The sequence below is a fragment of the Enterococcus sp. DIV0236 genome, assembly GCF_050558525.1.
In the GTDB taxonomy this organism is placed as follows: Bacteria; Bacillota; Bacilli; order Lactobacillales; family Enterococcaceae; genus Enterococcus; species Enterococcus faecalis.
Genome location: NZ_CP187891.1, coordinates 57,672 through 115,342 on the forward strand (window position 1 = coordinate 57,672; position 57,671 = coordinate 115,342).

46 protein-coding genes (1 of these 46 only partly in view) are annotated in these 57,671 nt (G+C 38.4%); 36 read left to right on the forward strand and 10 right to left on the reverse strand.

From position 1 onward, the window contains the following. Window positions 1-21 precede the first annotated feature (21 nt). From purR to IGK27_RS00270, 4 genes are all read left to right on the forward strand, one after another. A complete protein-coding gene (purR, locus tag IGK27_RS00255) occupies window positions 22-843 on the forward strand; it encodes a pur operon repressor (protein WP_002381336.1) in 822 nt (273 codons plus the stop codon). Window positions 844-1,044: 201 nt separating this feature from the next. Then, window positions 1,045-2,430, forward strand: coding sequence for a bifunctional UDP-N-acetylglucosamine diphosphorylase/glucosamine-1-phosphate N-acetyltransferase GlmU (gene glmU / locus IGK27_RS00260; protein WP_025189794.1), 1,386 nt, complete (start codon window positions 1,045-1,047; stop codon window positions 2,428-2,430). 440 nt (window positions 2,431-2,870) lie between these two features. Continuing rightward, on the forward strand, window positions 2,871-6,911 hold the full coding sequence (locus tag IGK27_RS00265; RefSeq protein WP_142667979.1) for a 5'-nucleotidase C-terminal domain-containing protein: 4,041 nt from the start codon (window positions 2,871-2,873) through the stop codon (window positions 6,909-6,911). Window positions 6,912-7,046: 135 nt separating this feature from the next. Then, window positions 7,047-8,726 (forward strand): peptide ABC transporter substrate-binding protein, encoded by a 1,680-nt coding sequence (locus tag IGK27_RS00270; RefSeq protein ID WP_010830575.1) that lies wholly within the window; start codon window positions 7,047-7,049, stop codon window positions 8,724-8,726. Window positions 8,727-8,772: 46 nt separating this feature from the next. Here the strand turns inward: IGK27_RS00270 and IGK27_RS00275 are convergent, their stop codons facing one another. Both IGK27_RS00275 and IGK27_RS00280 read right to left on the reverse strand, forming a co-directional pair. Then, a complete protein-coding gene (locus tag IGK27_RS00275) occupies window positions 8,773-8,997 on the reverse strand; it encodes a DUF896 domain-containing protein (protein ID WP_002356070.1) in 225 nt (74 codons plus the stop codon). 14 nt (window positions 8,998-9,011) lie between these two features. Continuing rightward, on the reverse strand, window positions 9,012-9,998 hold the full coding sequence (locus tag IGK27_RS00280) for an LLM class flavin-dependent oxidoreductase (protein WP_010820585.1): 987 nt from the start codon (window positions 9,996-9,998) through the stop codon (window positions 9,012-9,014). A gap of 218 nt (window positions 9,999-10,216) precedes the next feature. On the opposite strand from IGK27_RS00280, the gene ruvA reads away from it, so the two are divergent. The 5 genes from ruvA (at window position 10,217) to IGK27_RS00305 (ending at window position 16,679) form a co-directional block, all read left to right on the forward strand. Beyond that, on the forward strand, window positions 10,217-10,831 hold the full coding sequence (ruvA, locus tag IGK27_RS00285; RefSeq protein WP_002359241.1) for a Holliday junction branch migration protein RuvA: 615 nt from the start codon (window positions 10,217-10,219) through the stop codon (window positions 10,829-10,831). Window positions 10,832-10,843: 12 nt separating this feature from the next. Beyond that, complete coding sequence (ruvB, locus tag IGK27_RS00290; protein ID WP_002381340.1) at window positions 10,844-11,860, forward strand: Holliday junction branch migration DNA helicase RuvB; 1,017 nt, start codon at window positions 10,844-10,846, stop codon at window positions 11,858-11,860. Window positions 11,861-12,001: 141 nt separating this feature from the next. After that, a complete protein-coding gene (locus IGK27_RS00295) occupies window positions 12,002-12,700 on the forward strand; it encodes an N-acetylmannosamine-6-phosphate 2-epimerase (RefSeq protein ID WP_002370615.1) in 699 nt (232 codons plus the stop codon). 178 nt (window positions 12,701-12,878) lie between these two features. Next, window positions 12,879-15,218, forward strand: coding sequence for an alpha-glucosidase (gene ygjK / locus IGK27_RS00300; RefSeq protein WP_010830576.1), 2,340 nt, complete (start codon window positions 12,879-12,881; stop codon window positions 15,216-15,218). A 543-nt stretch (window positions 15,219-15,761) separates the two neighbouring features. Next, a complete protein-coding gene (locus tag IGK27_RS00305; protein ID WP_010830577.1) occupies window positions 15,762-16,679 on the forward strand; it encodes a helix-turn-helix domain-containing protein in 918 nt (305 codons plus the stop codon). A gap of 41 nt (window positions 16,680-16,720) precedes the next feature. On the opposite strand, the gene IGK27_RS00310 is transcribed toward IGK27_RS00305, so the two are convergent. After that, window positions 16,721-17,374: a Crp/Fnr family transcriptional regulator gene (locus IGK27_RS00310; RefSeq protein ID WP_002356081.1), complete on the reverse strand. Its 654-nt coding sequence runs from the start codon at window positions 17,372-17,374 to the stop codon at window positions 16,721-16,723. Between the two features lie 273 nt (window positions 17,375-17,647). Between IGK27_RS00310 and IGK27_RS00315 the strand changes: the two genes are divergently transcribed. From IGK27_RS00315 to IGK27_RS00350, 8 genes are all read left to right on the forward strand, one after another. Then, on the forward strand, window positions 17,648-18,541 hold the full coding sequence (locus tag IGK27_RS00315; RefSeq protein ID WP_010830578.1) for an SDR family oxidoreductase: 894 nt from the start codon (window positions 17,648-17,650) through the stop codon (window positions 18,539-18,541). Window positions 18,542-18,553: 12 nt separating this feature from the next. Continuing rightward, window positions 18,554-19,126, forward strand: a complete 573-nt coding sequence (gene amaP / locus IGK27_RS00320; RefSeq protein WP_002381343.1) for an alkaline shock response membrane anchor protein AmaP — start codon at window positions 18,554-18,556, stop codon at window positions 19,124-19,126. A 12-nt stretch (window positions 19,127-19,138) separates the two neighbouring features. Continuing rightward, window positions 19,139-19,330, forward strand: coding sequence for a DUF2273 domain-containing protein (locus tag IGK27_RS00325; protein ID WP_002356087.1), 192 nt, complete (start codon window positions 19,139-19,141; stop codon window positions 19,328-19,330). Between the two features lie 12 nt (window positions 19,331-19,342). Then, window positions 19,343-19,855, forward strand: a complete 513-nt coding sequence (locus IGK27_RS00330) for an Asp23/Gls24 family envelope stress response protein (protein WP_002383483.1) — start codon at window positions 19,343-19,345, stop codon at window positions 19,853-19,855. A 58-nt stretch (window positions 19,856-19,913) separates the two neighbouring features. Next, entirely contained in the window at window positions 19,914-20,474 is a 561-nt protein-coding gene (locus tag IGK27_RS00335; protein WP_002356090.1) for an Asp23/Gls24 family envelope stress response protein, read from the forward strand. Between the two features lie 23 nt (window positions 20,475-20,497). Continuing rightward, window positions 20,498-20,740, forward strand: coding sequence for a GlsB/YeaQ/YmgE family stress response membrane protein (locus IGK27_RS00340; RefSeq protein ID WP_002356092.1), 243 nt, complete (start codon window positions 20,498-20,500; stop codon window positions 20,738-20,740). A 366-nt stretch (window positions 20,741-21,106) separates the two neighbouring features. Beyond that, a complete protein-coding gene (locus IGK27_RS00345; RefSeq protein ID WP_002356101.1) occupies window positions 21,107-22,342 on the forward strand; it encodes an MFS transporter in 1,236 nt (411 codons plus the stop codon). 20 nt (window positions 22,343-22,362) lie between these two features. After that, on the forward strand, window positions 22,363-22,542 hold the full coding sequence (locus IGK27_RS00350) for a hypothetical protein (RefSeq protein WP_002381345.1): 180 nt from the start codon (window positions 22,363-22,365) through the stop codon (window positions 22,540-22,542). Between the two features lie 155 nt (window positions 22,543-22,697). Here the strand turns inward: IGK27_RS00350 and IGK27_RS00355 are convergent, their stop codons facing one another. After that, complete coding sequence (locus tag IGK27_RS00355) at window positions 22,698-24,182, reverse strand: helix-turn-helix domain-containing protein (protein WP_010830579.1); 1,485 nt, start codon at window positions 24,180-24,182, stop codon at window positions 22,698-22,700. Then, the gene (locus IGK27_RS00360; RefSeq protein ID WP_002381348.1) at window positions 24,176-25,663 is read right to left on the reverse strand and encodes a helix-turn-helix domain-containing protein; all 1,488 of its coding nucleotides are present in this window, start codon (window positions 25,661-25,663) and stop codon (window positions 24,176-24,178) included. The genes IGK27_RS00355 and IGK27_RS00360 overlap by 7 nt, the downstream gene beginning before the upstream one ends. Window positions 25,664-26,373: 710 nt before the next feature. On the opposite strand from IGK27_RS00360, the gene fss1 reads away from it, so the two are divergent. From fss1 to IGK27_RS00395, 7 genes are all read left to right on the forward strand, one after another. Next, window positions 26,374-32,472 carry a fibrinogen-binding MSCRAMM adhesin Fss1 gene (gene fss1 / locus IGK27_RS00365; protein WP_430596424.1) on the forward strand — a complete coding sequence of 2,033 codons (6,099 nt, stop codon included), beginning with the start codon at window positions 26,374-26,376 and terminating at the stop codon, window positions 32,470-32,472. A 418-nt stretch (window positions 32,473-32,890) separates the two neighbouring features. Next, window positions 32,891-33,805 (forward strand): diacylglycerol/lipid kinase family protein, encoded by a 915-nt coding sequence (locus IGK27_RS00370; RefSeq protein WP_002403939.1) that lies wholly within the window; start codon window positions 32,891-32,893, stop codon window positions 33,803-33,805. Window positions 33,806-33,886: 81 nt separating this feature from the next. Next, window positions 33,887-35,392 (forward strand): helix-turn-helix domain-containing protein, encoded by a 1,506-nt coding sequence (locus IGK27_RS00375; protein ID WP_010830582.1) that lies wholly within the window; start codon window positions 33,887-33,889, stop codon window positions 35,390-35,392. Between the two features lie 344 nt (window positions 35,393-35,736). Continuing rightward, complete coding sequence (locus tag IGK27_RS00380; RefSeq protein ID WP_002356115.1) at window positions 35,737-35,976, forward strand: hypothetical protein; 240 nt, start codon at window positions 35,737-35,739, stop codon at window positions 35,974-35,976. Continuing rightward, entirely contained in the window at window positions 35,973-39,149 is a 3,177-nt protein-coding gene (locus IGK27_RS00385) for a glycosyl hydrolase family 28-related protein (RefSeq protein WP_174120599.1), read from the forward strand. Before IGK27_RS00380 ends, IGK27_RS00385 begins: the two co-directional genes overlap by 4 nt. A 176-nt stretch (window positions 39,150-39,325) precedes the next feature. Next, entirely contained in the window at window positions 39,326-40,087 is a 762-nt protein-coding gene (locus IGK27_RS00390) for a formate/nitrite transporter family protein (protein ID WP_002389593.1), read from the forward strand. Window positions 40,088-40,242: 155 nt separating this feature from the next. Next, window positions 40,243-41,028 carry a hypothetical protein gene (locus tag IGK27_RS00395; RefSeq protein WP_002378699.1) on the forward strand — a complete coding sequence of 262 codons (786 nt, stop codon included), beginning with the start codon at window positions 40,243-40,245 and terminating at the stop codon, window positions 41,026-41,028. 58 nt (window positions 41,029-41,086) lie between these two features. Here the strand turns inward: IGK27_RS00395 and IGK27_RS00400 are convergent, their stop codons facing one another. Beyond that, window positions 41,087-41,707 (reverse strand): helix-turn-helix transcriptional regulator, encoded by a 621-nt coding sequence (locus IGK27_RS00400; protein ID WP_002383467.1) that lies wholly within the window; start codon window positions 41,705-41,707, stop codon window positions 41,087-41,089. Window positions 41,708-42,023: 316 nt separating this feature from the next. Here IGK27_RS00400 and IGK27_RS00405 point away from each other — a divergent pair, with 316 nt between their 5' ends. Genes IGK27_RS00405 through serS form a run of 4 tightly spaced genes read left to right on the forward strand, consistent with a single transcriptional unit; the run spans window position 42,024 to window position 46,018 of the window. Beyond that, window positions 42,024-43,130, forward strand: coding sequence for a PTS sugar transporter subunit IIC (locus IGK27_RS00405; protein WP_002383466.1), 1,107 nt, complete (start codon window positions 42,024-42,026; stop codon window positions 43,128-43,130). Further along, on the forward strand, window positions 43,117-43,812 hold the full coding sequence (gene sdaAB, locus IGK27_RS00410; protein WP_002387470.1) for an L-serine ammonia-lyase, iron-sulfur-dependent subunit beta: 696 nt from the start codon (window positions 43,117-43,119) through the stop codon (window positions 43,810-43,812). The genes IGK27_RS00405 and sdaAB overlap by 14 nt, the downstream gene beginning before the upstream one ends. 14 nt (window positions 43,813-43,826) lie before the next feature. Next, entirely contained in the window at window positions 43,827-44,720 is an 894-nt protein-coding gene (gene sdaAA, locus IGK27_RS00415; RefSeq protein ID WP_002356122.1) for an L-serine ammonia-lyase, iron-sulfur-dependent, subunit alpha, read from the forward strand. Between the two features lie 26 nt (window positions 44,721-44,746). Beyond that, window positions 44,747-46,018 carry a serine--tRNA ligase gene (gene serS / locus IGK27_RS00420; protein ID WP_002356123.1) on the forward strand — a complete coding sequence of 424 codons (1,272 nt, stop codon included), beginning with the start codon at window positions 44,747-44,749 and terminating at the stop codon, window positions 46,016-46,018. Between the two features lie 15 nt (window positions 46,019-46,033). Here the strand turns inward: serS and IGK27_RS00425 are convergent, their stop codons facing one another. Next, window positions 46,034-47,005: an alpha/beta hydrolase gene (locus tag IGK27_RS00425; protein WP_002390352.1), complete on the reverse strand. Its 972-nt coding sequence runs from the start codon at window positions 47,003-47,005 to the stop codon at window positions 46,034-46,036. Window positions 47,006-47,135: 130 nt separating this feature from the next. Next, the gene (locus IGK27_RS00430) at window positions 47,136-47,615 is read right to left on the reverse strand and encodes an arginine repressor (protein ID WP_002356125.1); all 480 of its coding nucleotides are present in this window, start codon (window positions 47,613-47,615) and stop codon (window positions 47,136-47,138) included. A 218-nt stretch (window positions 47,616-47,833) separates the two neighbouring features. Between IGK27_RS00430 and IGK27_RS00435 the strand changes: the two genes are divergently transcribed. From IGK27_RS00435 to IGK27_RS00460, 6 genes are all read left to right on the forward strand, one after another. Continuing rightward, the gene (locus IGK27_RS00435) at window positions 47,834-48,346 is read left to right on the forward strand and encodes an arginine repressor (protein ID WP_002387472.1); all 513 of its coding nucleotides are present in this window, start codon (window positions 47,834-47,836) and stop codon (window positions 48,344-48,346) included. Window positions 48,347-48,642: 296 nt separating this feature from the next. Beyond that, complete coding sequence (arcA, locus tag IGK27_RS00440) at window positions 48,643-49,869, forward strand: arginine deiminase (protein WP_002356129.1); 1,227 nt, start codon at window positions 48,643-48,645, stop codon at window positions 49,867-49,869. Window positions 49,870-49,895: 26 nt separating this feature from the next. Further along, window positions 49,896-50,918 carry an ornithine carbamoyltransferase gene (argF, locus tag IGK27_RS00445; protein ID WP_161299076.1) on the forward strand — a complete coding sequence of 341 codons (1,023 nt, stop codon included), beginning with the start codon at window positions 49,896-49,898 and terminating at the stop codon, window positions 50,916-50,918. 105 nt (window positions 50,919-51,023) lie between these two features. Next, window positions 51,024-51,956 carry a carbamate kinase gene (arcC, locus tag IGK27_RS00450; RefSeq protein ID WP_002389539.1) on the forward strand — a complete coding sequence of 311 codons (933 nt, stop codon included), beginning with the start codon at window positions 51,024-51,026 and terminating at the stop codon, window positions 51,954-51,956. 24 nt (window positions 51,957-51,980) lie between these two features. Continuing rightward, entirely contained in the window at window positions 51,981-52,673 is a 693-nt protein-coding gene (locus IGK27_RS00455) for a Crp/Fnr family transcriptional regulator (RefSeq protein ID WP_002356133.1), read from the forward strand. Window positions 52,674-52,720: 47 nt separating this feature from the next. Next, complete coding sequence (locus tag IGK27_RS00460; RefSeq protein WP_002356134.1) at window positions 52,721-54,172, forward strand: YfcC family protein; 1,452 nt, start codon at window positions 52,721-52,723, stop codon at window positions 54,170-54,172. Window positions 54,173-54,262: 90 nt separating this feature from the next. On the opposite strand, the gene IGK27_RS00465 is transcribed toward IGK27_RS00460, so the two are convergent. Together IGK27_RS00465 and IGK27_RS00470 are read right to left on the reverse strand one after the other, a co-directional pair. Then, complete coding sequence (locus IGK27_RS00465) at window positions 54,263-54,943, reverse strand: type 1 glutamine amidotransferase domain-containing protein (RefSeq protein WP_002396727.1); 681 nt, start codon at window positions 54,941-54,943, stop codon at window positions 54,263-54,265. Continuing rightward, window positions 54,940-55,275: an ArsR/SmtB family transcription factor gene (locus IGK27_RS00470; protein WP_002359261.1), complete on the reverse strand. Its 336-nt coding sequence runs from the start codon at window positions 55,273-55,275 to the stop codon at window positions 54,940-54,942. Before IGK27_RS00470 ends, IGK27_RS00465 begins: the two co-directional genes overlap by 4 nt. A gap of 179 nt (window positions 55,276-55,454) precedes the next feature. On the opposite strand from IGK27_RS00470, the gene IGK27_RS00475 reads away from it, so the two are divergent. After that, complete coding sequence (locus tag IGK27_RS00475) at window positions 55,455-56,471, forward strand: NADP-dependent oxidoreductase (protein ID WP_002389536.1); 1,017 nt, start codon at window positions 55,455-55,457, stop codon at window positions 56,469-56,471. A 209-nt stretch (window positions 56,472-56,680) separates the two neighbouring features. Further along, window positions 56,681-57,671, forward strand: partial view of an EndoS/ChiA family endoglycosidase gene (locus IGK27_RS00480; protein ID WP_010710971.1) — the beginning only. 1,517 nt of this gene lie beyond the right edge of the window; the window shows 991 of its 2,508 coding nt (coding positions 1-991); the start codon lies at window positions 56,681-56,683; its stop codon lies beyond the right edge, outside the window.

Genomic DNA, 57,671 nt, shown 5'->3' on the forward strand with positions numbered 1-57,671 from the left:
GAATGAAAAGGAGTGACGAATTTGAAAATTCGGAGAAGTGAACGATTAATCGATATGACCCAATATCTTTTAGATCATCCCCATACATTGGTTTCTTTGACATATTTTGCTGACCGATACCAATCTGCCAAGTCTTCCATTAGTGAAGATTTAGCAATTGTTAAAAAAACATTTAAAGAACGTGGAACAGGTATTTTAGAAACGATTCCAGGCGCTGCAGGCGGTGTCCGCTTTATCCCTGAAATTCCTTATGAGGAAGCGGAGCAGTTGATTATGGATTTATGTGATCGTTTGTCAGAACAAGATCGCTTATTACCTGGGGGCTATGTTTATCTTTCAGATTTACTTGGGGAACCGAATTTATTAAGACAAGTGGGCCGGATTATTGCTTCTAAATATTTAGGCAAACAAATTGATGCGGTAATGACCGTTGCGACTAAAGGAGTGCCAATTGCGCAAGCTGTGTCTTATTACTTAAATGTTCCGTTTGTGATTGTTCGTCGCGATTCTAAGATTACTGAAGGTTCAACGGTGAGCGTGAACTATGTATCAGGGTCTTCAGAACGTATCGAAAAAATGGAACTTTCAAAACGCAGTTTAAAACGCGGATCAAAAGTTTTAGTCGTGGATGACTTCATGAAAGGCGGCGGCACCGTCAATGGTATGAAGAGTATGATTGAAGAATTTGAAGCAGAACTTGTGGGCATTACCGTTTTTGCTGAGTCAAAATTCAATGGCCGTCGTGCAATCGATGACTATACTTCGCTATTGTACGTGGAAGATGTGGATACACAAACAAAAACGATTAGCGTAGTCCCAGGAAACTATTTCACAGAGAAATAATTTGAAAAAGAACCTGAAAGTGGTCCATTCCATTTTCAGGTTCTTTTTTTCTGTTTTATTCCTTTAAAAAAAGATGAGAAAATAAATTGGTCTACCTTTTAAATGCCTTATTTTGTTGAAAAAGACAAAAGAGTAAGATAAACTAGAAAAGGTATAATGAGGACGATTTAGAAGAAAATCAAACAATTTAGTTAATTTGAGGTGGCAAACGTGGAAAATAGATACGCAATTATTTTAGCAGCTGGTAAAGGAACACGCATGAAATCTAAACTTTATAAAGTATTGCATCCAGTTGCTGGTAAACCAATGGTCGAACATATTTTAGATCAAGTAGAACAAACAGAACCAACAGAAATCGTGACAATCGTTGGACATGGGGCGGAAATGATTAAAAGCCATTTAGGCGAACGTAGTCAATATGCCTTACAAGCTGAACAATTGGGAACTGGGCATGCAGTCATGCAAGCACAAGAGTTATTAGGTGGTAAACAAGGAACAACATTAGTTATTACAGGGGATACGCCGTTATTAACTGCGGAAACCTTGAAAAATTTATTCGATTACCATCAAGGTAAGAATGCAAGTGCGACTATTTTAACAGCGCATGCAGAAGACCCAACAGGCTATGGTCGAATTATTCGTGATCATGTGGGCATTGTTGAACGAATCGTGGAACAAAAAGATGCCAGTGAAGAAGAAGCACGTGTTCAAGAAATTAATACAGGAACCTTCTGTTTTGATAATGAATCATTGTTTGAAGCGTTAGCGAAAACAGATACAAACAATACACAAGGGGAATACTATTTAACAGATATCATTGAAATTTTGAAAAAAGAAGGCAAAGCTGTCGCTGCTTACCAAATGGCAGACTTTGACGAAGCAATGGGTGTAAATGATCGTGTTGCTTTATCCACTGCTAATAAAATTATGCATCGTCGTTTAAATGAAATGCATATGCGAAATGGTGTTACATTTATTGATCCAGACACAACGTATATTGATGAAGGCGTGGTAATTGGTTCAGACACAGTCATTGAAGCGGGAGTCACTATCAAAGGAAAAACAGTGATTGGCGAAGATTGCTTGATTGGCGCACATTCAGAAATCGTTGATAGTCATATCGGCAATCAAGTGGTTGTTAAACAGTCTGTGATTGAAGAAAGTGTGGTTCGCGAGGGGGCCGATGTGGGTCCGTATGCACATTTACGTCCTAAAGCAGATGTGGGGGCAAACGTACACATTGGTAACTTCGTGGAAGTAAAAAATGCAACAATCGATGAAGGAACAAAAGTGGGCCATTTAACATACGTTGGTGATGCAACATTAGGCAAAGATATTAATGTCGGTTGCGGCGTTGTTTTTGTTAATTATGATGGCAAAAATAAACACCAAACAATCGTGGGTGATCACGCGTTTATTGGCTCTGCAACGAACATTGTTGCACCAGTCACGATTGGTGATCATGCGGTGACTGCTGCTGGTTCAACCATCACAGAAGATGTCCCTTCAGAAGATTTGGCGATTGCCCGGGCACGTCAAGTGAATAAAGAAGGCTATGCTAAAAAGTTACCTTATATGAAGGATTAAACTCAAATAAAAAAGAACGCTCTTTTGCTTAAGCAAAAGAGCGTTCTTTTTCCTCCTTAAAGACTAGACCAATTGCTGCTAGTATTTGTTTAGAGACGTCCAAGGACTAGACCAATGCTGTTTATTCGGTATTTTTAGTTATTTTTTTCAAAAAAATAGTTTTTGTTCCGCTTTTCCAATATAAAAAGACTTTCTTTTTTATAAAGTTCGTGTTTTAGTCAAAATTACTATTTTTTTCACAAACAAATCCGCTATATTGTCCAAAAATAAAAACAATTTACAGGAAAAACATCTTATTTTAACGGAATTTACTGTTTTTTATTTAACGGATATATTATGATAGGAAAAGAAGAGCAGCGTGATGGGGGAAGGCTCTTTTTGTTGTTTGTTACTTTGACAATTGTTTGTTGCAAATGGGTTGAAACACAAGGAGGAAATTTGTGAAAAAGTTGAGCTTTAAAAAAGTGAAGTGGGGCATGCATTTTTTAATGGCTGTTGCGTTGATAGCGCCAAGCGTTACTAGTACGGCATATGCAGTAGAAACAACGAGTCAACAAAGTTCAGAAGCAGTAACAAGTACCACCGATTCAAGTAGAAAACAAGAACCAATCATCACACAGGAAACAACAGACATCAAGCAAGAAGCACCAAATCAGGCTACGAGTGACAGTGTCAAGCAGTCACAAGAAACCACAGCACCAACAGAGACGACGAATTTAGAAACGTCAACCGCTGAAAAAGAAGAAACGAGCACGCCGCAAAAAATAACAATTTTAGGTACGTCAGATGTTCATGGTCAATTATGGAATTGGTCTTATGAAGATGATAAAGAACTACCAGTTGGTTTGTCCCAAGTAAGTACAGTCGTCAACCAAGTCCGGGCACAAAACCCAGCAGGCACCGTTTTAATTGATAATGGCGACAATATTCAAGGCACTATTTTAACAGATGACTTGTATAATAAAGCGCCTTTAGTGAATGAAAAGACCCATCCAATGATTACCGCCATGAATGTGATGAAGTATGATGCAATGGTTTTGGGAAATCATGAGTTTAATTTTGGTTTACCGTTAATCCAAAAAATTCAAAAAGAAGCCACTTTTCCAATCTTGTCTGCGAATACCTACAATAAGGATGGTAGTCGTTTTGTTGAAGGGACTACCACGAAGGAACTTGATCTTAATCAAGATGGGCAGCCAGATTTAAAAGTTGGGATTATCGGCTTAACAATCCCGCACATTCCTTTGTGGGATGGCCCTCGTGTTACTTCGCTTAATTTTTTACCTTTGAAAGAAGAAGCAGAAAAAGCAGTTACTGAGTTGAAAACTAACGATCAGGCTGACATTATTGTTGCTTCGATTCATGCGGGACAACAAAATAGTGATCCGGCTGCCAGTGCCGACCAAGTAATTGAAAATGTCGCGGGGATTGATGCGTATATTCTAGGTCATGACCACCTTTCTTTTACCAAGCAAGGAGCAGCGCCGAATGGAAAAACTGTACCGGTAGGGGGACCGAAAGATACGGGGACAGAAGTTGTTAAGATTGATCTTTCAGTTGCTAAAAATGCCGATAAGTGGGAAGTGCAAGAAGGTACAGCAACGATTGTACCAACAACGAATGTTCCAGCAGATGAAGCAGTTAAGGCAGCGACAAAAGAATACCATGAAAAAACGCGAGCGTTTATTCAGGAGGAGATCGGCACAGCAACAGCTGATTTTTTACCAAAACAAGAAATTAAAGGAATTCCCGAAGCACAATTACAACCAACAGCGATGATTTCTTTAATTAATAACGTTCAAAAAGAAGTAACAGGCGCACAATTAAGTGCGGCAGCGCTGTTTAAATACGACAGTAAATTAGCTGCGGGGAAGATTTCCTATGCTACGATTTTTGATATCTACAAATACCCAAATACCTTAGTGAGTGTTCCCATTAACGGTGAAAACTTACTGAAGTATTTAGAAAAACAAGGGGCGTACTATAACCAAACGCAGCCAGATGATTTGACCGTTAGTTTTAATCCAAACATTCGTGTATATAACTATGACATGATTTCTGGAGTGGACTACAAGATTGACATTTCAAAACCAGTGGGTGAACGAATTGTAGATGCGAAAATTGACGGCCAACCGCTGGATCCTGCCAAAGAATATACGATTGCTATGAATAATTATCGTTACGGCGGTTTAGCTAGCCAAGGGATTCAAGTAGGAGAACCTATTAAAAATTCTGATCCAGAAACCTTACGAGGAATGATTGTTGATTATATTAAGAAAAAAGGAACGCTTGATCCAGAACAAGAAATCGAACGAAATTGGTCAATTATTGGGACAAATTTTGATGAAAAATGGCGTGCCAAAGCAATCGAATTAGTGAATGACGGCACTCTTCAAATTCCGACTTCTCCTGATGGACGTACACCAAACGCCGCCGCTATTACGAAACAAGATGTCCGTAATGCGGGTTTTGATTTAGATAATGCATATACCATTATGCACACAAATGACGTTCATGGACGATTAGAAGCAGGGAAAGGCGAATTGGGTATGGCGCGTCTAAAAACCTTTAAAGACCAAGAAAACCCAACCTTGATGGTGGATGCAGGGGATGTTTTCCAAGGATTACCAATCTCCAATTTCTCCAAAGGCGCGGATATGGCCAAAGCAATGAATGAAGTTGGTTATGATGCCATGGCGGTGGGAAATCACGAGTTTGATTTTGGTTTAGAGATTGCACTAGGTTATAAAGACCAACTGAATTTTCCGATTTTATCTAGTAATACGTATTACAAAGATGGCAGTGGACGGGTTTTTGATCCGTATACAATCGTAGAAAAAGCCGGGAAAAAGTTTGCCATTGTAGGTGTGACGACCCCAGAAACAGCAACGAAAACACACCCGAAAAACGTGGAGAAGGTGACATTTAAAGACCCGATTCCAGAAGTAGAAGCAGTGATTAATGAAATTAAAGAGAAGTACGCGGATATTCAAGCTTTCGTAGTTACTGGGCATTTAGGCGTAGATGAAACGACGCCGCATATCTGGCGTGGTGATACGCTAGCAGAAACCCTTAGTCAAACATATCCTGAGTTAGATATTAATGTGATTGATGGACATTCGCATACAGCCGTCGAAAGCGGCAAACGTTATGGCAAAGTGATCTATGCTCAAACAGGTAATTATTTAAATAATGTTGGGATCGTCACAGCACCAGAGAGTGAACCAACTAAGAAAACAGCAAAATTGATTTCAGCAGCAGAGTTGTTAGAATTGCCAGAAAACCCGGCAGTTAAAGCCATCGTTGATGAAGCACGTACGAATTTTAACGCTGAAAATGAAAAAGTAATTGTCGATTATATTCCATTCACATTGGATGGACAACGAGAAAATGTGCGCACACGAGAGACCAACTTAGGGAATTTGATTGGTGATGCGATTATGTCATATGGGCAAGACGCGTTTAGTCAACCTGCTGATTTTGCAGTAACCAATGGTGGCGGCATTCGCGCTGATATTAAACAAGGGCCAATTAAAGTTGGGGATGTCATTGCTGTGTTACCTTTTGGCAATAGCATTGCGCAAATTCAAGTAACCGGCGCTCAAGTTAAAGAAATGTTTGAAATGTCTGTTCGTTCGATTCCACAAAAAGATGAGAATGGCACAATTTTACTAGATGATGCTGGCCAACCAAAACTTGGCGCAAATGGTGGTTTCCTACATGTTTCAAGCTCCATTCGTATCCACTATGATTCCACAAAACCAGGTACTCGCTTGGCTAGTGACGAAGGCAATGAAACAGGACAAACGATTGTCGGTAGTCGCGTATTAGGAATAGAAATTAAAAATCGGCAAACACAAAAGTTTGAACCATTGGATGAGAAGAAACAATACCGGATGGCTACCAATGATTTCTTAGCTGCTGGTGGTGATGGTTACGATATGCTAGGTGGTGAACGAGAAGAAGGGATTTCACTAGATTCTGTCTTAATTGAATACTTGAAAAGTGCAACCAGCTTGCGGTTGTATCGTGCAGCAACGACGATTGATTTAGCACAATATAAAGAACCATTCCCAGGCGAACGAATTGTTTCTATTTCGGAAGAAGCTTACAAAGAGTTAATCGGTGGAGGAGAGACGCCAAAACCAGATCCAAAACCAGATCCAAAACCAGATCCAAAACCAGATCCAAAACCAGATCCAAAACCAGATCCAGACCCGAAACCAGACCCGAAACCAGACCCAACATCAGATCCAAAATCAGACCCGAAACCAACACCAGAAACACCAGTAGCAACCAATAAACAAAACCAAGCGGGAGCAAGACAGAGCAATCCATCCGTAACAGAGAAGAAAAAGTATGGCGGCTTTTTACCTAAAACGGGTACAGAAACAGAAACGCTTGCATTATATGGTTTACTGTTCGTTGGACTTTCTTCTTCTGGCTGGTATATTTATAAACGACGTAACAAAGCTAGTTAGTCATTTTTTAAGAACCGTCCTTCGGGATTGGTTCTTTTTTTATTTTAATGCTTGCCATTTGTTTTTAATTTTAGTATTATAAGAATATTCTAAAAATTAAAAAATGAAGAGTTTTTTCTGTGAAGGGAGAAAGGCATGAAAAGTAAACGTATAAAAGGACTTATCGGGTTAAGTTTAACAACGCTATTAGTTTTAGCTGCTTGTGGTGGTGATGGGGGAGCTGGCGCCGAAAAAGCAAAAGGCGGATCAGAGAAAACTGCCGCTAAACAAGAATTTAAAGTAGTAGTTCAACAAGAAATGCCTTCTGCAGATTTATCTTTAGGAACAGATACAATTAGTTTTACGGCACTGAATAATGCGTATGAAGGAATTTATCGTTTAGATGATAAAAGCAAGCCGCAACCAGCAGGGGCTAAAGAAAAAGTGCAAGTCAGTGATGATGGTCTGACGTACACAGTGAAACTAAGAGAAGAAGCAAAATGGTCCAATGGTGATCCTGTCACAGCTGCCGATTATGTTTTTAGTTGGCAACGTACAGCAGATCCTCAGACTGGCGCTGAGTATGCTTATTTTCTAGAAATGATTGAAAACGGTGCAGACATTGTAGCTGGTAAGAAACCAGTCTCTGAATTAGGCATTAAAGCAAACGGAGATTACGAGCTAGAAATTAAACTGGCAAAACCAACACCATATTTTGATTATTTACTGGCCTTTCCACTATTTTTCCCGCAACATCAAGCAACCGTAGAGAAATATGGCAAAGATTACGCTGCTTCCAGTGAAAAAGCAGTCTATAATGGTCCGTTTGTCTTAGCTAACTTTGAAGGGGCTGGCTCAGATACCAATTGGACTTTGGAAAAAAATGAAAACTATTGGGATAAAGACAATGTCAAATTAGATAAAATCAATTTTGATGTTGTCAAGGAGGCGCCAACCGCCTTGAACTTATTCCAAGATGGCCAGGCAGACGATGTTATTTTAAGCGGCGAATTGGCCCAGCAAATGGCGAAGGATCCAGAATTGGTTATCGAAAAAGAAGCACGAACCAGCTATTTGGAATTTAATCAGCGAGATAAAAATTCACCGTATAATAATGTGAATTTACGCAAAGCAATTTCAGCAGCGATTGATCGCAACGCATTAGTAGATAAAATTTTAGGCGACGGCTCAGTAGTCGCTACCGGCTTAATTCCAGAAGGGATGTCGTATTCGCCGACAGATGACACAGATTTTGCTGATGAAAATAAAAAAATTGTTGAATATAGCCCAGAAAAAGCAAAAGAATATTGGGCAAAAGCGAAGAAAGAATTGGGCATAACAACACTCAAAATGGATATTGTTGCCGATGATGTCGATTCTACGAAAAAGTTAGCGGAATATATTCAAGGTACGTTAAAGGATACTTTAGAGGGCATTGATGTAACAGTGAGCCCAGTGCCGTTTTCAGTTCGAATTGATCGAGGTAGTCGCGGCGATTTTGAGACAATCTTAGGTGGTTGGGCTGCGGATTACGCAGATCCAAGTAGTTTCTTAGACCTTTTTGTTACTGGTAATAACTATAATCGCGGGCGTTTTTCAAGTAAAGCCTACGATGAGTTGATCGAGGCTTCAGCTACAAGAGATGCTTCAGATCCTGAAAAACGTTGGGAAGACATGGTTAAGGCTGAGAAGTTATTGATTGGTGAAGAGACCGCTTTAGCACCACTTTATCAAAAGGCGACTGCCCATCTACGCAGTAAAGAAGTGAAAGGCGTCGTTGCCCATGGTGCTGGCGCACAATATGATTATAAGTGGACATATATAACAGAAGAGTAGTTAAAAAGAGACACAGAATAGTCAAATCGACTGTTCTGTGTCTCTTTTAATCAAAATATTTCTGCTGTTCTTCTTTTAATTTTTCTGGGGTCACATCTTCACCAGTAGGATCATAAATAGTGACGCCCATTAATGTTTTATTGAATTGTTCACGAATGGTCCGCAAATATTCTTGTCGCAAATCGACACGAAGAGCTTGTTCTTCAGATGTTAAGCCTTGTTCACGCTCTTTTTGTGCAAGCGTATTAATTCTTTTTAAAACCTCTAACATTTCTCATTTCCTTTCTATAATAATTCTTTTGCTAGGCGTTCAAATGATTGAAAGCGCGTTTGTTTGTCATAACCTGGGGTGATTAGCATTGCTTCTGTCAACCCTAGTTCTTCTTGTTGGTGGAAAAACTCCGCAACTTCTTGGCTACTGCCAATGACAAAGCGTTGTTTATTTTGTTCTAAAACCAGTTTGTCCATTTCACTGTAAGGGAAAGCTAGGGCTTCTTCTGACGATAAAAATTTATTTGGAAGCCCATGTTCGGTGGCAAAGATATAATGCTCGAAACTAGCCGCATGGTATTCTGCTTCTTCTTTCGTGTCGGCGGCAAAAGTGAAATACGCAGCGCTCACTTGCGGCTCTTGTTGTTCAGTTACTGGTCGGAAATGCTTGTAATATGCTGACAATACTTCTTTGGGCAAATGTCCATGAATAAACTGCGCAAAGGAAAAATTAATGCCATATTCACCAGCTGAACGTGCGCTTTCTTTGCTAGCACCTAGTAACCAGGGTTGTGGTAATAGAACTTCCCGCGGAACAGCTGAAATTTTAGAATATAAATGATCTTCAGGAAATTCCTCTCTTAAAAAGAGTAAAATTTCAGGTAATTTATCAAATTGGTCTAGCTGTGGTGGCTGACCATTATTTAACGCTAACGTAGTCAAAGGGCTGCCGCCAGGCGAGCGGCCCATGCCTAAATCGATTCGATCAGGATATAAAGCTGCTAATGTTTTAAACGTTTCTGCGACTTTAAATGGCGCATAATGCATGGTCATGATGCCACCCGCGCCAACACGAATTTTTTCGGTGGCACTAGCAATATGTGCAACTAAAATTTCTGGCGTTGCACTGGCAAAGGCGTCTGAACCGTGATGTTCGGCATACCAAATTCTTGTGTAACCAAGTTTTTCCGCTAATTGAGCGAGCTCTTTGGCTTCTTGTAATGTGTCGCTTGCTGATTGATTTTTAGGAACCGTTAATTGATCTAAGATACTTAATTTCATGTATGTAGTCTCCTTTTTGGTTATTTTTTTGAAGCTACCGCTATTATTACGCAAGCATGTCAAAAAAAACAGTACGCACTTTTTAATTCCCTAGTGAGCGAAAAGTAACAAATAGATGTAGCCAAGGTCGATGATAAAAAATTCTCCGCTATGGCTTTTTGATGCTTTGTGTTAAAATGGAACATATGTACGCAATCAGCAATTGGAAAGGTGACAACATGTACGAATATATTATTGGAAAAGTAACGTTTGTTAGCCCATACTATATTGTCGTTGAAACAAATGGCATTGGCTATCAGATTTCAGTCGATAACCCGTATCGCTATTCAGGAAAAATGGATACGGACATTAAACTATATCTTCACCAAGTCGTGCGGGAAGATGCACAACTTTTATTTGGTTTTGGCAGTTTAGAAGAAAAACAATTGTTCTTAAAATTAATCAGTGTCTCTGGAATTGGCCCTAAAAGTGGTTTAGCTATCATGGCTTCTGTGGCTGATCATGGTGGTTTAATCAATGCAATTGAAGGGGAAGATGTTACATATTTAACGAAGTTCCCAGGTGTTGGCAAGAAAACAGCCCAACAAATGATTTTAGATTTAAAAGGAAAACTAGGCGAATTAGAGTCTTCCGAAGCAGCGGTGGCTGCCATGACCGCAACCGAAGCGGTGACAACAAGCAATCAAGCATTGGCAGAAGCGTTAGAAGCATTAAGTGCCCTAGGCTACAGTGACCGAGAGATTAAGCGTATCACTAAGCAATTGGAAGCGTTAGGTGAGACAACGACAGATGTTTATTTGAGCAATGCGTTAAAATTCATGATGAAACGCTAAGGAGGAATAACGATGACAGAAGAAGAACGGTTGCTTTCAGCTGCAAGTCAAGAAGCAGAAGCTTCAATTGAAAAATCGTTACGTCCACAATTTTTAGCACAATATATTGGTCAAGACAAAGTAAAACAAGAACTAACGATTTATATTGAAGCGGCGAAAAATCGGAATGAAGCGTTGGATCATACCCTTCTTTATGGTCCGCCAGGTTTAGGGAAAACGACAATGGCGATGGTCATCGCCAATGAAATGAATGTGAACATTCGTACCACAAGTGGACCAGCCATCGAACGGGCGGGAGATTTAGTCGCTATTTTGAACGAATTAGAGCCTGGTGATGTGTTATTTATCGATGAAATTCATCGTTTGCCGCGAGTTGTGGAAGAAATGCTGTATTCCGCAATGGAAGATTTTTACATTGATATCATGGTCGGTCAAGGAACCACGGCACATCCCGTTCATTTTCCATTACCGCCTTTTACTTTAGTGGGCGCTACCACACGGGCAGGGATGCTTTCAGCGCCATTACGAGATCGTTTTGGGATTATTTCTCACATGGAGTATTATCAAGAGCAGGATTTAAAAGAAATCGTTCTTCGTTCCGCGGATATTTTTCAAACGGAGATTTTTGAGGAAGGTGCCTTTGAAATTGCGCGCCGCTCAAGAGGAACCCCCCGAATTGCTAACCGTTTGTTAAAACGTGTCCGTGATTTTGCCCAAGTCCAATCAGATGGCAAAATCGACCGAGCGATTGCAGACAAAGCGTTAACCTTACTGCAAGTGGACCATCAAGGCTTGGATTATGTCGATCAAAAATTGTTGAAAACAATGATTGATTTATACGGTGGCGGTCCGGTTGGTTTAAGTACCTTGTCTGTAAACATCGGTGAAGAAACCGAAACGGTGGAAGATATGTATGAACCCTATCTTATTCAAAAAGGTTTCATTAAACGAACACCGCGAGGACGAATTGCAACGCCATTTGCGTATGCACATTTTGGGTATGATTATTTAGAGGGTCGTAAAAATTAAAAATAAGTCAAAAGAAAGCAAGCCTTAACCGCTTGCTTTCTTTTGTTTCACGTGAAACGTTTGTTCTTATTTAGAAGAGTGGCATATTTCAGCTGTTGTAGTTATACTGTGTTTGTAATCGCTTTTAAATTGGAGGGATCAATGTTGAATAAAGAAATCAAAGGGGCATTAATTGTTTCTTGCCAAGCGTTGGCAGACGAACCGTTGCATAGTTCTTTTATCATGTCCAAGATGGCTTTGGCCGCTAAACAAGGAGGGGCTAAAGGTATTCGAGCAAATTCTGTGGTAGACATTCGAGCAATCCGGAAAGAGGTTGATTTACCAATCATTGGGATTATTAAACGAGATTATCCTGATGCAGAAGTATATATTACTGCAACTATGCGTGAGGTAGATGAATTAATGGCTGTTCAGCCAGAAATTATCGCTCTCGATGCAACCCATTCGAAACGACCAAATGGCGAAACGTTAGCCACATTTTTCAAAAGAATAAAAGAAAAGTATCCTAACCAAGAATGGATGGCGGATTGTTCCACACTGGAAGAGATGATTGAAGCGGCGGAGTTAGGTTTTGATTATATTGGCACAACGTTAGTCGGCTATACGCCGCAAAGTGAAAATCAGCGGATTGAACAAAATGATTTTGAACTGTTAAGAGAAGCAAAGAAGCATTTTACTACACCAATCATTGCAGAAGGAATGATTGATACGCCAGCAAAAGTCCAACGTGTCCTGGAGCTAGGTGCTTATAGCGTGGTGGTGGGATCTGTTATTACACGACCGCAAAAAATTACTGAAAAATTTGTGGAAGCTACGAAAATAAAACAGAATCAAGCATAAACTAAATACACTATCGATACACTCGTTATTTTTTGATCAATACACTTCGATACGGTCGCTTTTTTTCTAGAGAAAGTTGAATCTTTCAATAATAAAAAGGGATACACTCCGTTTGGCATAGTCCTTGCTGATAATAAATCAGTGTATAAAGCGCTATCATTTTTATAGGAGGGGTTTTATGAAGGGTTTATCAAAAAAGAAACGGGTGTCTACTTGGTTAGCGTTAGGAATCACCGTAGTCAGCTGTTTTGCGTTAAGCGGGGAAGTGCAAGCAAGTGTTGAAAGAACAAAAGTTGATGAATTTGCAAATGTTTTAGATGTGAGTGCATCACCAACCGAACGGACGAATGGCGTATACGATACCAATTATTTTAATAATTTTTCTGATTTAGGTGCATGGCATGGCTACTATTTACCTGAAAAAAGCAATAAAGAGCTACTGGGTGGTTTTGCGGGGCCATTGATTATTGCGGAAGAATATCCAGTAAACTTGGCGGCAAGTTTAAACAAATTAACGGTCAAAAATAAAAAAACGGGAGAAACCTATGATTTAAGCCAAAGCAACCGCATGGACCTGTCTTATTATCCTGGGCGCCTAGAGCAAACCTATGAATTAGACGATCTAATGATTCATTTAGCTTTAATTTTTGTCAGCAATCGAACGGCGCTTATCCAAACGACACTTGAAAACACTGGTGAAGAGCCCTTGTCACTTGAAGCAAGCTGGACAGGTGCGGTCTTTGACAAAATTCAAGAGGGAACGGAAACCTTAGATATTGGCACTCGTTTAACTGCTAAAGACAATGACATTCAAGTGAATTTTGGTGAAGTCAGAGAAACGTGGAATTATTTTGCTACGAAAGACACAAAATATACGATTCATCATGCGGATAAAGTTTCAACAAAAATTGATAATCGGAATTATACAGCAACCGCTGAACCAATTGAATTGAAGCCTAAACAAACGTACAACACCTATACGACAGAAAGCTATACTTTTACAAAAGAAGAAGAGGCAAAGGAACAACAACAAGCACCCGAATACACCAAAAATGCGGCGCGCTATTTCAAAGAGAACAAGCAAAGATGGCAAGGATATCTAGATAAAACGTTTGATCAAAAGAAAACAGCAGAATTTCCTGAATATCAAAATGCGCTAGTCAAATCGATTGAAACGATTAATACCAATTGGCGAAGTGCGGCAGGTGCCTTTAAGCATGACGGGATTGTTCCGTCCATGTCTTATAAATGGTTTATTGGTATGTGGGCTTGGGATTCGTGGAAAGCGGATGTAGCAACGGCTGATTTTAATCCCGAGTTAGCTAAAAATAATATGCGGGCCTTGTTTGATTATCAAATTCAAAAAGATGATACCGTACGTCCACAAGATGCAGGAGCGATCATTGATGCTGTCTTTTACAATCAAGACAGTGCGCGTGGTGGTGAAGGTGGCAACTGGAATGAACGAAATTCTAAACCACCATTGGCTGCATGGGCAGTTTGGCATATTTATCAAGAAACAAAAGATAAGGAATTTTTAAAAGAAATGTATCCCAAACTTGTGGCTTATCATAATTGGTGGTATACCAACAGAGACCACAATAAAAATGGGATAGCAGAATATGGAAGCATGGTCAGTGATGCTCACTGGCAAAAAGACGACAAGGATCAAATCATTAAAGATAAAAATGGCCAACCTAAAGTGGACGATGATGCTGTTATTGAAGCAGCCGCATGGGAAAGTGGCATGGATAACGCTACACGGTTTGACAAAGAAGGTGTGGGCAAAGGCGACGTTGGAGTTAAAGTTTTTGAAAACAAAAATAAAGGAAAAGTAGTGGGGTATTCGATTAATCAAGAATCAGTGGATTTGAATGCGTATCTCTACGCTGAAAAGGGCTATTTAGCTTCGATAGCAGAAGAACTAGGCAAAAAAGAGGACTATAAGAACTATCAAAAAGAAGCGAAGAAACTAAAAAAATATATTCAAGAAAATATGTTTGATGAAAAAACGGGCTTCTTCTATGACTTACAAATAAATGAAGACGGCTCGAAAACAAAATTGTTAGTCAATCGTGGCAAAGGAACAGAAGGCTGGTTGCCGCTTTGGGCAAAAGTAGCGACCAAAGAACAGGCGGCGGCAGTTAAGAAAAACATGATGAATCAAGAAATGTTTAATACCTTTATGCCATTCCCAACGGCATCCAAAGACAATGAAAAATTTGCTGCAACGAAATATTGGCGGGGACCAGTTTGGCTTGATCAAGCCTTGTTTGGTGTAGAAGCTCTTCAAAACTATGACTATACAAAAGAAGCGAAAGAAATGACACAAAAACTCTTCTTACATGCCGAAGGATTGATGGGAGAAGGACCTATTCATGAAAATTATGATCCACTGACAGGGAAGGGCCTAAGTACGAAAAACTTTAGTTGGTCAGCGGCAGCGTACTATTTACTGTATAAAAATACCTTATTAAGTAATAACCCCACAACGCAAACCGCTTTTGAGATAAAATAGAAAAACAGCTCTTGAGAAAATATCTCTCAAGAGCTGTTTTTTTCTTCACTTGCTACAATCTATTTCCCTCTGATTTAATTAAATGTAATTTATTTGTTTAAATAAATATATTTCAAATAATTAAATAAAATATCTAAAAATAAACTGTATGTACTTTTATTAAAAATGTTATTTAATAAAAATGAAATAGATATTAAATGGAATTGATTGTACAATGGTTAATGAAGAGTGGGTTTAACGGAACCGAGTAATAAGAAATAAACTAATATTGAAACCAAACATTGCGACACCTCCTACTCTAAGTTATATTGAATTTCATTATAAGACAGATATCTTAGTTTCTTCAAGAACGAATTAGAAAAGTTTTTTTAAATTTGTTGACGCCTAACAATTATAACGCGCAAAAAAATAATTTAAACAAATATATTATTTGATTGTTTGGTAATATTAAAGTTTTTAAAAATAATTTTTTATAAAATGTTATATTTTAGTTAATAAAAAAATAATACTTAATATTAACTTATTAATAGAAAGGAGCATATTATGGATGTGTTAGAGGCATTAAAGTATTTTAGAAAAAAGAAAAAAATTGCTCAGAAAGATGTTTTACCAAAAAAAGGGAAACAAACCTATCGAAGAATCGAAATTGGTGAAGCCAAGCTAAGTTACGAGGATTTAATGACAGCATTACAGTCACTGGGGATTACCTTTAATGAATTTTTTCATATGGTCTCTGAAACAAGAAGTACGGCTTCATCTAAAATTATGCATCAAATTGAATGTTGTCAAATGGGAGTGAACAATACAAGTGAAAAAAAGAACCTGATTCATTACTTTTATCAATTAGAGCGCAATCCCCACAAAAACGCAGTGGAGATGTCTATTTATACAGATATTAAGCTAACTTTCAGTAATGATTGGGAGGAAATTCCAGAATTTGACGAACCTGATCGAATGGCAATTCTCGCACTTATCTCTAGCAAAAGCTACTATACATATTACGATTATCAAATGGTGACTAATACAGGAGCGTTATTTTCTGAAAACGAAGTCCTTCAGATTCTTGAGCAGATGTTTCCTGTCAAAGATGCTGAATTACGTGATACCCAAACATTAAATGTCGCCTATGGTTTTTATCTAAATATCATTACAGCGCAACTTTATAAGAAAAATTATGCGAAAGCCCGGGAGTATTTAGCGCTAATGAGTGTTACCACGATTCCTGCTGAAATTTACTATATTCATTTTAACTTACGTTACTTAAAAAACCTTACGTATTATCTGTACACTGGCAAAATGAGATACTATAAAGAAGTGATCTCCGTTATTGATATGATTGAAAGTTTTGGCGATGTACGTTTGGCGGAAGGCATGAAAAAAGAAATGCTTCAGCTGACGGCTGGGCGGACATTTAATTTAGATTATGGACAATTTCCTGTGAATATTGTCACTGAAAAATAAAAAACACCCCCGCAAGGTCAAACTTGCGGGGGGTGCTGATGTTAAACAATAATGTTATCTCTAATCATATCTAAATCTTTAATCAAAATTTTGCGGTTACGTAGTTCAATTGCCCCTAACTCTTTTAGTTGCTGCATCATCCGGTTAACGCTACTAGCAGAAGTTATCCCGCAAAAATGCGCAATTTCTTCATTGGTCACCACGAAATCAATTAAAATACCTTCCTCTGTTTCTACGCCAAATGAATCGTACATTTCATAGATTTGTGTACAAACGGCCCCAAATTTGCCATTCATCAACATTTGCTGCATCTTTTTCATGGAATGCATTAAACGGTCCCGATAGTATTCTTTGACATACATTTGCAAGTCTTTACTATTATTGATATCCCGCCAAAATTGAACACGGTCGATTTGGTAAAGTTCTGCTTGTGGAGATTCGATGCGAATATTAAAAGGTGCATCAATAAATTCTGAATATTCATCACGTAGCAATGAAACAATTTCCAAATTGTTGATATAACGTAAATTAAATTCACGACCGTCTTTGGAAATAACGCTAGTTTTGATGATGCCACTTTTTAAAATATAGGCATAACGATCTTGCAGTCCTTCATAAGTTAAATAATTTTTCTTCTTTTTTACAACGACTCGAAAGGAATGTTCATCTAAGTAGTCTTGTAAAACATTTCTCATTGGCGGTAACTCCTCAATTATCTCTAAATATTTTTGTTTTTGCCTGTTGGGCTTCTTTCTTATTTAAGCGAATTGGACATCATATGTCAATAACAAATGTTGATAAAAAAGGTCAATTAAACGCTATTTTGAAAAATAAAATCAGCTTTTAGATAATTTTGCCAAAAATTTCGCTTAATGAGTATTAAAAATATTTTTTTTATTTTATGTGCTCAAATATTTTTCAAAAAGAAAAAATTGTATTAAGGTAATAGTAGAAAGGGAGGAGATTTAATGACAGAACCAAACTTAAAAGACCCAAGAAAGTTATTTTATAGTGATGGATTTCCGCAACAAGATCAAGAAACTCCCGTATTACAGGACAAAATGGTCCCTAAACCAGATTGTGGGGAAGACAGCTATGTCGGAAATCACAAATTAGAAAATCGTCGGGTATTAATTACAGGCGGTGATTCTGGGATTGGACGAGCTGCGGCGATTGCTTTTGCTCGTGAAGGCGCAGATATCGCCTTACATTTTTTCCCAGGTGAAGAAAAAGACGCCGAAGAAGTGGCGCACTATATACGAGAAGCTGGCCGAAAAGTCGTTCTTTTGCCAGCAGATTTAAGAGATAAACAGGCACCTGAAGAATTGGTTGCACAAGCTCATGAAGCATTAGGCGGCTTGGATACCCTCGTTTTAAATGCAGCCCAACAAATTTCCTGTGCCGCTATTGAAGAATTACCAATGGAACAAGTGATAGACACTTTCCATGTCAATATTATTGCGATGTTTGGCATTGTCAAAGCAGCAGTGCCTCACTTGCCTGCCGGAAGTAGTATTGTGACAACGACTTCCGTCCAAGCCTTTAATCCCAGTGAGCATTTGTTGGATTATGCAGCAACGAAGGCATCAATTGCCAACTTTACCGTTGGTTTAGCAAAACAACTGGCACCAAAAGGCATTCGGGTAAATGGCGTGGCTCCAGGACCAATCTGGACACCGTTACAGTTAGATCATGGACAACCAATTGAAGAGTTGCCAGAATTTGGGCAACATTCTTTACTGGAACGTGCGGGTCAGCCTGCTGAATTAGCCCCTGTTTATGTTTTCTTGGCGTCCAATGATGCAAGTTATGTTACGGCTCAAGTTTATGGCGTAACTGGTGGAGAAGCAATTAATCTTTAGGAGGGATGTTCCGTGAATAAAGTTGTTAAAATACTTTTGCTTCTAGGTTCACTGATTTTAATGGCATTATTTGGCGCGGTGGCCATCACCACTTGGTCAGCCGATACAGCTTGGCAACCACCAGATAATGTCCAATGGTTCTTGCAAGACAACGAGTACGCACGTCAAGCAATCTTTTGGGTAGCGCTGGTTTTACTAGGAATTATGCTCTTTCTCTTTTTATTCATTCTTTTATTCCCAAGAAGAAAAGGCACGTTTGAATTAAAAGAAGAGCAAGGAAAGTTAGTGTTACACCGTAAAGCCATCGAAGGATTTGTACGCTCTAGCTTGCAAGACAGTGACTTTCTGGAAGCACCAACCATTCGTGTAAAGGCGACAAAACGGCGCATTAAGGTCAATGTTAAAGGCACACTGAAACGAACGGCAGATTTAATTGGACAAACAGAAGCTTGGTCAAAAACAATGGAAGAACGGCTTGCTCGTTTGGTGGGAACTGGTCACAAGATTACGATTGATGTTCATTTTGAAGATATTCAATCAATGAAACGACCACAACAACAGCAAACACAAGCACGTGTGGAGTAGGAGGGATGTACAATGGTTGAATGGATAAAACAATATGCCGTTCCGTTAATTGGTGGCCTAGTCGGCTTGGTTTTTGCAATCTTGTTTCTGTCAATCGGCTTCTTTAAAACATTGTTAGTAGTACTCCTGACAGGACTAGGTATTTGGCTAGGTTTGTATTTGGAACAGACAGGCATTGTCAAAAATTATTTTCATCATAAATAGGAGGTTTTGGCTATGGAAAATGCAAATGTATCGATTGTTAAAGGTGAGTTGACGTTTGAGGATAAAGTAATCCAAAAAATTATTGGCATTGCTTTGGAAGAAGTCGACGGTTTGTTAACTGTGGACGGTGGTTTTTTCTCGAATTTACGAGATAAAATGATTAACAGTGAAGATGTTACAACAGGCATTCACACCGAGGTCGGCAAAAAACAAGTCGCAGTGGATATGGACATTGTAGCCGAATACGGGAAAGATATCGAGACCATTTATGATCAAATGAAAGAGGTTATTACTCGCGAAGTCCAACAAATGACTCACTTGGAAGTAATCGAAGTCAATGTCAACGTAGTAGATATCAAAACACAAGCAGAGTACCAAGAAGAAAGTGAAACGGTCCAAGATAAACTTGGCAACGCCGCTGAAGCGACAGGTAGTTTTATGTCAAAACAAACCAACAAAGCCAAACATGCGGTAACTAAAGGCAAGACAAAAGTCAAAGAAAACACGGCACCTCGTGTTCAATAATTGGTTATTATTTTATTAAAAATAAAGCAATAATAGAAGAAACTAGGAGGAATGAACCATGAGTAACGAAAAATTCAATAATGTACCAAAACCAGCAGGAAACGGACCACACACACCAGAAGATCATGCAATCAAAGGTGAATTAACATTTGAAGATAAAGTCGTTCAAAAAATTATCGGTTTAGCCTTAGAAAATGTCGATGGTCTATTAACAGTCGATGGCGGCTTTTTCTCAAATATTGCTGAAAAATTAGTAAACACAGATAACGTCACAGCTGGTATTGATACCGAAGTTGGTAAAAAACAAGTCGCTGTTGATATGGATATCGTAGTAGAATACGGCAAAGATATTCAAGACATTTACGAAAAAATGAAAGAATTAATCAGCCGTGAAGTGAAAAAAATGACCCACTTAGATGTGATTGAAGTGAATGTTAACGTAGTTGATATCAAATCAAAAGAAGAATACGAAGAAGATAGCGAAACGGTTCAAGATAAAGTCACAGGCGCTGCCAAAAGTACCGGTGAATTTGCTTCTGAACAAACAGAAAAAGCAAAAAAAGCTGTGAATAAAGGAACAGAACAAGTCAAAGAAAACATGGAACCACGTGTAGAATAAACGGTTAAAAGGAGGAAACAATCATGGGCTTTATTTGGGCATTAATTGTCGGTGGTGTCATTGGGGCAATCGCTGGAGCAATTACTAAAAAAGGATCATCGATGGGCATTATTGCCAATATCATTGCAGGGTTAGTTGGTTCAACAATTGGTCAAGCCATTTTAGGCACATGGGGACCAAGCTTAGCTGGGATGGCTATTGTGCCATCGATTATCGGGGCAGTGATTTTAGTTGCCATCGTTTCATGGATTTTAGGACGAAAATAGAGAAAGTTTAAAAAAATAGGGCATAAGTCGTTTCGGCTTATGCCCTATTTTTCTTTTTCTATGTATGAGGAAGTTTCGTATGAAAAGTAAATTTTGAGCAATTAGCCAAGAGCTTATTTTAATTAAAATCATTAGTCATTTTGGCTTTTCAACAAAAATCAACAACATTTGTTGAAGTTATTTGTAGATAACGTTTATCATTCACAAATTTACATTTTTTTGTAACGGATATCTCGTATAGTAATAACTGCAAATGAATTTCAGAAAATTTTTTGATAAGTCATCAAAGTGAGGGGATAGCGGTCTTTTATTGAAAAATAGCAACACAAAATAAACAGAACAAAAGAGAGAGGAATTCAAAGAATTATGACAGAACAAACACCAACAAAGCTTTTGAATAAAGGCTTTATCAGTATTACAGTGATTAATTTCATTGTCTATCTTGTTTATTATTTATTAATGGTTATTATTGCGGTGATTGCGCAAGATAGCTTACACGCTACTTTAGGTCAAGCGGGTTTGGCCTCAGGAATTTACATCATCGGGACATTGCTTGCACGACTTTTCATGGGGAAACTCCTTGAACTGATTGGGCGCAAACAAGTCTTACGTTATGGGGCTTTGTTTTATCTTTTAACGACTGTTGCGTATATGTATATGCCAAGTATGGGCATTCTTTATCTGGTCCGTTTTTTAAATGGGTTTGGTTACGGAACCGTTTCGACAGCGACCAACGCGATTGTCACCGCCTATATCCCTAAAAACAAAAAAGGGGAAGGGATCAATTATTATGGGTTGAGTACTAGTTTAGCAGCCGGCATTGGGCCATTTATTGGGATGTTATTGTTAAATGTTTCCAACTTCCATGTCATTATTAACTTTTCAATTATTTTAATTTTGTTAACAACCATTGCTTGCTTCATTTTCCCAGTGAAAAATATTGAGTTAACACCTGAACATCGTGAAGCTTTATCTAAATGGAATTTTGATAGTTTTGTTGAAAAGAAAGTTTTATTTATTACATTTATCGCCTTTTTAATGGGGCTTGCTTATTCAAGTGTCTTATCTTTCTTATCTTCTTATGTCAAAGTAATCGATTTAGTTGACGTCAGCACCTTCTTCTTTATCGTCTATGCGGTCGTGATTACCTTAACACGTCCATCGACAGGTCGGATTTTCGATGTCAAAGGTGAACGCTACGTCATGTATCCGAGCTACATTTTCTTAACACTAGGCTTATTCTTATTAAGTATGACTACGTCTGGTTGGATGTTATTAGTTTCAGGTGGGTTAATTGGCTTAGGTTATGGTACTTTCATGTCAAATGGCCAAGCGGTTTGTCTTCAAGAAAGCCCAAGTCCTCACCGTATCGGGATTGCTTTATCGACTTATTTCATCGGTTTAGACCTTGGATTAGGGGTTGGTCCGTACGTTTTAGGTGAATTACGTAACTTTATGTCATTCCAACAAATGTACTTCTTAGCAGGCTGTATCCCAATCGTTTGTACTATTTTATATATGGTCTTCCACAAAGCTAAAAATGATGCCAAAGATTTGTCTCTTGAAACGATTGAAGAGATTGAACACGGCTCAGAACTATAAATGGACAAGGAGTGATTTCAATGCCTAACGATGAACGGATTTTAAACGTTTTACAACAAACACTAACGGAAATTCAACGCATGAACACGCGTTTAGCTAAAATTGAAACAGAGTTAGCCGATGTCGATCAACATCACGCGACTTTGGATCATTACTTGCAAGAGCTAGAATTGGTGACAGAAAATAACAACGTCATGTAAAATGAGTAGTTAGTAAATGAATGTTCTACGTTTCGGTATCACTAGAGTGGAACATTGAAAATTTTCGTAAAAAACGTCAAAAGGTAGCAGTTTTTCTGCTACCTTTTGGCGTTTTTTGTAATTTTTATCACTTAAAATGTTTCACGTGAAAACTTTTAAAAGTGGCGTGGACTTTGTTTGGTGACAATTTGTGTATTTAAATTTTCTAAGCTTTGCGCTAGTTCACCAATGCTAGCGGAAAAATCAACATAATAAGTGGGAACCGTTGATTTGACACTAACTTCTGAAAAGATATCTGTAATAATTACATCGAAAGGCTTTTCTGGTGAAGTGACAAAAATTAATTTTTTATCCACGGCTTTACTTAGCTTTTCATAAAGGGTATCTAAAATTAAATTACTTTGATTGGTCCTTACTAAGACACGAATCGGTGGTAAAGATTTCGTTTTCAATGTACAAAAAAGAATAAACAAGCAGTCAACTAACAATTTTTCATTGCCAATCAATGTCGGAAGCATTTCAATTGTAAGGCGCTTCACATCTTTGTAGAGACTTGGATTTTTTTGAAGTGCTTCTTTTAAAAAGCTTTCTTGCACAAATGGATTGGCAATCGTGACAAAGGTCTTAAAAAAGACACTTAAATTTTGGATAGAAGTATATAGATAAAGATACTCGTGAAATGTCAATTTAATTTGATAAAAAGACGTTAGTTGATAAATGATCTCTTTAATGGGTGAGCCTAATAGCTGGACCATATGCATCCGTGCTGCAGGAATTTCCAAGACATCTTGTGTGGCGTAGCTGACACTAATCGTCAATAAGAAAAAGGCAAAAAGGCCTTCTTTTTGTATAAATTTTGTTGGAACTTGGTGTAAGGCTTCTTCTTTAAAAAACAATTCAAATTCACTCAGATTAACAAAGGGATTAACAATCGCTTCTTCCTCCACGAAAGTTTCTTTGATAAAAAAGCCCTCTTTCCAACGCGCTAAAATCACCGCAGAAAAAATCAAGTCTTTTGTAAAATCTTGTGTTGTATTGAAAGAAACAGAGTGTTTTAAACGTCGAAAGAGACTGTGGACTTCTTTTTTAGTAATCGTGTGTAACGGCCAATCCCCTTCAGAGTAATTGTTCCAAAAAAGCATCATAAAGAAAATCCGAATATCTTTTTCTTTGCCCACCAACACATTGGTACGTTTTAAATTGATTTCAATCTGATATTTTTGGAGCCATTGGTTTAATTGTCCAATTTTTCGTGTAAAGGTTGATGAAGAAATCTCTAGGACTTTTTCAAAATGTTTGCTATCAATTGCATTATGGTTAAAGGCATAGGTCAGTACTTGATACGCGAAACTTTTTTTTACAAAGTAGGGCATCAAAAACGACAGTTGGAAATAGGGTGCAAACCAAAATGTGATTTCTTTGGCATTTGCTGATAAAGAAAATAAGTTCTCCCAGCCGTTTTTTTCAATTTCTGTTTGGAGCAAAGCTACAGATTGTAGAATGGTATTTTGTTGCATTTTTAATTGAGTCGCTAAAGTAGAAATCGCCAATGTTTGTTCTTCTGCTTCACGACGTTCGAGTAACTCTTCTAAAAGAGCAAAACTTTTACGATAAGGTACATCAAGTAACCCTGTTAACATCCGATTCCCTCCAAACTGTTTTCCCCACGCAATTTGGCAAAATAAATTTTGCGAACTACTTGTTTTAGGTTATAGTATTCATCTAAATAAGGAACGGGATGCCAATAAAAAGTTTTACTGGCGTGAAAAAGCGGATTATTTTTGTCAGTAATGACTAAGTCAGGCACTTCTTGAATATGATTAACAAATTTCAAAGGAACATCGCAATAATTATTGATTTCCTTCGCTAACCAATTTTCTTGTATCTGATTAATAGATGAATGAAGTAAAATTTTAACAGGAATTTGTTTATTTAATAAAACACTCCGAATAATTAAAAAAATGGTTTCTTTAAATAACGCATCTAGTGGATGTTGTTTGTCAAAAGGCAAACGCTTTAAGAAATAGTTGGTTGTTCGTGAAACATTTGGGTATTGTTTTTCATACAAAGAGACATTAGCAACCTCATAGCTCAATTCCTCTTCCACAGGGAAATGAATCAGTCGTTCACTGGCATTGGATAAATTAACCAACAAAAAGACCACTTCTATTGCGCTTAAATCCAACTGTAATTGCGTACATTTTTCAAAAATCCAAGTAGCGTGTGGACTGTTATCCATTCCCATGATCGCTAAGTTGGCAAAGTTGATGGTTTCCATTTGGACCAGAGAGTACATCGTTAATGTGCTGAAGAAATCATAATAAAAATGAATCTCAGCTTGCCAAGTGTCAGGCTCTTTTTGTTCATCAATAAAACAATCATTCACTAATAGTTGGAATTCTGAATAAGGAAAGGCCAAATTAATAGCAGCAACTTCTGGATAATTGGTGATTGTAAAACCGGATTGATAACGGAGTAAACCTATGGACATAATTAATTTTAATTTGCGTAAATCAGTATATGTAAAGTAAGGGTAACGGTTTTTGATGATTTCAATGAAGTTCTGCAATTGTGCTTGATTAGTCTTAGATAGAAATGGTACTAGAGAAGTTCCTGAAATGAAGAATAAGGAATAAAAGAAACTGCGAAAATCTTTCTCGTTACCACAAATTTTTTCTCGTCTTTTTAAGTTTAAATAACAATTAAATCTAGCTAGATGATTATTTAAACGGTCACTGACTTGTTTAAAAATAGAAAAGTTAATAAAGTGCTCTTCACAAAAATCTTTGGCTGAAGTGTAGCGTTTTAAAAGTAAATCTAAGGCTAACATATAGGTTAATGACCCGCGAACTACGGCTTCTTTCATTAACTCAATCGGGATATTTTCATCGGCGACTAATTCTATGGACTGTTGATTATTAATAATGCGAATATGTACATTTTCATGTGTATTGACTCGAGAAATTAATAAAGTCAATTGATTCAATAAATTGTTGATATTGTAATGGGAAAATTCATATTTTCGCCGAAGTACTTGCATGGGGACTTTTTCTTTACTGTCATACAAGTATTCAATTAGGGAAAGCAACTGAATTTCCTGTTTGGTTAATAAGTTATACATAATAACCACCTTTCTAATTGGTTACGATTGTTTGATTTTTCAGATAATACAGATAGGGCATTCTTTTCTAAATGACATTTGACAATTGCCAGTGAAAGAACTAGTTGTTCTTATGCTACTGTATCTATTCTTAAAAATCAAGAAGAACTGAATGTGTCAAATGGAAGAAAACATGGACAAAAAATGATAGAGCAAAAAATTATTAAGAAAAACAACCAGTTTATATAAAACATTTAAATAACAAAAATGATAATTTGAGTCTGTTGATTTTTTAGCTTAAATAGCTCATACAAATAGGCTTTTTTGTCTGGTTAGTTCTTATGAAAAAAATTTAAAAAAACGGTATAGTGGAAGGAGGAATAGTAAAAATAAGAAAGGATAAGGGCGTGTCTTCATAAAGATGAAAAGGGTTTCTGGGATTTCATCAACTTTTTCTATTTGGAGGAGAAGTTGTTGATAATTTTCGCTGAAAAATCCCGTTATACTCTTCTTATTCTTATAGAAGAGTCTATAGGAAAAAGCAGAAAATGAATCCGCATTCGAAGTAAGAGTGCGTTTTGAGGAGATAAAAAGAAAAGGTGTGTTGGCTGTCTGTTTTAGCAAGGAAGAAAGACAACAGAAGAGCACTCACTTATTTGGTTTAAAATAAAAAATTGGTACGAAGTGAACGTTCTCTTCTATGTGTCGTTAGTAGAGGAAGGATGAAAGAAATGAGAAAGAATGGTCCAATGGTAAACCGTTGGCTCTACGGGTTGATGTGTTTGTTACTTGTTCTAAATTATGGCACACCACTCATGGCTTTGGCGGAAGATGTTAACAGCGATGGTCAGTTAACGTTAGGAGAAGTGAAGCAAACCAGCCAACAAGAAATGACCTTAGCGCTTCAAGGAAAAGCACAACCAGTAACACAAGAGGTTGTAGTGCATTACAGTGCCAATGTGTCAATCAAAGCTGCACATTGGGCAGCGCCCAATAATACGCGCAAGATTCAAGTGGATGACCAGAAGAAACAGATTCAAATTGAATTGAATCAGCAAGCGTTAGCAGATACGTTAGTCTTAACGTTGAACCCTACAGCTACAGAAGATGTGACGTTTTCTTATGGACAACAGCAACGAGCGTTGACGTTAAATACTGGTACTGATCCGACAGAATCAACGGCAATCACGAGTTCGCCAGCCGCATCAGCGAATGAAGGTTCAACAGAAGAAGCATCTACAAACTCCTCTGTTCCTCGTTCGTCCGAAGAAACTGTCGCCAGCACGACGAAGGCGGTAGAAAGTAAAACAACTGAATCGACGACTGTCAAACCGCGCGTAGCAGGACCAACAGATATCAGTGATTATTTTACAGGTGATGAAACAACGATTATCGATAATTTTGAAGATCCGATTTATTTAAATCCTGATGGCACACCAGCAACACCGCCGTATAAAGAAGATGTGACCATTCATTGGAACTTTAACTGGTCGATTCCAGAAGATGTGCGAGAACAAATGAAAGCAGGCGATTACTTCGAGTTTCAATTACCTGGCAATTTGAAACCTAATAAACCAGGTTCAGGTGATTTAGTTGATGCAGAAGGCAATGTCTATGGAACCTACACAATTAGTGAAGATGGTACGGTTCGTTTTACCTTTAATGAGCGAATCACGTCTGAAAGTGACATTCACGGGGACTTTTCTTTAGATACTCATTTGAATGATTCAGATGGGCGGGGCCCAGGAGATTGGGTGATTGATATTCCTACACAAGAAGATTTGCCGCCTGTAGTGATTCCAATTGTCCCAGATACCGAACAACAAATTGATAAACAAGGCCATTTTGATCGAACGCCCAATCCTAGTGCGATTACTTGGACGGTAGATATCAATCAAGCGATGAAAGATCAAACAAATCCAACTGTGACGGAAACATGGCCAACAGGGAATACCTTTAAGTCCGTGAAAGTCTATGAGTTAGTGATGAATCTTGATGGAACAATTAAAGAAGTGGGTCGCGAACTTAGTCCAGATGAATATACCGTTGATAAAAATGGCAATGTGACGATTAAAGGTGACACCAACAAAGCGTATCGTCTTGAGTACCAAACGACGATTGACGAGGCGGTTATTCCAGATGGCGGCGGCGATGTGCCTTTTAAAAATCACGCGACGTTAACAAGTGATAATAATCCAAATGGGTTAGATGCTGAAGCAACTGTTACCGCCACATATGGCAAAATGTTAGACAAGCGCAATATAGATTACGACGAAGCCAATCAAGAATTCACTTGGGAAATTAACTACAACTATGGTGAACAAACCATTCCAAAAGACCAAGCAGTCATTACAGACACAATGGGCGATAATTTAACGTTTGAACCAGATTCTTTACATTTATATTCAGTGACATTTGATGACAAAGGAAATGAAGTCGTTGGAGCAGAACTTGTGGAAGGAAAAGATTACAAAGTGGTAATCAACGGAGACGGTTCCTTTGCAATTGACTTTTTACATGATGTGACTGGCGCAGTCAAGATTGATTATAAAACCAAAGTTGATGGAATTGTCGAAGGCGATGTTGCCGTGAATAATCGTGTGGATGTTGGCACTGGTCAGCATTCAGAAGGTGATGGCACAGCCAGTCAACAAAATATTATTAAAAACACTGGCGCAGTTGATTATCAAAATTCAACGATTGGTTGGACGTTAGCTGTGAATCAAAATAATTATTTGATGGAAAATGCCGTGATTACGGATACGTACGAACCAGTTCCTGGCTTAACTATGGTACCCAATTCGTTGGTTGTCAAAGATACAACCACTGGTGCTCAGTTGACGTTAGGCAAGGATTTCATGGTAGAAATAACTCGTAATGCAGATGGTGAAACAGGCTTTAAGGTAAGTTTTATAGGGGCGTATGCCAAAACAAGTGATGCCTTCCACATAACTTATACTACCTTTTTCGATGTTACCGAGTTAGACGCTAACAATCCTGCGTTGGACCATTACCGAAATACCGCTGCCATTGATTGGACGGATGAAGCAGGAAACAATCATCATTCAGAAGATAGTAAACCGTTTAAACCTTTACCTGCTTTTGATTTAAATGCGCAAAAAAGCGGTGTTTACAATGCCGTCACCAAAGAAATCACTTGGACGATTGCGGTTAATTTAAGTAATAATCGTTTAGTCGACGCCTTTTTGACGGATCCAATTTTAGCCAATCAAACCTATTTGGCTGGGAGCTTGAAAGTCTATGAAGGCAATACAAAACCAGATGGTTCGGTTGAAAAAGTGAAGCCAACGCAACCGTTGACGGATATCACAATGGAAGAACCAAGCGAGAAAAACCAAAATACTTGGCGTGTTGATTTTCCTAATGATAGTCGTACGTATGTGATTGAATTTAAGACGTCTGTTGATGAAAAAGTTATCGAAGGTTCGGCTAGCTATGACAATACCGCATCTTATACAAACCAAGGTTCTTCACGTGATGTGACAGGAAAAGTTTCCATTCAACATGGTGGCGAATCAGTGAAAAAAGGTGGCGAATACCACAAAGATGATCCAGACCATGTGTACTGGCATGTAATGATCAATGGCGCCCAATCGGTTTTAGACGATGTGGTTATTACTGATACACCCTCACCAAACCAAGTGTTAGATCCCGAGTCATTGGTGATTTACGGTACCAACGTAACAGAAGACGGAACTATTACGCCAGATAAATCTGTTATTTTAGAAGAAGGAAAAGATTACACACTGGAAGTTACCACCGATAATGAAACAGGACAACAAAAAATTGTCGTTAAAATGGCCCATATTGAAGCACCTTATTATATGGAATATCGTAGTTTAGTGACTTCTTCAGCGGCGGGGAGTACAGACACGGTATCCAACCAAGTGTCAATTACTGGAAATGGTTCAGAAGTCGTTCATGGGGATGACAATGGCGATGTGGTCGTTGACATTGATCACAGTGGCGGGCATGCCACAGGGACTAAAGGCAAAATTCAGCTGAAGAAAACAGCCATGGATGGGACGACTATTTTAGCAGGCGCCCATTTCCAAATTTGGGACCAAGCCAAAACACAAGTCCTACGTGAAGGTACAGTGGATGCCACTGGGGTTATCACATTTGGTGGGTTGCCGCAAGGGCAATGCATTTTGGTGGAGACAAAAGCACCAGAAGGCTATACAGTTTCGGACGAATTAGCTAAAGGCCGAGTCATTACTATTGATGAAGAAACTTCAGCCGAAGGAGCACAACCAACTATTATTAAAAACGATGTCAATAAAGTATTTTTAGAAAAAATGGATGAGAAGGGTAAAAAGTTAGTCAATGCTCGCTTTAAATTAGAGCATGCTGTAACCACGCCGTTTACTCATTGGGAAGAAGTTCCCCTTGCGCCGGATCGAACCAACGCGAATGGCCAGTTAGAGGTGGATAGTTTAAAACCAGGTCTTTATCAGTTTACAGAAATCGAAGCACCGACAGGCTATCTTTTAGACACGACACCCAAACGGTTCATTGTGACACAAAACACGAGCGGACAAATTCATGATGTTCATGTTAAAATGCTTAATTACCAAGGTTCTGCTGAACTAATTAAAAAAGACCAAGCAGGCAATCCATTAGCAGGTGCTGAATTTTCAGTCCTTGATACCACAGGACAAGCGGTTCGAGAACACTTAGTTTCGGATGCAAACGGAAAAGTCACAGTGACGGATTTAGCCCCAGGCAAATATCAATTTGTGGAAACCAAAGCGCCAGCAGGGTACCTTTTAAACACTGAACCAAGTGCTTTCACGATTGCAGCAAGCGATCGGGGCAAACCAGCAACAGTTATAGCAACGGCTAACTTTGTTAACTATCAAGGCGCAGCTAAATTAATCAAAAAAGATGTGAATGGATACTTATTAAGTGGTGCGACATTTAAAGTGCTTGATGCGAAGGGACAAACGATTCAAACAGGCTTGACGACAAATAGTCAAGGGGAAATTATTGCAGAGCACTTAGCCCCAGGTAAATATCGCTTTGTAGAAACCAAAGCGCCAACAGGCTATTTATTAAATACCACGCCAGTCCCATTTGAAATTGCTGAGAAAAATGCTGGTAAACCAGCGGTCGTTGTTGCTAGTGACAACTTTGTGAATTACAAAGGGGCTTTCCAAATCGTGAAAACGAATAGCGCAGACCAACCATTAGCAGGTGCTGTTTTTGAACTATATGATCACAATAAACAATCATTAGGGATTACAGCAACGAGTGGCAAAGATGGCAAAATTATCTTTAGAGACTTGGCGCCAGGTACCTATTATTACAAAGAAATCAAAGCACCAAAATTACCAGATGGCGCAGATTATATTATTTATCCTGAATTAGTAAAAGTAGAAATTCGTGGTGATTTCAAAGGTGATCCGGAGATCTTCCAATTAGGGGCCTTCGCCAATTTCAAAGGACGTGCCGGCTTTAAGAAAATTGATGCCAATGCGAACCCACTTCCAGGAACGATTTTTAAATTGTATCGAATCGAAAACGGGGAAAAAATCTTTGAAAGAGAAGTAACTGCTGAAAAAGATGGTTCATTGGCTATGGAGGATTTAGGCGCTGGTAGTTATGAATTAGATGAACTGGATGCAACGGATGGCTATATCGTCAATAAACAACCCATTTATTTTGTAGTGAAAAAGAATTCAAATGATAAACAACCACTAGATGAGTTAGAATTTGTAAATTATCAAGCGGAAGTAACGGGACGTAAAGTCAATGAGCAAGGTCAAACCTTAGCGGGTGCAGTTTTTGCAATTTACAATGCCGATAAGCAGAATCAGCCCCAAGGTTCACCGATAACATTCTTGAATCGTGCAGGAGAAAAAGTTTCTGAAATAACAACGGATAAGACTGGCGAAATTTACGCTAAAGGGCTAAATGAAGGGCATTACGTTTTAGTGGAAACGAAAGCACCAACAGGCTATCTGTTAGACACAACGCCACATCCATTTGATGTAACCGCCCAATTAGGAAAAGAGCAGCCAATTGCTTTAGGGGATCTTATCAATTATCAAGGAACTGCTCAATTAACCAAAGAAAACGAAACAGGTGAAGCATTGGCAGGTGCGGTGTTTAAGGTCATTGATGAAACAGGGCAAACCGTGGCTGGACAAACCAATCTGATGTCTGACAAGCAAGGTAAAGTCATTGCGAAAAACTTAGCACCGGGAACGTATCGTTTTGTGGAGACACAAGCGCCAACTGGCTATCTTCTTAATGAAACGCCAAGCGCAAGCTTTACGATTGCCAAAGACAACCAAGGCAAACCAGCCACTGTGGGACTTAAATCACCTTTTATTAATTACCAAGGTGCTGCCAAGCTGGTGAAAATTGATCAGCAAAAGAATGCCTTAGCAGGTGCTGAATTTAAAGTGACAGATGCAGAGACAGGTAAAACTGTCGCTCGTTCATTACGTTCTGATAACCAAGGGTTAGTTCAAGTGAACCACTTACAACCAGGAAAATATACCTTTGTGGAAACAAAAGCACCGGATGGTTACCAACTGTCTAAGCAAGCTGTCGCATTCACTATTGCAGCAACAGCGAAAGACAAACCTGAACTCGTGGATGCGGGCACGTTTGTTAACGAGAAACAACCTTTATCCAAAAAAACAAAACCAAATCAGCCAACAACGAAACAAGCAGCTAGAGAGACAGGTTGGCTTGGTTTACCGAAAACCAACACACAAGTCAATTACTTCTTTGTCTTTATCGGCCTCCTGTTGGTCAGTTTGGCAAGTTGGCTCTTCTATAAAAAGAGCAAGAAATAAGCAAAAGCTATAAAAAAACAGAAAGAGCCTGGAACAAAAATCACTTTGGATTTTTGTTCCAGGCTCAAAACCTTATAAACGGCGGTAACAGAACCAACTCCTTCGGAAATAAGCCGAAATTCTCCAAAAATTAAAGAGCAATTTTCGGAAATTTCTTCTTATTTCTCGGAGCTAAACGGTTCTGTACCGACCTCTTTTTTCATCTTAAGCTAATCAACTGAACAAAAGCAGCTCCTTCTTATTGACATTCTCAGGTAAGCCTTCATCGCAGTTTAGTCTTTGAACAGAACTTACGGGGTTCTTGGAGATAACCGCTTGTGCCTCAGCCTTTGTTTTTCGATGCTATCTTTAGGTATTTTGGCTAAAATATTGTACACTTTACATGTGCAAGAAATTTAGTTAGAGATATGAGGATAGAATGATGGAAAAGATGATGGTTTTATACAACGAAACTTCAGGAAGTAGTGAAAGTAAAGAGATTGCAGAACGCTTTAAAAAAGCTGCAGAAGCGAAAGGGGAAGCGGTTATTTTGCAACCTTCCAATCCAGACATTGATCCTGAAGAAATGCGGAAAAATGCCAAAGAAAATCAAGTGGGTGTCTTGGTCGTCATTGGTGGTGACGGGACCATTCATCATGCCGTTCAAAATTTTAAAGACACCATTCGTGACTATCAAATAGGGATTATTCCAGGTGGAACAGTCAATAATTTTGCGCGTGTGTTAAGTATTCCTTTGAAAGAAGAAGACGCCTTTGAGACCATTTTGGCAGGACAGACCACGCCAGTTGATTTTGGGATGGTAAATCAAGATGTGATGATTTCGACCTTAACGATTGGACTATTAGCGGACACAGCAGCAAATGTGACCCAACAGGAGAAACAAAAATATGGTCCTTTAGCCTTTACAAAGCAATTTTTCCGCTTATTAATGAAAAAGAAAAAATACAAACTAAAAATTGATGGCGATGAAAGACGTTGGCATGGCAAAGCCCAATTATTAACGATGACCATGACGAATTCTGCTGGCGGCTTTACCAATTTCGATGCCAATGCCACGCCAGATGACGGCGAAGTGCACATTATCATTTTACCTAAGCTAGTTTTTTACAAGTTTGTCTATTATTTACCTAAAATTATCAGAGGACAATTAAATGAAATTCCTGGTGTCGTGTATTTCTCTGGGAGTCAATTTAAAATTAGTGGCGAAAAAGACAAGAAAGTCCAAACACGAACAGATGGCGACCCTACCGATGATTTACCGATTAAAGTAACGGTGGAAGCTGGGGGACTCAACGTGTTTGTTCCTGAAACGTCCACATCTACGAAAGAATAAAAGAAACAACTGTTATTTTTTCGTGGAATAGATTTCTCATTTTGTGTACAATAGAACAGAAGAGAGGCAGTTGAGTGAACAGTGAAATGGGATGAATATGTTGATATATTCGATACAGATGTCGTTTCTAAAATTATTATTTTAAGAAACTTGCCAATTAATGAAGGCTGGATTGACATCAATGAGTTAGCAGAAGAATTACAATTAAACAAAAAATCAGTCAAAAAATACGTAGAACTTCTAAAAGATGACATTACGTATTATGCTGTGGATAATGATGCTTCTTTGGCTTTTGAAAAGGGGCATGGCTATCGCTTGAACTTGGCGTCTAGCCAAGCGTTCCAGAAACTTTATACAGCAATTTTTCGGGATAGTTTAACTTATCAAGTAATGGAAGATTTATTCTGGGGTCGATTTAATGGGATTGTGCCAGCGACAACAAAATATCATACCAGTGATGCCACGATTCGGCGCTTGCTCAAAGGGTTTACAGAAATTTTAGCACCATTGGGGTTAGTGATTAATAAAAGCACCTGGAAAATTGAAGGCAATGAAGCGTATTTGCGCCATTTTGCTTACACTATTTTTATGGACTTAATCCGTGATACTTGGCCTTTTGACTATATACAAGAAACGGAAGTCGCACAAACCGTCCAAAAAATGATGGCTTTTTTCAACGTAGAAGTTGCGGAAACGGTGACACGCCGAGTTAAATATATGGTCGCTATCTCAAAAGTCCGGAGTGCGCAAGGCGCCGAATATCGACCTTCAGCCGAGCAAGAAACTTATTTAGAAGGTAATAAACATTACCAAGCCTTTATAGAAGAGATGACAGCTACAACCCTTTTCCTTAACAAAAACGATTTAACTTTTGTGTACTTTTTCTTGTTAGCCAATGACCAATTTTATCAAGATGAAGCCACTGCACAAGCAATTTTAGCGCATTTTGATGAGACTGAAGCACCTGTTTACATGTTGACTCATTTAGTCCAACATTTCTTATTAGAAGAAATACACATGACGCCGCAATTGGAGAAAATTCGTCCGCAAATTTTTTATTATTTGTTTGCTACACATTTATTTGCCGAACTTTACTATGTCCAAAATGTGAAAATGTATAATGTCTTTTGGAATAAAGTCAAAGAAAAATATCCAGTTCTTTTAGAAGAATTAAGCCAAGGCTTAAATCAACTTTACGAACAAACAGGCAATGAATTATTTACAAATAAAGAATTTTTGGCTTTGCGTTATTCTAGTGTTTTGGCGCTTTCTAATGATTTAATTCATCGTGAACAAAAAATTGTTTTAGGGTTAAAATCAGGCTTGCCAGTACTGGAAGAAGAACGGGTGAAACTTTCGATTGAAAATAATTTTCGTCGGTTTTATGCATTGGAAGTCTTACGATACAGTGAAGCAAGCAAAGAAGAATGGCAAAATATTGATTTACTATTAGTGACTTCTTTGGCAGATGTAGAAACGGGCCATCCAGAGATCTTTTTACTTTCAAGTGAGTTAACGTTTGAGCAATATAATCGTTTGAACCAAAAAATAGTAAAAATTAACGAGAAAAGAACCACGTCACTTTAATAAAAAATCAAAAAAATGGGCTTTTTTGAGGTATATGTCCGATAAATTGTAAAAAAATTTTTCTAAAAAGTAAAAAAAGACAAGAAGAAAACGTCAATAAGTAGGTAATCAACACCTACTTATTGACGTTTTCTCGTTGTTTTTTAATAAATACTGCGTCAATTCTTCTGAAAATTATGTCAAAAAGGTACTTTTTTTGCTTTTTTTATCGTAAATAATAGATGATTAGCTATTGATAGTAAAGGAACTACTACTTTTTTTAACAGTCAGTTAAAAAATATTGAGGGTTCTCACAAGAATTTTTCTATATAATAGAAAGAGCAAGGGAAGGAAGGCGGGATAGAATGAAAAAACGGATGGAACAAATTGAAGAAATCTTAAGTTGTGAAGAAAATAGTGCCGGTGTTCGATTAAAGGAATTGGTTGAGGCCTTAGAATTAGAAGTCACAAATCAAAACTTGTTAAAGGTAACAAGTATCTTACATATGAATCCAAAATTCAAAAAAATTTATGCATACGAAGACAGTCGTGTTATTACGCTGTATCAACTTTTACAAAATAAGCCGTTGGAAGTAACGGAATGAAAAGAGGAAAACACATGAAGAAAACAATACTTATTCTTCTATTTGGTTTATTGACGGTGGTTGGTCTACCAATGGTGACTGAAGCGGCTGAACCAGTTGATGCAACAGATGCAACAATTTTTGGTGCGCAAGCGATGGTACCTAATAGCACAGAGGATCAAACAGATAAGTTACAGACATTACTGAGTCAGACAGCAAAGGAAAGACGGGCATTATTTTTACCACAGGGAAGTTATGCTCTGTCAAAAGATATTGCGATTTCTTCAAATTATCAATTAATTGGCGATACAACAGGAGCCACTATTTTACATAATGCTACAGGTACACCGATTCAACTAACAGACACAACGTACGAGACGAAAACCAATGTACGACTTCAAAATATTGCTTTTGACGGCATCAATGTGACCTTAAAATTGACGAATCAATTAACGCTAGCAAACAATATCTTTTATAATCCATTAAAAGGATTCGTGGTCAATTTAAATGCAGATATTGGCGTTAAAATTTCAGGTAATATTTTCATGCGAGACACAGCACATATGCAGCCAGGGATTGATTTTAACCGAGCGATTTACATTGGTGGTTATTCAACACCAAGTCGCTTCCAGTATATGTCAGATGTAGACATCGTAGACAATTTATTTGGGTTAAAAGTGACGGAATTAGATGCGATTAAAAGCACCAGTCGTTCAGACTTAGCAGCAACTATTACACGTTTACAAACAGCCATTGAAGTAGGTGCTATTTCAGTACCTAATGAACAAAATTATCTATCCACCGGGGTTAATTCTTTTAATATGTTGAAGGATGTAACTGTCCAACATAATTTTTTCTATTCACCTTATGATAATGAAGACTTGAATGGTCTGGTGGGAGATCATGCAATTTATTTCCGTGGCGCCCAAAACATCACGGTGGTAGGGAATCATTTACGCGGACTACAAAATGGTCCAGCTGGCGGATTTAAGTTTAAATCAGGCCGTAATATTACGATTATGAATAATTATTTGCGAAATACAGGTCTCATTATGTATGGAACACCAGAGATTGGTTTAGCAGAAACGCAAGCAGAGGGTGCTATTTCAGAACTCTCTAACTGGTTAGTGGCTAATAACATTTTTGATTGGAAATACTGGGATAATCAATATGCAATTGGAATGGAATACAATCGACATACAGGAAATAACAATGTGTTCAATGGCGTATTTATCAACAATCAGTTTGTTAACTACCATAATATTCCGCAAAACCGACGTCGGGAATTGTTAATCGCTAGTGGCGGTGGTTTCCGACCAGAAACGAGTTTTGTGAAAGACAATACTCGAGATGATGGCCTTAAAAACGGCCAATTATTGGTAGAAAATTGGACAGAGGCGGACTATCGCTTAATGCCAGCAACATGGGAATCATTAATTTCACCAACGCTTTATGAGCAATATAAAAATACGCCAATTCCGGTTAGAAATACTTTAGCAACCCCTGTGGCTACAACGATTGTGCAAGGACAATCAATCGATCCGCAGCAACTGGTTGCTAATACAAATGACGCGGATGAAGCAGTCCCAGCCGCTAAAATCGTCAATCCAGAGGTCTTAAATGAAATCGGCCAACAAAAAGTGACTGTTCAATTAACTTATGAAACAGGGTCATTGGTAACAGTGAACGTACCGGTGACGGTAGAGGCCCCTGCAAAAAAACTTGATTTGTCCCGACTACAAACCGTTTATGCTTCGATTGGTGAAGCAAACCAATATACGGTTTACTCTTGGCAGCTATTCACTGCCATTGGGCCTAAAACGATTGTTCCTTCCTATTATCAGCAGGCGACACAATTGTTAGCAGAAGGTCAGGAGAGTCAGGACAAAACCCAAGAGCAAGTGGATCAGTTAACAAGTAATTTGCAATCTGCAATGAAAGTATTAGTCAAAAAAGCCGATATCACGCTAGAGCGTACAGAAGCAGAAAATGAACTTGCAAGCGTTCATAAATTAGACGAATCTGTATATACCAAAGACTCTTGGCAAGCCATGCAAGAAGCCTTAATAGATACAACAACTGGCGAAGGAAGCTCTAAGCAGTTACAACAACTGCTTGCTTGGTCAGATGAAGAATTATTAGAGCCAACACTTGGTGGCTTTAAAACGCCTGCAGATGCACAAAAGCGTATTAACCAATTAACACAAACCATAAAAACGGCGTTACTTCTGTTAGTTGAAAAATCAACAGAGACAACTAGTAACACAAGCGAAAGCAGCACTTCAAGCACAACCAGTGAAACCAGTAATACCAGCGAAAGCAGCACGCCAAGCACGACAAGTGAGAGCAGTAGTACCAGTGAAAGCAACACGCCAAGTACAACCAGCGAAACCAGTAGTACCAGCGAAAGTAGTACCTCAAGTACGACAAGTGAAACAAGCAATACAAATGAAAGCAACACACCAAGTACAACCAGTAAAACAAGTAGTACCAGCGAAAGTAGTGCTTCAAGTACGACAAGTGAAAGCAGTAGTACCAGCGAAAGCAGCACGCCAAGCACGACAAGTGAGAGTAGTAGTACGAGTGAAAGCAGCACGCCAAGCACGACAAGTGAGAGCAGTAGTACGAGTGAAAGCAGCACGCCAAGCACGACAAGTGAGAGCAGTAGTACGAGTGAAAGCAACACGCAAAGCACAACCAGCGAAACCAGTAGTACCAGCGAAAGTAGTACCGCAAGTGAAACAAGCAATACAAATGAAAGCAACACACCAAGTACAACCAGTAAAACAAGTAGTACCAGCGAAAGTAGTGCTTCAAGTACGACCAGCGCAACCAACAGTACAAGTGAGAGTAGCACCCCAAGCACTGTAAACGAAAGCAGTCAAAACAAAGGCCAGAATTCTGTCATTTACGCGGTAGAGTCTAATCAAGATCCTAATGACGCTCAAAGTAATTCAAAGCCCTCTGCCAAGGCTAGTCAAACAAAGGAATCAGTAGCAGAAAACCAAGCAACTAAACAGATACAGACAAATCAAGAATCGTCAGGAACAGTCAAAAAAGCGGATAATACGACCAAAATTGCCAAGAAAAAATTCCCCAAAACAGAGGAACAATCTTCAGCAGTTGTGAGCTTCCTAGGCCTAATCTTTTTATCGTTAGCCATAGCAACCTATTGTTTTAAAGTGAAAAGATAACTCTTTAAAAACGGATAAGTAAGCATCCTGAAACAAGAAATAGGACTTGTTTCAGGATGTTTTCATATAAAATTAAAAGAACTACAGTTTTTAGTGAAAAAATACACAAAAGTACTTGAATTTCTGTGATATAAGGGTAAAGTAAAGGAGGACAAAAAACAAAGGAAGTGAAATGTTTGTATACACCAGATGAAATTTTAAGTATTAGTATTGAAAATGGTCAGAAAAAAATTCAAAAGCCTTTGGTAGCAAAACTCATTTTAGGATTTATCGGCGGTGCCATGATTTCCCTCGGCTATTTGGCTTATGTGCGTGTTTCCGCCTCTATTCCAGCAGATTTAGCCAGTGTTCAAGCTTTAGTGGGAGCTGCGGTTTTCCCAATTGGTCTAATTGTTATTTTAATGGCTGGTGGTGAGTTAATCACAGGAAATATGATGGCGGTGAGTACGGCTTGGTTTGCTAAAAAGGTCTCTTTCAGAGAATTACTCGTGAACTGGGTCACAATTACATTGGCAAATATGGTTGGCGCCCTATTTGTTGCCTATTTTTTTGGCCATTATTTAGGTTTAACCAGTAGCGGCGCCTATTTAAATCAGGTTCTTTCTCTTGCAGAACATAAAGTTGCAGCAACTTGGCTTCAAGCAATTATTTCAGGTATTGGCTGTAACTGGTTCGTAGGTCTGGCCTTATGGCTTTGTTATGGTGCGAAAGATGCAGCGGGGAAACTATTAGGCATCTGGTTTCCAGTAATGATTTTTGTTGCAATTGGCTTTCAGCATAGTGTGGCGAATGCATTCATCATTCCAGCCGCAATTTTTGAAGGCGGCGTTCAGTGGGGAGACTTTTTCCGTAATTTTATTTTTGTTTATTTAGGTAATATCATTGGTGGTGCCATTTTTGTTTCTGGCTTTTACTATTTAAGCTATCGCAAACATTAAATCCATTTAGCAGATAAAAACCTACACAAAGGCTAAATGCCTTTGTGCAGGTTTTTTCTTTTTAAACAAAAAGGAAAACGGTTGAAAAATTATTGCTAGATTTTTAAAACAATGTTACATTAATGTTACAAAAAGATTTCTGGAGGTAACGAAAAATGAAAAAAATTGCTTTGTTCAGTATGTTAACGTTCAGTGTATTGTCTTTAAGTCTAGCAGGATGTGGAAACAAAAAAACAGCAAGCACAAATGATTCTAAGCCAAAGCAAGAAACAAAGAAAGCCACGCAGAAATCCTCTAGCCAACAAGAAATGAAAAGTAGTCATTCGTCTGTCACGGGTCAAAATTCTAATGTGACAGGGGAAAATCCGTCAGAAAATGCCACGCAGCCTTCTGCAGGAACTGATGAAACGAATGAAGTCCCTCAAAACCAAGCACCTGATACAAACATTACAATTACCAATGTTGTTTTCAATCCTGAAAGAAATGAAATTAATGGTACTACATTACCTAATGCAACCATTACAGCAACGGTAGTCGGTGATGCTTCTGCACAAGCAGGTGTTTTTTATGCGGATGCCAATGGCAATTTTACAGTAATTAGTCCCAGAGCGGGAGCGACTACTCAATTAATCGCAACCGTTGATCAACGGAATAGTGCACCTGTCCAAATTGATATTCCAAGTTCAGGACAAGAAGCAGCGCTTTCTTTTAGCAATATTACGATTGATCCGAAACAAGGGACAATTTCTGGTAAAACAGCACCGAATGCAACTATTTTAGTGTCACGTGCAGATGATGCGCGGGTGATTCTAGCAAGTTTTACTGCGGATGCCCAAGGGAATTTCACAGCCAGTAATTTAGTTCCCGGCACAAAAAATCGCTTAGACGTTACGTTAAATGGAGAAATAGGGGCACCTTACTTGTTTGATTTACCAAATTAAAATAGAAGAGAAGTGATCAAAGCCACCAACGCTAGTTAGCGTTGGTGGCTTTGATGGTTTAAGCTTCTTCTTTTTTATGATTGCGGATATGTAAATAGATGGTATTTTTTGAAATACCTAATCGATCGGCAATCTTTATGACAGAATCTTTGAGATTAAAAATTCCTTGATCATATAAACGAATAACAATTTCTTTATTTTGATTCAAATGTGATACATTTGGATCGCTTTCTACTGCTTGTTTTACTTTTGTCAGTGAAGTAGTGATTAATTCGTCAATATTGTCAGAAAAATGTTCAGAATTTTTAAGCTCTTGGGACATATCATTTTGTTGTCCTGAAGGTAATAAGTCTTGCAAGTAATCAATTAATGGCATTTCTAAATGCATATTGATACAGATTAATCCAATAATACGATCATTTTCACCGATAACTGGAATAGTGGAAGATTTTAAAATAACCCCTTTTTGATTTTTATTGTAGTAGGGTTTCACAGCGTAATCATGTTCCGACTCTACTTGACTTAACATTTTTAACGCCATATCAGTAATGGGGGCACCTTCCTTGCGGTTACTGAAATGGCCATTGATGACTTTGATAGCTGAACTTTCCAAATTTTCTAAACTATGAAGAATGACTTCATGGGTACTACCAAAGAAGTTCCCTAATCCATCAAGCATTAAGGCATGTGAATGTAAGATTTGTTTATCTACTTCACTTAAACGTAAATATGACTCCAAGTGATATCCTCCCCTACACTGAAATTAATTTTAGTGTAATACTTTTTTAATGGAAAAGCAATAAGATTCTTTACGTTAAAAAAATACATTGACTAAACTTTTGTTTAGTCGTATACTCTGAATGTGGAATGAAATTTTTGTTACTCATTGTACTTTAGTTCATCGGAATGCTCGCTCATTCTTTCACTTGTTGAGCAATAAAAATTTTATTCAGGAGTACCATCCGTTATAAAAAAATATAGTTGGAGGCAAAGAAATGAAAACGTTATCAGGAATCTTGATGTTAGTCTTAGTTTTATGTGGCATGTCCCTATTCTCTTTTAAAGCACCGCGAGGGAAAAAATCTTTAAGTGCTTTGTCTGGTGCAGCTTGTGCCACCTTTCTACCAGAGGCATTTTTGCGGTATGCAGTAGGCGGCGTTTTTCATTTAGATTATGTGTCGCAAATTGGTGAAACAATGGGTAGTCTAGGTGGTTTAGCAGCTGGAGCTCTTGTGCCGCTCGCTTTCGGGATTAGTCCAGTTTTTTCAATTATTTTAGGTCTGTCATTGATTAAAGTCAGCTTGTTACCAGCCTTTATTACCGCATATCTTTTATCTTTTGTTGTTGAGCAGATGCAAAAACGTATTCCAGAAGGGATTGACTTATTAGTCGTTATTTTAGTCATTCCAGTCGCTGCTTCGTTAGTTGCTGGTTTTATTCAACCCGTTGTATTAGGTGTCCTAGAAGTTATTGGGGGCACGATTTTAAGTGCAGTAGATGGCAATCCATATGTGATGGGCGCAATTTTAGGTGCTATTATCCCGATTGTTGGTATGACACCGTTAAGTTCAATGGTTTTAACTGCCTTGATTGGTTTGACTGGTGTACCAATGGCTGTCGGTGCGTTGACTTGTTACGGCAGTTCCATTGTCAATGCGGCGCTATTTAAAAAGTTAAAACTAGGCACAGCTTCAACTCCGTTAGCTGTGGCAATTGAGCCATTAACACAAGTCGATATCATCAGCTCCAATCCAATACCTATTTACGCAACGAATTTATTTTCAGGAATGGTTAGTGGTATTGTAGTGACTTTCTTTGGCTTAAAAGTACCTGTGACAGGAATGGCAACACCGTGGGCTGGTTTACTTGTGACATTAGGTAACAATGCCATTCAAACGACTTTACTAGCAGTAGCGATTATCACAGTGGTCAGTCTGATGTTTGGATTTTTAGGTGCGCTGGTCTTTAAACGTTACAGAATTGAAGCGGTGGATAATACACCAGAATTTGAAGGAACGACGGAAGTAACCAGTGAAAAAGAAAAAGAAGCAGTAAAAACCAAAGGAGGAGTTACGTATGAACACAGCTATGGCCATCAATAAACCTAAAAAAGTGAACAAAGTAATGAACTACAAAAGTTGTTTTGACATTATCGGTCCTATTATGATTGGTCCTTCTAGTTCGCATACAGCTGGGGCCTTAGCAATTGGCTTAGCGGCAAGAAAGTTATTCGGCGGAACGCCAGAAAAAATTGTGATTAAATACTATGAATCTTTTGCAGACACGCATAAAGGACATGGAACTGATTTTGCAATTATTGGCGGAATTCTTGGACTAGCAGCAGATGATGCCAACGTAACACAATCCATTGAACTTGCGGAAGAACAAGGAATTGAGATTCAATTTTTAGAAATGAGTGAAGAAAGTCCAGTGAAGCATGCTAATACAGCATGTGTGACACTCAGTGATGCAACGCACGAAATTCATTTAACAGGAATTTCTGTAGGTGGCGGCACTATCGAGGTGAAATACATTGAATTAGACGGTTTCAATGTCCAACTACATGGTCCTTTACCTATTTTGTTAGTCATTAATCAAGAAGAGCAGGCGATGCAAGCTTTTAAAGATACGTTACAAAAAAATAATATTCAAGTGAATGCGGTGTCTCGTTATGTGGAAGGGAATCAAATTTTATTCATCTTTGACTTAGATTCGGCACCCATTTCCTCGGTGAAAGAACAACTGTTTTCACTAGATGACACATCGAAAATAATCTTATTATGATAGGAGTTTGACATATGTACCTTTCGATTGAAGAATTTATCGATAAAGCTGAAAAAACAGGAAAAAAAATCTCTGATTTGATGATTGAGCAAGAAATGGAGCGTAGCCAAAAAAGCTATGAAGAAATTTGGACACAGATGGGTCAAAATTTGGATGTCATGGATGCTGCTGTCAAACGCTCGCAAGAAGGAGCAGGCGTTTTTTCTCCTACTGGGTTAACGGGCGGTGATGCGGCGCGTTTAAAAAAATACCGCGCAGCTGGCAAAACGTTATCAGGTGATTTAATGATGTCTGCAGTTCAAGCCGCACTAGGTACGAATGAAGTCAATGCAGCAATGGGCGTTGTTTGCGCAACGCCAACTGCTGGTGCAAGTGGCACCTTACCAGGGGTTTTAACAGCGATTAAAAATACCTTGAATTTAACGCGTGATCAACAAATTCGTTTCTTATTTACCAGTTCTTTATTTGGAATGGTCACAGCCAACAATGCGATGATTGCTGGTGCTGTTGGTGGATGTCAAGCCGAAGTAGGCAGTGCTTCAGCGATGGCCGCCGCTGCAGCTGTTGAAGCGGCTGGCGGAACACCACGCCAATCTTCTGAAGCTTTTGCTATGGCTTTAGGGAATTTATTAGGTTTAGTTTGTGACCCAGTGGCTGGGTTAGTCGAAATTCCTTGTGTCAAACGAAATACAGTAGGTGCAGGCAATGCGTTAATCGCTGCGGATATGGCTTTAGCTGGAATTGTAAATAAAATACCAGCAGATGAAGTGGTGGAAGCCATGAATAAAGTTGGCCGTCAATTACCACGAGAATTGAGAGAAACGGGTTTAGGTGGCTTAGCTGGCACAGCGACTGGCCAACGAATGAAGAATGAAATTTTTGAAAAAGTAAAATTCACCATTGTTTAAAATTTAATCATGAAGAGGGAAATAAGATGCTGGATATGAAAAAAATTCGCCAAAATGTAGAAGTAGTGCAGAAAAAGTTAAAAACACGTGGTGTGGACGAGGAAGTTTTATTACGCTTTTTGGCTTTAGATGAAGAACGAAGAGCGTTACTTGTTAAAGTTGAAGAACTGAAAAAACACCGTAATCAGGTATCAGGAGAAATTGCACAATTAAAGCGTGCACAAAAAGATGCTTCACAACAGTTGCTAAATATGCAAGAAGTTAGCGAGCAAATTAAAGTTTTAGACCAAGAAGTTGTTCATTTGCAAGAACAATGCACAGCAATTGCAGAACGTCTGCCTAACTTACCTCATGAGAGCGTGCCTGTTGGCGCAGACGAAGCCGCCAACGTAGAAGTTCGGCGGTGGAGTACGCCGAAAACTTTTTCATTTGAACCGAAACCACATTGGGAAATCGGTGAAGCCTTAGGAATTTTAGATTTTGAAAGAGGCGCGAAAGTATCTGGTAGCCGTTTTCTTTATTACAAAGGCTTAGGGGCTCGTTTAGAACGAGCGGTCTATAATTTTATGTTAGATCAACATGTTAATGAACATGGTTATACCGAGGTGATTCCTCCTTATTTGGTCAATAGCAAAGCAATGTTTGGCACTGGTCAGTTTCCTAAGTTCAAAGAAGATGTCTTCCAAGTTGCAGAAAGTGATTTGACGCTGATCCCCACAGCGGAAGTCCCGTTAACTAACTACTATAATAATGAAATTTTAGATGCGCAAGAGTTACCGATTTATTTTACTGCTTTAAGTCCTTCTTTTCGCTCGGAAGCGGGTAGTGCAGGCCGTGATACCCGAGGATTAATTCGTTTACACCAGTTCCATAAAGTAGAAATGGTTAAATTTAGTGATGCAGAACACTCCTATGAAGAATTAGAAAAAATGACCAACAATGCTGGAGACATTTTAGAAAAATTGGGCCTCCCTTATCGAGTGATTACTCTTTCGACAGGTGACATGGGCTTCTCGGCAGCGAAAACCTATGATTTAGAAGTTTGGATTCCGGCACAGAAAACGTATCGAGAAATTAGTTCTTGTTCAAACTGTGAAGACTTCCAAGCACGTCGGGCGTTGATTCGTTATCGTGATAAAACGGGTCATGTTCAATATGCCCACACTCTTAATGGGTCAGGACTTGCTGTTGGTCGAACAGTGGCTGCCATTTTGGAAAATTATCAAAATGAAGATGGCACCGTAACGATTCCAGAAGTTCTACGTCCTTATATGGGCGGTTTAACGAAAATAGATTAAAAAAGAAGGTTGATGTCACAACATCAACCTTCTTTTTTTATTCGTTAAATCCGTTAACCAATGCCCAATTTCTTGAAAAACTGTAGCTTTTTCCGTTTCTAATAAAATTTCATGACGCAATGTGGGAAATAGTCGTAACGTCACGTGCTGAAAACCTGCATGCTTTAATTGCTTTTGAATTTTCGCTGGCCCCTTGCTGAAATCACCAACTGGGTCTTCAGCGCCACTAATGATTAAAATAGGCAATTCTTTTGGGATCGCTTGGTACCAATTCCTTTGATTGGCTCGTTTAACAAGCGAAAAAAGGGTAGCAAAACCATTATTGGTAAATACGAAGCCCATTAATGGGTCATTTTCATAGTCAGCGACATTGGCTTGATTTTTAGAAAGCCAATTAAAGGAACTTGCTTCAGGAAATTTTTTACTAAAAGAACCAAATGCCAGCTTATCAATGAACGGAGCTGGTTTTTTCGGCTGTTTCTCGGCCATTTTTTTAATAAAAGGCAATGCTGCGGTTAAAGGTAACGGACTTGTTCCAGTGCCCATGAAAATGACTCCTTGCACAGTCACAGGATAGTCTTGCAGATAGTTGCGCAAGGCGAAAGACCCCATGCTGTGACCCATCATAAAATAGGGCAATTGTGGATAGCGATTCACAGCCCATTGTTTCACTTGATGAATATCTGTAACGACATTTTCAGGCCCTTGTTCTCCAAAAAAACCATAGATTGGTGCGCTTGGTTGTACAGATTCGCCATGACCTAGATGATCATGACCAATTACGGCAAACCCTAATTGATTTAAAAAACGAGCAAATTCATCATAACGTTGGATATGCTCTGCCATGCCGTGAATCAATTGAACTACGGCTTTGGGTGAAGGACAGGGCCAATGACGTACATTGAGCTGAGTTTGTTGATCGTTTGAAGTGAGTATGAATTGTTCAGTCATAAGAAACCCTTTCTTTGCTTTTTGATTATTATACAAAAAAAAGACGGTGTTCAAAAGAAAAACTCATGAGAAAACGCCTCAGCTTTCACTGAGACGCCTTTTTTTATTTATCTTTAATAAAAATAGCAATGATGTCAAAGAATAGTCGATTTTACTAAGTGATGAATTATGGGTGGTACAAATACTGCTGGAAATAGTTGTTAACTTCAAGGGCATCTTCTTTATTTTTTGAAAGAATTAAGATGGTATCATCCCCAGCGATGCAGCCCAAGATATGAGGGTTGTGGATACGTATGCGATCAATTAAAACCCCAATGGCTTGCCCGTTGCCAGGTAAGACGGTTAAAAGATTTGTGAACTCTATTTGTGTTAAAGAAACACCAGTTTCAATAATAATGTCAACAAGACGTTCTTCATCTGTTTTATATTTTGGACGAAGGGCAGAATTATTCAAGATACGATAATAGGCTTCTCCTTGACCATTGTCTACTTTGTTTAAATTCAGCTCACGAATGTCACGAGAAATAGTTGCTTGCGTGGTGTGAATATTTTCTTTTTCCAATAATGCTAGTAATTCACTTTGTGTATGGATTTCATTTTCTGTGACCAATCGCTTAATCATCGTTTGGCGTTTTAATCGGTTCATTACTTTCCTCCAGTTCAGTTAATCATGCAAAAAAACATCATTGCTGTTATTTAAAACGGTGCCAGTAATTCCCTAAAATCACTGTACAACGTTTTACTAAATTGTGCAAGTCTCACTTTTTTAAATGCGAAATATCCGACAAAATCAATGAGAATCTTTTGGCTAAACGACCCTTTTTCTATTCTAATTAGAGAGATTCTGCTAGTATTGCTTTGTAAATGTCTGGGGGAAGGGTGTTATTTGTGAATAAGCAAACACGCCAAAGTTTGATTAAAGAAATCATTCAAACAACCGTAATTCATAGTCAAAATGAGTTGTTAAGAGAATTAAAAAAGCGCGAGATAAATGTCGCACAAGCAACGATTTCACGGGATTTATGGGAATTAAAAGTCGTCAAAGCATTAGATGAGTCTGGCGAGATGCGGTTAACGATTTTTGAACAATTCACTTCTTTAGAAGAACGAAAAAAAGAACAGTTGATACAAGCAATTCGTGAGGTAGTGACCAAAGTTGAACGTGTCGCCTTTTTACTAGTGGTTCATACATTACCAGACAACGCAACATTGTTTTCAGCTGTACTTGATGAAGTGTCTTTGTGTGAAAAGAAATGTTCTGTCGCTGGCTTCGACACTGTTATTATTGTTTCATCATCCGAGGAAAAAGCACAAGAACTAGAGCAGTATTTTCAACAATTTATTCAGCCAACACCTTTGTCAAAAAGTAACGCATAAAAGGAAGGGAGCCAGAAGTCGTTTTGACTTCTGGCTCCCTTCCTTTTACCTCTATAAGATTATAACTTTATGAAGTGTGTGGAGAAATAATTTTTTTTGAATAAATGCATTTTTTTTTATTTAATTATGCATTATTTTTTTAGAATATCTATGAAAGCGCATTCTTTTAGGCTATAAATATGCATAAGAAAGAATACCGTTGTATATTTGGTATTTTGTTTGGCAAATGGCTCACGTCCTAGGTTAATCAGGTCTGTTATTCTGTGTTTGTAATTAAGTTGAGGAGGTTATTTCACATGAGTCATCCAATTAATGTATTTTCTGAAATCGGGAAATTGAAAACAGTGATGTTACATCGTCCAGGTAAGGAATTAGAAAATTTAATGCCAGATTATCTGGAGAGACTGTTGTTTGATGATATTCCGTTTTTAGAAAAAGCACAAGCAGAACATGATGCATTTGCAGAGTTGTTACGATCAAAAGATATCGAAGTGGTCTATTTAGAGGACTTAGCTGCTGAAGCGTTGATTAATGAAGAGGTCCGCCGACAATTTATTGACCAATTCTTAGAAGAAGCCAATATTCGCAGTGAATCAGCAAAAGAAAAAGTTAGAGAGTTAATGTTAGAAATTGACGACAACGAAGAACTGATTCAAAAAGCGATTGCTGGCATTCAAAAACAAGAATTACCTAAATATGAGCAAGAATTTTTAACAGATATGGTTGAAGCGGATTATCCATTCATTATTGATCCAATGCCTAACTTATACTTCACGCGTGATAACTTTGCGACAATGGGGCACGGGATTTCTTTAAATCATATGTATTCAGTAACTCGACAACGGGAAACCATTTTTGGGCAATACATTTTTGATTATCATCCTCGTTTTGCTGGAAAAGAGGTTCCTAGAGTCTATGATCGTTCAGAATCAACCAGAATTGAAGGTGGCGATGAATTAATTCTTTCAAAAGAAGTAGTGGCCATTGGGATTTCTCAAAGAACGGATGCCGCGTCAATTGAAAAAATTGCGAGAAATATTTTTGAACAAAAATTAGGATTCAAAAATATCTTGGCTTTTGATATCGGTGAACATCGTAAATTCATGCATTTAGATACCGTTTTTACCATGATTGACTATGATAAATTTACGATTCATCCAGAAATCGAAGGCGGCTTGGTTGTTTACTCGATCACTGAAAAAGCAGATGGAGACATCCAAATTACAAAAGAAAAAGATACATTAGATAACATTTTATGCAAATACTTGCATTTAGACAATGTTCAACTAATCCGTTGCGGCGCTGGAAATTTAACAGCAGCAGCCCGTGAACAATGGAACGACGGTTCAAATACATTAGCAATTGCCCCTGGGGAAGTTGTTGTTTACGATCGGAATACGATTACGAATAAAGCGCTAGAAGAAGCAGGCGTGAAATTGAATTACATTCCAGGAAGTGAACTAGTACGTGGCCGTGGTGGCCCTCGTTGTATGAGTATGCCACTTTACCGTGAAGATCTTTAAAAAAACACCCAAAAATAGGAGGAATCATCATGAATTCAGTATTTCAAGGACGTAGTTTATTAGCAGAAAAAGATTTTTCAAGAGCAGAATTAGAGTATTTGGTAGACTTCAGTATTCACTTAAAAGAATTGAAGAAAAAAGGGATTCCACATCACTATTTAGAAGGAAAAAATATCGCTCTTTTATTTGAAAAAACTTCGACACGGACACGCTCTGCATTTACTACAGCAGCGATTGATTTAGGGGCACATCCTGAGTATTTAGGCGCCAACGATATTCAATTAGGTAAAAAAGAATCTGTTGAAGATACAGCGATTGTTTTAGGTAGTATGTTTGACGGGATTGAGTTCCGTGGGTTTAGTCAAGAAGTAGTGGAAGATTTAGCGAAATATTCTGGTGTTCCTGTTTGGAATGGTTTAACGGATCAATGGCATCCAACACAAATGATTGCGGACTTTATGACAGTGAAAGAAAACTTTGGTCGTTTAGAAGGAATCACTTTAGTATATGTCGGCGATGGCCGTAACAACATGGCAAACAGCTTGTTAGTGACAGGTGCTATTTTAGGCGTAAATGTTCGCATTTGTGCACCAAAAGAATTGTTCCCTTCTGATGAAGTCGTTAATTACGCAAAAGAATTTGCGAAAGAATCTGGTGCAGAATTAATGATTACAGACGACGTTGCTAAAGGTGTTAAAGGAGCCAACGTGTTATATACAGACGTTTGGGTGTCCATGGGTGAAGAAGATAAATTTGAAGAACGTGTCAATCTGTTGAAACCTTATCAAATTAATATGGCTATGTTAGAAAAAACCGAAAACATGGATGGCGATTTAATCGTATTACACTGTTTGCCAGCCTTTCATGATACGAAAACACAATACGGAGAAATGGTTGCTGAAAAATTCGGCATTACTGAAATGGAAATCACGGATGAAGTCTTCCGCAGTAAATATGGTCGTCAATTTGAAGAAGCAGAAAACAGAATGCATTCTATTAAAGCGATCATGGCAGCTACTTTAGGCAACTTATTCATTCCTCGTGTGTAGGAAGCAACTGAAAAAACATTGAAAAAAGAATAGTCGTTTCGCCCTTTAAGAGATTCTTTTGAAGGGCGGCCTATTCTTTATTATGATAGGAAAGAAGGATTTGTAATGGGGAAAAAAATGGTCGTTGCACTAGGCGGAAATGCCATCCTTTCAAATGATGCTAGCGCACAAGCACAACAGCAAGCATTAGTTCAAACATCTGCCTATTTAGTTCATTTAATTAAACAAGGGCATCGGTTGATTGTTTCACATGGCAATGGTCCACAAGTCGGAAATCTATTATTGCAACAACAAGCAGCTGATTCTGAAAAAAATCCAGCGATGCCGCTAGATACGTGTGTTGCTATGACACAAGGAAGTATCGGCTACTGGTTGTCCAATGCGCTTAATCAAGAATTAAACAAAGCAGGAATCAAGAAACAAGTGGCTACTGTTTTAACACAGGTGGTCGTAGATCCAGCAGATGAGGCATTCAAAAATCCAACAAAACCGATCGGTCCATTTTTAAAAGAAGCTGAAGCCAAAGAAGCAATGCAAGCAGGTGCTATTTTTAAAGAAGATGCAGGACGTGGCTGGCGCAAAGTCGTTCCAAGTCCTAAGCCAATTGACATCCACGAGGCTGAGACTATTAATACCTTAATAAAAAATGATATAATTACCATTTCATGTGGTGGTGGTGGCATCCCTGTCGTAGGACAAGAATTAAAAGGTGTCGAAGCAGTAATCGATAAAGATTTTGCTTCTGAAAAACTAGCAGAATTAGTGGATGCGGATGCACTAGTTATTTTAACTGGCGTGGATTATGTGTGCATTAATTATGGCAAACCAGATGAAAAACAATTAACCAATGTCACTGTAGCAGAGTTGGAAGAATACAAACAAGCGGGTCATTTTGCACCAGGTAGTATGTTACCGAAAATTGAAGCCGCCATTCAGTTTGTAGAAAGCCAACCCAATAAACAAGCAATTATCACTTCTTTGGAAAACTTAGGAAGTATGAGCGGCGATGAAATCGTAGGAACGGTTGTGACAAAATAAAGTATAGTATTTAGGAGAATTAAGATGATGATAGAGAAAATAATCACTAAAAATAATCAAGATTTTCAATACTTTTCTGAATCAGAACTAACAGAATTGCGTAACGAGAGTTTCGTTCGCTCCTATAAAAAAGGCCAAGTCCTTTTTTATCCAGGTGATCCGAGAAATCATTTAATTTTATTGGTTTCAGGTGTCATTAAAATTGAAAAAAATGATCGCAGTGGTAATTTTTCCTATCTGCATTTTATGAAAAAGCAGGCTCTTTTTCCGAGAATCGGACTGTTTCAAGATGAGGTTCATTACGACTCCGCGATTGCCTATACGGATATTGAGGTTGTGTTTGTGCCAGTTAAACTGTTTGAGCGTTTTCTCCAAAATAATCCCCAGCAATTGATTCATTGGATTCAAGAACAATCGGTCCTTTTAAAAGAAAGTATGATCAAAATCCAAAAAGGAACAACCAATGATGCATGTGAACGGATTGTGACATCACTGGCGATGTTATTAAATGATTTAGGAGAACGAATTGACAACAGAGAACGCGTTGCAATTACTTGTCCAATTACCATTAATGACATTGCACGAATGAGTGGAACTACGCGGGAAACAGCAAGCAGTGTTATGAAAAAATTAGTCCAAATGAACCGTATTAGCTACAGTCATAAATTCTTAACTTTTCTAGATACGCCATTCTTTATTGATCGATTGAGTAATTAATCATAGAGAAGGGAGATACAGGAAAGTAGGTTCCTGTATAAAAGGATATGGCAGAAAAAAAGAAGAAAAACAAAAAACAGCTTTCGTCTTTTAGTATTTTATTTATTATTTTAATTGTTTTAGGTATCGTAACGGTCTTGCTAAATGGCCAGCCATTTACCCCAAGAGAAATTGATGGCAAAATGGTTGACCACGTGGTAGGGGCCAAATTATCGGATATTATCATGGCTCCATTCAATGGGTTTAAAGATGCCATTGAAATTAATATTTTTATTTTAGTACTCGGTGGCTTTTTAAATATTGTGACGCAAACTGGGGCTCTTGAAGCAGGGATTCAATCAGTCGTTAAAAAGTTAAAAGGGAACGAATTGAAAATCATTCCGATTTTAATGATTTTATTTTCTATTGGTGGTTCGACTTATGGAATGGCAGAAGAAACAATTCCTTTTTATGGTTTATTGAGTGCCACCATGGTCGCCGCTGGTTTTGATACGTTTGTCGCAGTGGGTACTGTGCTATTGGGTGCAGGATCAGGTGTTATCGGTTCAACGGTTAACCCTTTCTCCACAGGGGTAGCGATGGATGCGTTGCGAGGTATTGGCATTCAGCCGAATACAGGAATTATTTTAATTGTCGGTGCTATTTTGTGGGCGGCCTCTACTAGCTATTCTATTTTCATTGTGATGCGTTATGCGAAAAAAGTGAAGGCTGACAAAGGTTCAACAATTTTATCTTTACAAGAACAAGAGGATATGGAAAAAACGTATGGACAAGCAGCGTCGAAAGAAATGCCATTTACGAATCGTCATAAAAAAATCTTAATGGTATTCGCTTTCTGTTTTGTCATTATGATTGTTTCCTTAATTCCATGGAACGACTTTGGAGTGACGATTTTCAAAGGCTGGACGTCTGTTTTAACAGGCAACAGTTTCGGTGACTGGTACTTTGGCGATTTAGCGATGTGGTTCTTCCTTTTAGGTATCATTGCTGCCTTGATTGGTCGCTTTACTGAAAAAGAAACCATTGAAGCATTTATCGACGGTGCCAAAGATATGTTATCCGTTGTTTTAATTATCGTAGTTGCTCGCGGGGCATCTGTTTTGATGTCTAAAACGTATTTAGATTCATTTATCCTTGATAAAGCGGCAGGCTTATTACAAGGACTCTCCCCAGTCTTATTTGTCATCGGTGCCTTTGTTTTATACTTAGGTTTATCTTTCCTAATTCCTTCAACTTCTGGTTTAGCGTACGTTTCTATTCCTGTAATGGGTGCGTTAGCTAAAAACATTGGTTTAAGTCCAGAAGTGATGGTTATGATTTTTGCTTCAGGTTGTGGCTTGATTAATTTGATCACGCCAACATCTGGTGTCGTAATGGGTGGTTTGGAAATTTCCAAAGTTCAATATGCCACTTGGACAAAATTCATGGCCAAACCAATGATTGTCTTAGGCTTAATTAACCTAATTATCTTAATTGGCGCGATGTTACTCTTTAGCTAATCAAAAATTTTTTATGTTAGGGCTTCGGCTTTCGGAAAAAAGAAGAAGCAATGAAACAACAGCGACTACTTTTAGGTAGTCGCTGTTGTTTCATTTTGATAATTGTTGAATTAACAATTTTGCGACAGCGCGGACAGAAAAAGGATTTTGCCCAGTGATTATACGGCCATCTTGATACGCAAATTCTTTATAGGGGCGTTTCTTCGCAAAAGTAGCACCATGTTCTTTGGCAATTGTTTCGTTTAAGAAAGGAACAATTGCTTTTTTCATGGCTAAAATTTCTTCTGCAGTAGTGAAGCCAGTAATGGTTTTATCTGCAATCAAATAATTTCCTGACGCATCTTTGACATTTAAAAGACCAGCAATTCCGTGACAAACAGAAGTTAGGTATTCGCCCTGTTCGTAAAGGCTACGAGTGATTGCTTGCAACTGAGGATTATCAGGAAAGTCCCACATAACGCCATGGCCTCCTGTAAAGTAAATCGCTGCGTATTCATCTGGATCAATTTCTTCAAGAGAGAGGGAATGCGCTAGCGCTCGTTCTTGAAAATCGGCACTTTCATAAACCGCCATAATGGATGAATCTACATATTTCATACTCCGGGGATCCAAAGGGACATAGCCTCCTTGGGGACTAACATAGTCAACTGAAAATCCTGCTTTGGTTACTTCTTCCACGAACTCCGTGGCTTCACCTAGCCAGAGGCCCGTTGGTTCTTCGGTGCCGTGATAACGGGAGACGTTTGTGAGGACCACGAGAATTTTTTTCATGCTTGCTTCCTCCCTGGCATAATCGACGTAATGTGGGTCAATAGTTGTTGGAGTTGCTCAATTTTGGTGGTATCGTGAGAAAGTGAGTAATAATTTTTAGTTCCTTCACTGCGACAATCAATTAATTTGGCTTGTTTCAAAATTTTTAAGTGGTGAGAAACAGCGGGACGTGAGAGTTGTGTCGCCTCTGTTAACTCAGTGACACGACGGCCAACACAGGCCTGGTCTTCTAACAGTGCAATAATAATTGCTTGGCGTTTTTCATCACCCAATGCGATTAAAAAATCACTAAGCGCAGTAAATTCTGTTTGAATTCCTTCTAATTCTTTCATATTCTTTCGCCTCTTTGGTTCGTATTTTTAAACGATTAAACCATTTTTCGTGTTTTTTGTCAATAAAATACGCTGAGGGCTGAAACTTGACGTGGATCCCATTTTTCGTTAAGATACTAATTGATTAAAGGTTTAAACTTTTAAACCAATAAAAGGGATAGAAAGAGAGGAAAGATTCAATGATGAAAGCCGCTTTAATTCATAAATACGGACAAAAAGAATTATCAATCGAGGAGGTGCCCTTACCCACCATTCATGACAATGATGTTTTGGTCAAAATTATCGCTGCCAGTATCAACCCGATTGATTTAAAAACAAAAGATGGCAAAGTAAAGATGCTTTTAAATTATCAAATGCCACTGATTTTAGGCAGTGATTTTGCTGGGATTGTTGTTTCTGTTGGAAAAAATGTTCAAAATTTTAGGATGGGCGATGCAGTTTACGGACGAGTACCCAAAAATCGCGTGGGAACTTTTGCTGAATATATTGCAGTGGATCAAGCGGCTGTAGCTATGAAGCCGAAAAATTTAACGTTTGAAGAAGCTGCGGCCATTCCGTTAGTCGGTTTGACAAGTTATCAAGCGCTACATGATATTATGAATGTACAGCCAGGCCAGAAAGTCCTGATTCAAGCAGGTTCAGGAGGGATTGGAACCATTGCGATTCAATTAGCAAAACTAGCGGGCGCTTACGTTGCCACCACAACGAGTAGTAAAAATAAAGAATGGGTTCAAGCGTTGGGAGCAGATGAAGTGATTGACTATCGGACACAAAATTTTGAAGAAGTTTTATCCGACTACGATTATGTGTTTGATACAATGGGGGGGACAATCTTAGAAAAAGCTTTTTCAGTGGTTAAACCTCAGGGAAAAGTTGTTACATTGTCAGGCATTCCCAACGAACGTTTTGCTAAAGAGTATGGCTTGCCGCTTTGGAAACAATGGGCCTTTAAAATAGCTACTCGCAAGATTCATCGATTGGAGCAAGCCACAGATGTTAGTTATCATTTTTTGTTTATGCGTCCAGATGGCGAGCAATTAGCTTTACTCACTGAGTTTATTGAACAGGGAAAATTACAGCCGATAATTGACCGAGTCGTTCCTTTTAGCCAAATTCAAGAAGCGGTGGACTATTCACTGACAGGACGAGCGCAAGGGAAAATTGTTGTGAAAATCGCCGATGTTGATCACGACTAAGTAAAGGAGACTTGCAAGAAAAACAGGCCTATTTTTCTTGCAAGTCTCAAAGTTTACCATTTAAACGCCGTCTAACAAAAGTGATTTTAGGCGGGAAAAGATTTTTATAGAAAATCCTCATTTTTCCAGTTTCTATTTTGCAAATTCGTTATTTTTTGTTATTCTATTGATGGTTGTGTATGCGCTTTCTTTTAGGTGGATACACAAAAATGAACGGAGTGCAGAAAGGAATGGTGTTCAAAGTGGGGAACAATTTATCGACAAGAAAAGGAGAAAACAGAGAAACAATTGTCAGTTGGCTGGGTCTTTCGTTATTGGTTGGCTTGGCGTTTATCTTATTTAGTCTGTTTCATCAACCAATGATCAGCCAAGCCAATGAGCCGACCCAAGAGAAACATTTTATGGTTTATTATCGGGCTTGGCGTGACAAAACGATGCAAGGAGTTAATACAACATTGCCAGATGAAAATTGGCTAACGATGCACGATATTCCTTATGGTATTGACATTGTGAATGTCTTTAGTTATGTGCCAAAAGGACAAGAAGCACTTGCACAGCCATTTTATGATACGTTAAAAAATGAGTATGCGCCAGCACTGCATGCACGAGGTGTTCGTTTAGTTCGTGGGATTGATTACAGCGAGCTATTAAAAGTTCCTTACGCAGGAACAACGCCTACAGAAGCAGAATTTGATGCTTATGCGAAAGAGTTGTTAACCAAATTTGTCGATGATTTAGGAATTGATGGGTTAGATATTGACATGGAAACTCGTCCAAGTGAAAAAGATATTGTTCTATCTAATGGTGTCATTCGTGCATTATCAAAATACATTGGACCGAAGTCGGGAACGGATCGTCCATTTTTGTATGATACCAATGCAGAATATTTACCACCTTTACAAGATGTCAGTGACTGTTTCGATTTTCTCGCGTATCAACAGTATGGCAGCGATGACCAACGCACGCAACGAGCATTAAATAATTTAAGTCCGGTTCTCAATGGGGAACGATTTGTTCCAGGATTAACTTTCCCAGAAGAGCAAGATCGCAACCGCTGGTATGACACAAAAGAGCCGTATATGGAAAGTAACATGTATAAAGTAGCTCGTTATTCTTATGAAAATAATTTAGGGGGCATGTTCCTCTATGCCTTAGATCGCGATGGTCGCACCTATAATGAAGACGATTTAAATCAGATAA

Bases quoted from the DNA above. Each gene is read 5' to 3' on its own strand.
- IGK27_RS00400 (WP_002383467.1), bottom strand. From the start codon at position 41,707: ATGCTTGATGGATTAGGGAACTTCTTTGGTAGTACCCATGAAGTCATT.
- IGK27_RS00325 (WP_002356087.1), top strand. From the start codon at position 19,139: ATGGTTGAATGGATAAAACAATATGCCGTTCCGTTAATTGGTGGCCTA.
- IGK27_RS00315 (WP_010830578.1), top strand. From the start codon at position 17,648: ATGACAGAACCAAACTTAAAAGACCCAAGAAAGTTATTTTATAGTGAT.
- IGK27_RS00350 (WP_002381345.1), top strand. From the start codon at position 22,363: ATGCCTAACGATGAACGGATTTTAAACGTTTTACAACAAACACTAACG.
- IGK27_RS00435 (WP_002387472.1), top strand. From the start codon at position 47,834: ATGTCTGGGGGAAGGGTGTTATTTGTGAATAAGCAAACACGCCAAAGT.
- arcA (WP_002356129.1), top strand. From the start codon at position 48,643: ATGAGTCATCCAATTAATGTATTTTCTGAAATCGGGAAATTGAAAACA.
- sdaAB (WP_002387470.1), top strand. From the start codon at position 43,117: ATGGCCATCAATAAACCTAAAAAAGTGAACAAAGTAATGAACTACAAA.
- IGK27_RS00470 (WP_002359261.1), bottom strand. From the start codon at position 55,275: ATGAAAGAATTAGAAGGAATTCAAACAGAATTTACTGCGCTTAGTGAT.
- sdaAA (WP_002356122.1), top strand. From the start codon at position 43,827: ATGTACCTTTCGATTGAAGAATTTATCGATAAAGCTGAAAAAACAGGA.
- IGK27_RS00395 (WP_002378699.1), top strand. From the start codon at position 40,243: ATGAAAAAAATTGCTTTGTTCAGTATGTTAACGTTCAGTGTATTGTCT.
- IGK27_RS00335 (WP_002356090.1), top strand. From the start codon at position 19,914: ATGAGTAACGAAAAATTCAATAATGTACCAAAACCAGCAGGAAACGGA.
- IGK27_RS00430 (WP_002356125.1), bottom strand. From the start codon at position 47,615: ATGAACCGATTAAAACGCCAAACGATGATTAAGCGATTGGTCACAGAA.
- IGK27_RS00340 (WP_002356092.1), top strand. From the start codon at position 20,498: ATGGGCTTTATTTGGGCATTAATTGTCGGTGGTGTCATTGGGGCAATC.
- IGK27_RS00370 (WP_002403939.1), top strand. From the start codon at position 32,891: ATGATGGAAAAGATGATGGTTTTATACAACGAAACTTCAGGAAGTAGT.
- ruvB (WP_002381340.1), top strand. From the start codon at position 10,844: ATGACAGAAGAAGAACGGTTGCTTTCAGCTGCAAGTCAAGAAGCAGAA.
- IGK27_RS00345 (WP_002356101.1), top strand. From the start codon at position 21,107: ATGACAGAACAAACACCAACAAAGCTTTTGAATAAAGGCTTTATCAGT.
- IGK27_RS00295 (WP_002370615.1), top strand. From the start codon at position 12,002: ATGTTGAATAAAGAAATCAAAGGGGCATTAATTGTTTCTTGCCAAGCG.
- serS (WP_002356123.1), top strand. From the start codon at position 44,747: ATGCTGGATATGAAAAAAATTCGCCAAAATGTAGAAGTAGTGCAGAAA.
- IGK27_RS00305 (WP_010830577.1), top strand. From the start codon at position 15,762: ATGGATGTGTTAGAGGCATTAAAGTATTTTAGAAAAAAGAAAAAAATT.
- IGK27_RS00385 (WP_174120599.1), top strand. From the start codon at position 35,973: ATGAAAAGAGGAAAACACATGAAGAAAACAATACTTATTCTTCTATTT.
- IGK27_RS00380 (WP_002356115.1), top strand. From the start codon at position 35,737: ATGAAAAAACGGATGGAACAAATTGAAGAAATCTTAAGTTGTGAAGAA.
- IGK27_RS00355 (WP_010830579.1), bottom strand. From the start codon at position 24,182: ATGTTAACAGGGTTACTTGATGTACCTTATCGTAAAAGTTTTGCTCTT.
- IGK27_RS00460 (WP_002356134.1), top strand. From the start codon at position 52,721: ATGGCAGAAAAAAAGAAGAAAAACAAAAAACAGCTTTCGTCTTTTAGT.
- IGK27_RS00455 (WP_002356133.1), top strand. From the start codon at position 51,981: ATGATGATAGAGAAAATAATCACTAAAAATAATCAAGATTTTCAATAC.
- IGK27_RS00465 (WP_002396727.1), bottom strand. From the start codon at position 54,943: ATGAAAAAAATTCTCGTGGTCCTCACAAACGTCTCCCGTTATCACGGC.
- IGK27_RS00310 (WP_002356081.1), bottom strand. From the start codon at position 17,374: ATGAGAAATGTTTTACAAGACTACTTAGATGAACATTCCTTTCGAGTC.
- IGK27_RS00280 (WP_010820585.1), bottom strand. From the start codon at position 9,998: ATGAAATTAAGTATCTTAGATCAATTAACGGTTCCTAAAAATCAATCA.
- arcC (WP_002389539.1), top strand. From the start codon at position 51,024: ATGGGGAAAAAAATGGTCGTTGCACTAGGCGGAAATGCCATCCTTTCA.
- IGK27_RS00275 (WP_002356070.1), bottom strand. From the start codon at position 8,997: ATGTTAGAGGTTTTAAAAAGAATTAATACGCTTGCACAAAAAGAGCGT.
- ruvA (WP_002359241.1), top strand. From the start codon at position 10,217: ATGTACGAATATATTATTGGAAAAGTAACGTTTGTTAGCCCATACTAT.
- IGK27_RS00405 (WP_002383466.1), top strand. From the start codon at position 42,024: ATGAAAACGTTATCAGGAATCTTGATGTTAGTCTTAGTTTTATGTGGC.
- IGK27_RS00270 (WP_010830575.1), top strand. From the start codon at position 7,047: ATGAAAAGTAAACGTATAAAAGGACTTATCGGGTTAAGTTTAACAACG.
- IGK27_RS00475 (WP_002389536.1), top strand. From the start codon at position 55,455: ATGATGAAAGCCGCTTTAATTCATAAATACGGACAAAAAGAATTATCA.
- IGK27_RS00330 (WP_002383483.1), top strand. From the start codon at position 19,343: ATGGAAAATGCAAATGTATCGATTGTTAAAGGTGAGTTGACGTTTGAG.
- IGK27_RS00360 (WP_002381348.1), bottom strand. From the start codon at position 25,663: ATGTATAACTTATTAACCAAACAGGAAATTCAGTTGCTTTCCCTAATT.
- fss1 (WP_430596424.1), top strand. From the start codon at position 26,374: ATGAGAAAGAATGGTCCAATGGTAAACCGTTGGCTCTACGGGTTGATG.
- ygjK (WP_010830576.1), top strand. From the start codon at position 12,879: ATGAAGGGTTTATCAAAAAAGAAACGGGTGTCTACTTGGTTAGCGTTA.